Below are 57,671 nucleotides of genomic sequence, written 5' to 3' on the forward strand. Positions count from 1 at the left end.
CGGGCTGCCCGAGCTGCTCGCGTCGCAGACCGACGCGCGCCAGCGCGAGATGACGTATCTGTTGCCGCAGCAGATCGCCGATCTGCAGGACATGCTCGGCCAGTTCGTCGCCGAGGTGTTCTCCGTGTCGAGCTTCGAGCCGATGCCGATGCTGCGCGGCGTCTATCTGACGAGCGGCACGCAGGAAGGCACCGCGTTCGACCGCGTGATGAGCGGGATCAAGCGCTTCCTGAAGATCGAGGGCGTGCCGCCCGCCGCGCAGGCGGGCTCGAGCGGGCGCAGCTTCTTTCTGAGGTCGCTGCTGCAGGACCACATCTTCCGCGAGGCCGCGCTCGCCGGCAGCAACCTGCGCTGGCATCAGCGGCGACGCGTGCTGCAGATCGTCGGCTATGCGGCGATCGTGCTGCTGTGCGCGGCGGTGCTGTTCGGGTGGCTGCGCAGCTATTCGCGCAATCGCGACTATCTCGACCAGGTCGCCGCGCGCGTGCCCGCGGTCGACGCGCAGATCGGCCGCGTGAAGTTCACGGGCGCGGCCGATATCGTCCAGCTGCTGCCGGTGCTCGACGAGCTGAGCGGCCTGCCGAACGCGGGCGGCGTCGACTTGCGGCATCCGCCGCTCGCGTATCGCTGGGGCCTTTTTCAGGGCGAGAAGATCGAGGAGGCGAGCGACGCCGTCTACCGGCGCGCGCTCGACGACGTGCTGCTGCCGATCGCCGCGAGCCGGATGGAGGCGGCGCTGCGCGACGCGCAGCCGGACGAGATCGAATACGCGTACGCGGCGCTGAAGGCGTATCTGATGCTCTACGACAGCGCGCATTACGATCCCGCGTTCGTGCAGGCCGTCGTCGATCTCGAAATGGAGCGCTCGCTGCCCGCCGATTTCTCGTCCGCGCAACGCAGCGCGCTGCGCGCGCATCTCGACGCGCTGTTCGGCGATCGCGTCGCGGTGTCGCCGTTTCCGATGAACGAGCGGCTCGTGGCCGATGTCCGCGAGCGGCTGCGGCAAGCGCCGTTCTCGCAGCGGCTGTACCGGCAGCTCGCGCGCACGCTGCGGCCGAGCACCGCGTCGTACGACTTCAGCGTCGCGCGCGCGGTCGGGCCGGACGCGTCGCTCGTCTATCGGCGGCAGAGCGGCAAGAGCCTCGCCGACGGCGTGCCGGGCTTCTACACGCGCAACGGCTACCGGAACGTGTTCGCGCCGCGCCTGCCCGGCGCGATCGATGCGTACGGGCGCGAGGAGGTGTGGGTGCTGAACCTCGGCGCATCCGAGATTCCGAATCCGGCCGACGCCGCCGCGTGGGCGCGCGACATCCGCCAGCTCTATCTGAACGACTACATCAAGACCTGGGACGACTATCTGGCCGACATCCGCCTGCAGCGCACGGTGACGCTCACGCAGAGCATCCAGGTGGCGCGCACGCTCTCGTCGGCTGATTCGCCGCTCACGCGGCTGATGGTGGCGCTCGCGCGCGACACGCCGCTCGGCGATGCGCCGGGCGGCGCGCGCAACCTCGCGTCGCGCGCGCAGGACAAGGTCGACGAGGCGCGCAGCTCGCTCGCGCAGATCTTCGCGGGCCAGCCGGGCGCGGACGCGGGCGCGGCGGCCGCGGCGCCCGCGAGCCCCGAGCAGGTCGTCGACAGCCACTTCGCGGGGCTGCGCACGTTCGCGCCGGGCAGCGGCGATCAGGCGGCGTCGTTCGACGCGGTGCTGAAGGCGATCGACGCGCTGTACACGTACCTGAGCGCGACCGACGACGCGCTGCGCAGCGGCGCGACGCCGCCGCCGTCGGATGCGCCCGCGCGGCTGCGCGCGCAGGCGGGCCGGCTGCCGACGCCGTTTCGCGAGGTGCTCGACGATTTGTCGAACGTCGCGAACGGCAGCGTCGCGAGCGTCGAGCAGCGCAACGTCGCGCAGCGCGCGGGCGCGAACGTCGGCGACTTCTGCCGGCAGGCGATCGCCGGGCGCTATCCGTTCGCGCGCGGCGCGGCGCGCGACGTCGCGCCGTCCGATTTCGCGCAGCTGTTCGCGGCGGGCGGCCTGATGGACGACTTCTTCCAGAAGAACCTGCAATCGCTCGTCGACACGGCCGCGCATCCGTGGCGCTTCAACAACCGCAACGCCGACGCGGACCCGTCGGCGGCCGCGATGCTCGGCGCGTTCGAGAAAGCTGCGGTGATCCGCGACGTCTACTTCGGAGGCGGCGCGCGGACCGCGCAGATCAAGGTCGAGATCGTGCCGCTTGAAATGGACCCGTCGATTTCGGAGATGGTGCTCGATATCGACGGCCAGATCGTCCGCTACGCGCACGGCCCGCAGGTGCCGACCGCGGTGCAGTGGCCCGGCACGCGCGGCAGCAATCAGGTGCGGCTGCAGGTGACCGAGCAGTCGGGCGCGGCGGGCGGCTTCACGACCGAGGGGCCGTGGGCGCTGCATCGGCTGTTCGATCGCGCGGGCGTGTCGGGCGGGCGGGCGCCCGAGCAGATGGTCGCGAGATTTTCGGTCGACGGCAAGCCGATCGTGCTGCAGGTGACGGCGAGCAGCGTCCGCAATCCATTCCGGTTGCCGCAGATGGAGTCCTTTACATGTCCTCCGAAGCAATGAGCACGACGCCGACGCCGCTCGCCCGCGACGGCGAGCCGCCCGCCTGGTACGGAAAGATTCCGGGCGCGGGCGACTTCGTCAACCACCGGCTGCCGCACGAGCTCGCCGGCTGGTGGGAGCGCTGGCTCCAGCAGGGAATGGCGGCGATGCGCCAGCGCGGCGCTGACGAAATCGAGCGCTACTACACGGTTGCGCCGGTCTGGAACTTTCTGATTCCGGCGGGCGCGGGCGCGCAATGCGTGCAGCCCGGCTGCCTCGCGCCGAGCTGCGATCGCGTCGGCCGCTACTACCCGGTGATCGCGACGCTGCCGATGCGCACCGCCGATTACTGGGGCGGGCTGCCCGATGTCGCCGACGCGTTTTACTGGCAGGTCGGCAGCGCGCTGCTCGATGCGATCAGGCACTCGCGCGCGCCGGTGCAGCTCGAGCAGACGCTCGCGCGGGTGCGGCTCGTGCCGGGCGTCGTGCAGCCGGCGCTGTTCGGCGGCGCGGGCGGCGGGCGAGGCGCAAGCGGTTGGAGGGGCTGGAACGGTGAACGCGGCGAGGCCGGTGAGCGTGGGGAAATCGGCGGAGCCGGCGAGATCGGTGGGACCGGCGAGATCGGTGGAGCGGGAGAGATCGGTGGGGCAGGCGAAAGCGGCGACGAGGACGACAGCTCGTTCGCCCAACCGCTGCCGGGCCCGCCCGCGGCGCCCGCGTGGCCCGGGCTTTCACAGTACTTCGATCCGCATGGCTCGACGAGCTTCTGGTGGACCAATCGCGCCGACGGATCGCCGCTGCGCACGCACGCGCACACGGGCGCGCCGGACAGCCGCTTGTTCCTGCGGCTGTTCGGCGGCGTCCAGCACGGCGTGTAACGAAGGCGCGCAACGAAGACACACAACGAAGACGCACAACGAAGACACACAACGAAGGCGAACAGCTAAGTCGAACGACTAAGGCGCGCAGTGAAGAAGGCGCGCAACGGCGGCGGATGGAACGGCGCGCGCGATGCCGCGCGCCATCACGCGACGGACCGGCTCGCGGCGTCGGCCCGAGGCGGCCGCGGTTCGCGGAATCGAGAGGTGGCACATGACGGATGCATTTTCGAGAGACAACGAGCAGGAAACCGTGACGCGCAGCGCGGCCGCCGAATTCGCGGTGCGCCCGCTGCCGCTCGGCCATCGTCTCGGCGAATTGCAGCTGGACGAAGTGCTCGGCGTCGGCGGCTTCGGCATCGTCTATCGCGCGTTCGACCGCACGCTGCGGCGCGCGGTCGCGATCAAGGAATACATGCCGTCGATGCTCGCGACGCGCGGCGGCGACTACACGGTGTCGCTGCGCTCCGAGCGCTTCGCGCAGGCGTTCGACGCGGGCCGCAGCGCGTTCCTCAACGAGGCGCGGCTGCTTGCGCAGTTCGATCATCCGGGGCTCGTCAAGGTTCTGCATTTCTGGGAGAGCCACGGCACCGCGTACATGGTGATGCCGTTCTACGAAGGGCGCACGCTCAAGCAACTGCTCGACGGCGGCGCGCAGATGGGCGAGACGCAGCTGCGCAACATCGTCGCCGCGCTGCTCGGCGCGCTCGACACGCTGCATCGCGCGCAGTGCTTTCATCGCGACATCGCGCTCGACAACATCCTGATCCGCCCCGACGGCAATCCGATCCTGCTCGACTTCGGCGCGGCGCGCAAACGGATCGGCGATCTCGTCGACGACAGCGCGATGATGATCAAGCCGGGCTACGCGCCGATCGAGCAATACACCGACGACCCGGCGTTCGGCCAGGGGCCGTGGACCGATCTGTACGCGCTCGGCGCGGTGATGCACGCGATGGTTGCGGGCGAACTGCCGCCCGCGGCGGTCGTGCGCAGCATCAAGGACACCTACCGGCCGCTCGCGGCGCGCGAGCTGACGGCGCGCGAGCCTTACAGCCCGGCGTTTCTCGCGGCGATCGACCATGCGCTGCAACTGAAGATCGCCGACCGGCCGGAGTCGGTCGCGGAATTCGCGGCGGAGCTCGGGCTGCGCGAATTCGATCGGCCGCCTTATGTGTCGCCGATGCCGGCGACGCCGACGCAAGCGCAGCCGCGTGAGCCCGAGGGCGATCGGGACGCGGGCGCGGCGCGTTCCGGCGCGGAGCAGGCGGCGGCGTCCGGTTCGTCCGGCGCGGGGCGAAGCGACAACGCGGATGCGGCGGCGACGGCGGCGTGGCCCGACGGCGAGCGCGCGCGGCAGTCGAGCCCGCATCGGCAGGCAGACGCCGGTTCGGCCGCCGCCGCGCAGGGCGGCGTCGAGCCGGGCGCGTCGGCGGCCGAGCCGCAGCATCGGCAGGCCGATGACGAACGGGCGACGTCGGCGCGTTCCGGCGCGGAACAAGCGCAATTGCAATCGTATCGACAAGCGGGCGAGCGCGGCGCGGCGGCCGCGAAACCGGATGAGGCGGCGGCCACGCCGTCGCCGCCGCCGCCGCGACGTCCGACGGACGATCGCGATGCCTCGCGCTCGCAGTCCGGCGTCGAGCGCGCGGCGCCGCAGCCGCCGCCGCGCGGGCATGCGAGCGAGCAGGATTCGCTGCCGGCGCGGCCGGTCGCGGGCGACGCGTCGCGGCAGTCCGCATCGGCGTCGAGCGACGGCATGCCGCCGTCCGGGGCCGACGGGCGGCGCACATCCGAAATGCCGCTTGCGCGCGACGCGACCGGGGCGCGCGAGAACGCGGGGGCGGGCGCGATGCCGGCGGCCGGAACGGGGCATGCGGCAGGCGCTTCGAGGGCGGCCGCATCGCCCTCCGGCGCATCCGCTTTCGCCGCATCTGCGTCGGGTGCGTTTGCGTCTGCCGCATCCACGCCGGGCGTATCCACGCCGGGCACATCCGCTGCGGCGCGCCCGGCCGCGCTGCGCGGCGACCCGCGCAACCGGCTGCGCGACCGGAGGACGATTGCCTACGCGGGCGGCGCGCTCGCGGCGGTGCTGGCGATCGGCATCGGCGTTGCGTCTCTGCTGAAGCCGTCCGGCCCCGCCGAGACCGCCGCGACGAACGTGAGCGGGCCCCCGTCTCCGGCCGCGACGAATGCGAGCGCGCCGCCGCCACCGGCCGCGACGACGGCAGCGACGGCAACGCCCGCGCCCGGCGACACGCCCGCATCAGCGTCCGTGCTCGCGCAGCGCGAGCCGCCGCCTGCGCTGGCACCGCCGCCCGCAGCCGCACTCGCCGACACGACCGCGCCCACGCCCGCGCCCGCTCCGACGGTCGCGACGACGGTCACGAGCGAGGCCGCGCTTCAGCCTTCGCAGACGACCTCGCCAGGCGCGCAGCCCGCGTCGCCGCAGATCGCGAAGAACGACGCCGGCGGCGCGCCCGCGCAGCACGCGCCTGCCGCGAACCTCGCGCCGAAAGGCAGCCTCGATGCGACGGAGACGGTGATCGCGAATTCGCCGGCGAGCGGCGTCGCGCCGCCCCCGGCGACGTCCGTCGCCGCGGAGGCCGCCGCCGCGGCCGATCAGCGCCCGCCGGATATGCAGGAGACGATCCCCGTGCGATTCCACGTGCGCCCGTGGGGCGACGTCTACGTGAGTGGCGTGAGGCGCGGCGCGAGCCCGCCGCTGCGCGCGCTGTCGCTCGCGCCGGGCGTCTATCAGATCGAGATCCGCAACGGCACGCTGCCGCCGCTGCGGCGCACGGTGAAGATCGATCCGGGCAGCAAACCGATCAACATCGACTATGCGTTCGAATGACGTCGACATGGCGGCGCGCGTCGCCGGCGCCGGTTCAACCACGGGAAGGCCCATGCGGAGTTCAGACCTGATCGAATCGTTGCTCGCCGGCGTCGCGCCCGATGCGCCGTGCGGCGCGAATCTCGAATACGAGCAGGATTTCCTGCGGCTGCAGGAGAGCGCGACGCCGCGCCCCGAGCAGCAGTACGGCGACACCGTGATCCCGGCCGAGGCGCCGGACTGGGGCGCGGTCGAGCGTCTCGCGCTCGAGCTGTCGGCGCGCACGAAGGATCTGCGCGTCGCCGCGCATCTCGCGCGCAGCTGGACCGAGCTGCGCGGCATTCCCGGCTACGCGGACGGCCTCGCGTTCGTCGCGGGCATGCTCGAACGATGGTGGGACGACGTGCATCCGCGTCTCGACGCCGATGGCGATCGCGATCCGACGCTGCGGATGAACGCGCTCGCCGAAGTCGCGGGCGCGCACGATTGCGCGCGCGCCGCGCGCCGGCAGGCGCTGTTCGACGGCGGGCCGAGCGTGCGCGACGCGGAGCGCGTGTTCGACGCCCGCGACGCCCACGACAGCGGCGCGGAGCACCCCTATCCGGGCGGACGCGAGCGCTTGATCGCCGATTTGACGCGCGCGCGCGACGGCGCGGAGCCGACGCTCCGCGCGGCGTTCGACGCGCTCGACGCGCTCGATGCGATTCGCGCGCACGCCGTGTCGCGGCTCGGCGGCGAATGGGCGCCCGACGCGAGCGACTTCGAGAAGGCGCTGCGCCGGATCGTGCGCGACGCGCTGCCGCCGCCCGCCGCGCCGCGGGCGGACGATGCGGCGGGCGCGTCGGCGGCGGCGGGGGGCGCGGCCATCGCGGCAAACGGCGGCGCGGCGGCGGCCGGCGCATCGGCCGCGGCCGCCGCCGCGCACGGTCGCGCCTGGCGCGACGCCGAAGTGACGAGCCGCGACGACGTGCAGCTCGGCCTCGAAAAGATGTGCCGCTACTTCGAGCTGCACGAGCCGAGCCACCCGGCGCCGATCCTGCTGCGCCGCGCGCAGCGGCTGCTGTCGCTCGACTTCTACGAAATCATCCGGGATCTCGCTCCGGAGAGCCTGCCGAAGCTCGACTTGCTGAGCGGACAGCGCAGCGAATGATGCGGGGCGCCGCCGGGGACGGCGGCGGACATGATCGACGCAACCTGATGCGAAGGAGCAGACGATGACGAGCAAGTACAAGGCCTCGGCCAGCGGACAGAAATTCATTGCGCGCAACCGCGCGCCTCGCGTGCAGATCGAGTACGACGTCGAAACCTACGGCGCCGAGCGCAAGGTTCAGCTGCCGTTCGTGATGGGCGTGATCGCCGACCTCGCGGGCAAGCGGGCCGAGCCGCTGCCGGATCTGCCGGAGCGCAAGTTCCTCGAGGTCGACGTCGACAACTTCGACGAGCGGATGAAATTGATCGCGCCGCGCGTCGCGTTCCAGGTGCCGAACACGCTGTCGGGCGACGGGATGATGAGCGTCGACATGACGTTCGAGAGCATCGACGACTTCTCGCCCGCCGCGATCGCGCGCAACGTCGACGCACTCAGGCGCCTGCTCGAAGCGCGCACCGAGCTGTCGAACCTGCTGTCGTACATGGACGGCAAGCACGGCGCCGAGCAACTGATCGAGAACGCGATCAACGATCCGGAACTGCTGAAGTCGCTCGTGCGTCAGCCGCTCGCGGCGAGCGCCGCCGGCGGCGCGCAGGCGGTGACGGACGCCGCGAACGCCGCAGACGCCGCAGACGATTCGGAGATTCGCCATGAATGAACACGCTCAAACCCGGGCCGACGCGCGCGAGGCCGCGCAGCCCGTCGTCGCGCGCGACGAGTTCGCCGCGCTGCTGCAGAAGGAATTCAAGCCGAAGACCGCCGAGGCGCGCGAATCGGTGGAGCGCGCGGTGCGCACGCTCGCGCAGCAGGCGCTCGAGCACACGGTCGGCATGACGACCGACGCGTACGGCAGCGTCAAGCAGATCATCGCCGAGATCGATCGCAAGCTCTCCGAACAGATCAACCTGATCCTGCATCATCAGGAGTTCCAGACGCTCGAGGGCGCGTGGCGCGGGCTGCACTATCTCGTCACGAACACCGAGACCGACGAGCTGCTGAAGATCAAGGCGCTGCCCGCGTCGCGCAACGAGCTCGCGCGCACGCTGAAGCGCTACAAGGGCGTTGCGTGGGATCAGAGCCCGCTGTTTCGCAAGGTCTACGAAGAGGAGTACGGACAGTTCGGCGGCGAGCCGTTCGGCTGCCTCGTCGGCGATTTCTATTTCAACCACAGCCCGCCGGACGTCGAGATGCTCGGCGAGCTGTCGAAGATCGCGGCGGCCGCGCACGCGCCGCTCATCGCGGGCGCGTCGCCCGAGCTGATGCAGATGGATTCGTGGCAGGAGCTGGCCAATCCGCGCGACCTGACGAAGATCTTCCAGAACACCGAGTACGCGGCGTGGCGCAGCCTGCGCCAGTCCGAGGATTCGCGCTACGTCGGGCTCGCGATGCCGCGCTTCCTCGCGCGGCTGCCTTACGGCGCGCGCACGAATCCCGTCGACGAATTCGACTTCGAGGAAGACACCGACGCCGCGAGCCACGACCGCTACACATGGGCGAATTCCGCGTACGCGATGGCGGCGAACATCAACCGCTCGTTCAAGCTGTACGGCTGGTGCTCGTCGATTCGCGGCGTCGAATCGGGCGGCGCGGTGGAAGGGCTGCCGTGCCATACGTTCCCGACCGACGACGGTGGCGTCGACCAGAAGTGCCCGACCGAGATCGCGATCAGCGACCGCCGCGAGGCCGAGCTCGCGAAGAACGGCTTCATGCCGTTCGTTCACCGGAAGAATTCGGATTTCGCGGCGTTCATCGGCGCGCAGTCGCTGTATCAGCCGGACGAGTATCACGATCCCGACGCGACCGCGAATGCGCGGCTGTCCGGCCGCCTGCCCTACCTGTTCGCGTGCTGCCGCTTCGCGCATTACCTGAAGTGCATCGTGCGCGACAAGATCGGCTCGTTCCGCGAGCGCGACGACATGGAGCGCTGGCTCAACGACTGGATCATGAACTACGTCGACGGCGATCCGGCGAACTCGTCGCAGGAGACGAAGGCGCGCAAGCCGCTCGCGGCCGCGCAGGTCGTCGTCGAGGAGATCGAGGACAACCCGGGCTATTACGCATCGAAATTCTTCCTGCGGCCGCATTACCAGCTGGAAGGGCTCACCGTGTCGCTGCGGCTCATCTCGAAGCTGCCGTCGGCGAAGGCGGCGGGCGAATGAGCGTCAACCGACTGAGTTTCGACTGACATCCCTCAATCAACCAAGACGGAGAAATCGATGGGCGTCGCAATGTTTATGAAAGTGGACGGCGTCACCGGCGAATCGGCCGACGCACAGCACAAGGGCTGGACCGACATCCAGTCGTTCTCGTGGGGCGCGAGCCAGCCGGGCGCGATGGCGAGCGGCAGCGGCGGCAACGCGGGCAAGGCGAGCTTCAACGATCTCGTCGTCGCCGCCTACATGGACAAGGGCGCAACGGCGATCATCAAGAACTGCGCGAACGGCAAGCACCTGTCGACCGTCGAGATCTCGGCGTGCAAGACGGGCGGCACGCAGATCGAATTCATGCGCGTGACGTTGCAGGAAGTGCTCGTCACGTCGGCGCAGATCGCGGGCGTCGATCCGGGCGACGCGGCCGACCGGCTGATGATGCAGTACGGCTTCCAGGCCGCGAAGGTCAAGAAGCAGTACTGGCAGCAGAACGACAACGGCGGCAAGGGCGCCGAGGTGTCGGTCGGCTGGAACATCAAGGAAAACACCGAGATGTGACGGCGCGAGGCGGACCGATCATGGACGACGACGTGCGATCCCGGGACGGCCGGGAGGGCGGCATGCGCGCCGCGCGCGACCGGCTGCAGCCCGCGCTGCTCGACCGGCTGACCGACGCCGAACCGCAGCGGCGCAGCGAGCCGCCGGATGCGCAGGCGATCGGCGGCGAGCGCCTGCGCGCGGCGGTGCTGCGCGATCTGTCGTGGCTGCTCAATACGCGCAACGGCGAGGACGGCTTCGTCGACTGGTCGGCGTTCGCGCACGCGCAGGCGTCGGTGCTCAACTACGGGATGCGGCCGCTCGTCGGCAAGCCGATGTCGGGCGTCGAGCGGATGTCGGTCGAGGCGTCGATCCGCGATGCGATCGTGCGCTTCGAGCCGCGCATCGCGCCCGACAGCGTCGAGGTGCGCAGCGTGCTCGACGCGCCGGGCGGTGCGGCGGGCGAGCGCCGGCACAACGTGCTGATGTTCGAGATCAAGGGCACGCTGTGGTCGGTGCCGCATCCGGTCGAATTCGTGCTGCGCTCCGATCTCGATCTGGAGACGGGCGCGATGTCGCTGCAATCGGCGGCGGGAGGCTGATGCGATGGACACGCGCCTGCTCGAGTACTACAACCGCGAACTCGCCTATCTGCGCGAGCTCGGCGGCGAATTCGCGCAGCAGTTTCCGAAAGTGGCCGCGCGCTTGCGGATGCACGAATCGGGGCCGCCCGATCCGTATGTCGAGCGGCTGCTCGAAGGCTTCAGCTTCCTCACAGCGCGCGTGCAGCTGAAGATGGACGCGGAGTTTCCGCGCTTCACGCAGGCGCTGCTCGACGCCGTTTATCCGGGCTACGTCGCGCCGCTTCCGTCGATGGCGATCGTGCAGTTCACGCCGATGATGAACGAGGGCAGCCTCGCGCAAGGCTGCCGGCTGCCGGCGGGCACCGCGCTGCGCGCGCGGCCCGCCGCGTCCGAGCAGACCGCGTGCGAGTTCCGCACCGCGCACGATCTGACGCTCTGGCCGCTCGAGCTGACCGCGGCGGCCGTGACGGGCGCGCCCGCGTATCTGCCGCGCTCGGCGACGGCCGCGCGCCGCGACGTGCGCGGCGCGCTGCGGATCAGGCTGAAGGCGCGCGGCGGCGCGAGTCTCGCGCAGTTGCCGATCGACCGGCTGATGTTCCATCTCGCCGGCCCCGAGCGCGACGCGCTGCACCTGCTCGAACTGATCGCCGGGCACACGATCGGCGTCGTCTGCCACGATACGGGCCAGCCGCCGCGCTGGCTGCACGTGCTCGGCGCGCACGCGCTCGTCCATCAGGGCTTCGATGCCGATCAGGCGCTGCTGCCCGACGACGGCCGCGGCTTCCAGGGCTATCGGCTGCTGCGCGAGTATTTCGCGTTCCCCGCGCGCTTCCTGTTCTTCAGCATCGAGGGGCTGCGGCCGGCGCTCGCGCGCGCGACGGGCGACGAGTTCGAGCTGACGCTGTTGCTCGACCGGCACGACGCGGCGCTCGAGAACCGCGTCGACGCGCGGCATCTCGCGCTCAATTGCACGCCGGCCGTGAACCTGTTCGCGCGCCGCGCGGATCGCATCCTGATCCGTCCGGGCGTGCGCGAGCATCACGTCGTCGTCGATCGCAGCCGGCCGCTCGACTACGAGGTCTATGCGGTGCAGCGCCTCGCGAGCGAGCAGCGCGACGACGGGCAGGCGCGCGAGTTCCGGCCGTTCCACGCATCGTTCGCGGGCGACGACGGCAACTACGGCGCGTATTACACGGTGCGCCGCGAGCCGCGCCTCGTGTCCGCGCAGGCGCGCGCGAACGGCACGCGCACGGGCTACGTCGGCAGCGAGACGTACGTGTCGCTCGTCGACAGCGATTGCGCGCCGTACGACGAATCGATCCGCTATCTGTCCGTCGACACGCAGTGCACGAACCGCGACCTCGCGCTGCTGCTGCCGGCGGGCGACGCGAACACGTTCACGCTGCGCGTGTCGGCGCCCGTGGAGCGAATCGCCGCGATTCGCGGGCCGTCGCGGCCGCGAGCGCCGATCGCCGACGCGCAGAGCGCATGGCGGCTCGTCAGCCATCTGGGCCTCGCGCGCCATACGCTGACCGACGTCGACGACGAAGAAGGCGCGCGCGTGCTGCGCGAGCTGCTCGGCCTGCACGCGGACCCGGCCGACGCCGCGATGCGCCGGCAGATCGACGGCGTGCATCGCGTCGCGTTCACGCCGGTGTTCCGCAGGCTGCCCGCCGCGGGGCCGCTGATGTTCGGGCGCGGCGTGCAGGTCGACGTGACGGTCGACGATCACGCGTTCTCCGGCGACAGCCCGTACTTGCTCGGCGCGGTGATCGAGCAGTTCTTCGCGCGGCACGTGTCGATCAATTCGTTCGCCGAATGCGTGCTGAGCAGCGCGCAGCGCGGCAGGCTCGCGCAATGGCCGGCGCGCGTCGGCAGGCGGCCCGCGATATGACGACGAACCTGAAACCGGATTCGCCCGCGGCGCACGCGCATGAGCGCGCGGGCGCGAAGCCGGACGCGAGCCCGAACCGGAGTTCGAGCCCGAGCGCGCATCCGAATCTGGTTCCGAATGCAAGCGCGAGCGCCGCCGCGCGCCGCGACGCATGGTGGCGCCGCCTGCGCGTCGCGCCGCACGGCTACGACCTGTTCCAGGCGCTGCGCTGGCTCGACGCGCTGTCGCCGGAGCACGCGCCGTCCGGCTACGCGGCGCGGCCGCGCGACGAGCCGATGCGGCTCGGCCAGGCGCCGTCGCTCGCGTTCGCGGCGGCGATGCTCGCGGGCGTGCGCGACGACGGCCCGCGCCCGCGCATCGCGATTCAAGGCTTCGGGCTGTTCGGGCCGAACGGGCCGCTGCCGTCGCATCTGACCGAATACGCGCACGAGCGCGCGACGCAACACGACGATCCGACGTTCGCCGCGTTCGCCGACGTCTTTCATCATCGGCTGATCCTGCTGTTCTACCGCGCATGGGCCGACGCGCAGCCGACCGTCAGTCTCGACCGGCCGGCGCGCGCGCGGTTCGACGCCTACGTCGCGAGCCTGATCGGGCCGCGCGATGCGCCGGGCGCGGCGGACGCGCTCGCGCCGCACGCGAAGTATTTCCAGGCAGGCCACCTGGTGCGGCACACGCGCAATCCGGAAGGGCTCGTGCAGATCCTGCGGCGCTACTTCGGCGTGCGGGCGCGGATCGTCGAGCACGTGCCGCACTGGGTGATGCTCGATCGCGCGCAGCGCTGCGCGATCCGCGCGACGCGGCCGACGCAGCGGCTCGGCGGCGCCGTGCTCGGCTGTGCGGTGCGCGACGCGCAGTCGCGCTTGCGGATCGTGCTCGGCCCGCTGACGCTCGACGAATACCGGCGGTTCCTGCCGGGCGGCGCGCATGCACGGCAGCTCGCGCAATGGGTGCGCGAATACGTCGGCGTCGAATTCGGCTGGGACGTGCAGCTCGAGCTCGCACACGACGAAGTGCCGGCGCTCTCGCTCGGCAGCCGCCACGCGCTCGGCCGCACCGCGTGGCTCGGCGAGCGGCTCGATCACGGCCCCGCGCGCGACCTCGTGCTCGGCTACGACGCGCACGCGCGCGGCGCAAGCGCCAGCGCGGGCGCCGCAAGCGCTCGATCGACGAGGGCCGATCAGGCGGCCGCCGCCGATGCGCCTCATCGCCAACCTGCCTGACCGGGAATCGCCATGTCCGATATCGGCCGAGTGACCTTGTTCGGAAAGCTGAACGCCTTTCTCTACGAGACGCTGGAGCAGGCGACGGGTTTCTGCCGGCTGCGCGGCAATCCGTACGTCGAGCTCGCGCACTGGCTGAACCAGATGCTCCGGCGCCCGGACAGCGACGTGCACCGGATTCTGCGCCGCTTCGACATCGATGCGGCGGCGGTCGACCGCGGGATCGTCGCCGCGCTCGACCGGCTGCCGCGCGGCGCCGGTTCGGTGTCCGATCTGTCCGCGCACATCGACGATGCGGTCGAGCGCGCGTGGGTGTACGCGACGCTCAAGTACGACGCGACGCAGATCCGCAGCGCGGTGCTGCTGCTCGCGATCGTGAAGACGGCGCAGCTTCGCAACGTGCTGTATGCGATCGCGCGCGACTTCGAGCGGATCGTGCCGGACGTGCTCGCCGACGAGCTCGACCGGATCGTCGACGGCTCGCCGGAAACGCCGCCGCCTGCCGCGCGCGCGCCGGCAGGCGGAGCGCGCGCGCCGGGCGGGGCGTCGTTCGCCGCACGCGAGGGCGCGGCGCTCGCGCGCTATGCGGTCGATCTGACCGCGCGTGCGCGCGCGGGCGAAATCGATCCGGTCGTCGGCCGCGACGGCGAGATTCGCCAGATCGTCGACATCCTGCTGCGGCGCCGGCAGAACAATCCGCTGCTCGTCGGCGAGGCGGGCGTCGGCAAGACGGCGGTCGCCGAGGGCTTCGCACTGCGCATCGTCGCGGGCGACGTGCCGCCGCCGCTGCGCGACGTCGAGCTGTATCTGCTCGACATCGGCTTGCTGCAGGCGGGCGCGAGCGTGAAGGGCGAATTCGAGAGCCGACTGCGCGGCGTGATCGACGAGGCGAGCTCGAGCGAGCGGCCGGTGATCCTGTTCGTCGACGAGGTGCATACGCTCGTAGGCGCGGGCGGCGCGGCGGGCACGGGCGACGCGGCGAACCTGCTGAAGCCGGCGCTCGCGCGCGGCCTGTTGCGCACGATCGGCGCGACCACGTGGTCCGAATACAAGCAGTACATCGAGAAGGACCCGGCGCTCACGCGGCGCTTCCAGCTCGTGCAGGTGCGCGAGCCCGAGGAGGACGCGGCGCTCGCGATGCTGCGCGGGCTCGCCGCGAAGCTCGAAGCGCACCATCGCGTGCTCGTGCTCGACGATGCGCTGCACGCGGCCGTCACGCTGTCGCATCGCTACATTCCCGCGCGGCAGTTGCCCGACAAGGCGATCAGCCTGCTCGACACCGCGTGCGCGCGCGTTGCGGTCAGCCAGCATGCGGTGCCCGCGCCGATCGAAGACGCGCGGCGGAGGATCGACAGCCTGCGCGTCGAACGCGAACTGATCGCGCGCGAGTGCGCGCTCGGCGCGGGCGATGCGTCGCGGCTCGATTCGATCGATGTATCGGTGGCGAGCGAACAGGCCACGCTCGATGCGCTCGACGCACGCTGGCAGGCGGAGCGCGACGCGCTCGGCGAGATCGTCGACTGGCGCGCTTCGCTGCTCGACGACGATCCCTCGCGTGCGCTCGATACACAGGCCCGCGCGAACGTGCAGGCGAAGCTCGCGGCGGCGTTGCAGGCGCTCGCCGAATTGCAGGGCGAGACGCCGCTCGTGCTGCCCGCGGTCGACACGCACGCGGTGGCCGCCGTCGTGTCCGACTGGACCGGCATCCCGCTCGGCCGGATGGTGCGCGACGAAATGCAATCGGTGCTCAAGCTCGCGGATACGCTCGCCGAGCGCGTCGTCGGCCAGCGGCATGCGGTCGAGCTGATCGCCGAGCGCATTCAGACCGCACGCGCACGGCTCGACGATCCGGCGAAACCGCACGGCGTGTTCCTGCTGTGCGGGCCGTCCGGCGTCGGCAAGACCGAGACCGCGCTCGCGCTCGCCGAAACGCTGTACGGCGGCGAGCACAACGCGATCACGATCAACATGAGCGAGTTCCAGGAGGCGCATACGGTGTCGACGCTGAAGGGCGCGCCGCCCGGTTACGTCGGCTATGGGCAGGGCGGCGTGCTGACCGAAGCGGTGCGGCGGCGGCCGTACAGCGTCGTGCTGCTCGACGAGATCGAGAAGGCGCACCGCGACGTGCACGAGATCTTCTTTCAGGTGTTCGACAAGGGCTGGATGGAAGACGGCGAAGGGCGCTACATCGATTTTCGCAACACGGTGATCATCCTCACGTCGAACGTCGGTTCCGAGCGCGTGATGCAGCTGTGCCGCGACGCGCAGCGGCTGCCCGATGCGCAGACGTTGACCGACGCGCTGCGCGCGCCGCTGCGCGACGTGTTCCCGGCCGCTTTGTTGGGACGCCTGACCGTCGTGCCGTACTACCCGCTGACCGACGAGATGCTCGCGCGGATCGTCGCGTTGCAGCTCGCGCGCATCGAGCGGCGCATCGAAGCGCATCACGGCATCGCGCTGCGCTGCGCCGATTCGGCGACCGCGCTGATCGTCGAGCGCTGCCGGACGATCGAATCCGGCGGGCGGATGGTCGACGCGATCCTCACGCACACGGTGCTGCCGCGCATCAGCCAGGAGATCCTGCGCGCGACGATCGAGGCTCGCGCGCTGTCGGCGATCGACGTGAGCGCGGACGACGGCCAATTCGTTTATCGATTCGAAGAGGAGGGCGCGACGTGACCCGCGTGTTCACACTCGACAGCCTGCATGGAGACGACCTGAGGTTCCACCGGCTCTACGGCGAGGAAGCGCTCGGGCGATTGTTCGATTTCCGGATCGAAGCGCTCGCCGACAATCACAGCCTGTCGTTGAAGGAGCTGCTCGGCAAACCGGTGACGGTGCGCATCCGGCAGCAGAACGAATCGGAGCGCTGTCTGAACGGGATCGTCGCGCGCGCGTCGCTCGTCGGGCGGCGTGCCGAGCGCCATTACGGCTACCAGCTGATCGTGCGCCCGTGGCTGTGGCTCGCGACGCGCCGCTCCGATTGCCGGATCTTCCAGAACAAGACGGTGCCGGAGATCGTGCAGGAGGTGCTCGCCACGTACGGCTTCCCGATCGAAAACCACCTGACCGAGACGTACACGCCGCGCGAATACTGCGTGCAGTACAACGAAACCGACGCGGCGTTCGTATCTCGGCTGATGGAGTTCGAAGGGATTTATTACTACTTCAAGCATGCGGCGCAAACGCATACGCTGATGCTGTGCGACGCGATGTCGTCGCACGTCGCGCTGCCGGGTTACGAGACGATTCCGTTCATCGCGCGCGACCGCACCGCGATCGCCGACGAAGAGCACATCGACAGTTGGCTGCCCGCGCAGGAAGTGAGCATCGGCAAGCACGAGACGAGCGACTACGACTACACGAAGCCGCGCGCGGACTTGTCCGCGCAGAAGATCGATCCGCGCGGCCACGACCATGACGGCTTCGCGTCGTTCGAATGGCCCGGCGGCTATCGCGACGACGAACCGGGCGCGCACTACAGCCGCGTGCGGCTCGAAGAGCAGCAGGCCGAGCACGAGCGCGCGCTCGCGCGTACCGACGTGCGCGGCGTCGCGCCCGGCTATCTGTTCGCGCTCGAACACTGCCCGCGCGCCGACCAGAACCGTGAGTACCTGATCGTGCGCTGCCAGTATCGGTTTCAGGAGAATGCGTACGCGACCGACAGCGGCAACGAAGCGGTCGTGCACGAATCGCAGGTGCTCGTGCAGCCGTCGAGCCTGCCGTATCGATCGCCGCGCGCGACGCCGCGGCCGCGCACGAACGGCCCGCAGACGGCGAGCGTCGTCGGCCCGAAGGGCGAGGAAATCTGGACGGACCAGTACGGGCGCGTGAAACTGCAATTTCGCTGGGACCGCTACGGGCAGAGCGATCAGAACTCGTCGTGCTGGGTGCGCGTGTCGAGCCCGTGGGCGGGCGGCGGCTTCGGGGGCGTGCAGATTCCGCGCATCGGCGACGAGGTGGTGGTCGATTTCCTGAACGGCGACCCCGATCAGCCGATCGTGACGGGGCGCGTATACAACGGCGAAAAGATGCCGCCGTGGGGCCTGCCCGGCAGCGCGACGCAAAGCGGGCTGCTGTCCCGCTCGTCGCCGGGCGGCACCACCGAGCATTCGAACGCGTTTCGCTTCGAGGACAAGAAGGGTGCGGAGCAATTATGGATGCATGCGGAGCGCAACTTCGATGCGGAGACCGAGCAGGATCACACGCTGTCGGTGGGCCGCGATCATTCGCATTCGGTCGGCAACAACGAGACGATGAGCGTCGCGAACAACCGGCAGAGAAGCGTCGGGCAGAACGAGACGCTGAACATCGGGCAGCATCGCGTCGCGCAGATCGGCGGGAACGAGACGCATGGCGTCGGCGGCAATCGCACGCGGCAGGTTGGAAAAGACGAAACCGTGACCATCGGCGCGAATCGCGAAGCGACGATCGGCGGAAATCACGTGGAGACAGTGACGAAAGACAAGACCGAATCGATCGGACAGGGCAAGACGCTGAATGTCACCACGCACTATCAGACGAATTCGAAAAGCATGAAGACGACCGTCGCCGAACATCACGCGGAGGAGATCGGTGCACGAACGTCGACGATCAAGGACGCGCACGTACTCAACGTCGGCCAATCGCAGACGGTGAACGTCGGCGCGAGTCACGCGATGAACGTGAAGAACAACGTGCATGTCGGCGCGGGCGATCAGATCGCGCTTGTTTGCGGCAATGCGAGCATCACGCTGAAGAAGGACGGCACGATCGTGATCAACGGCGTCACGGTGGAATCGAGCGCTAGCGGAAGCCATAGCGTGCGCGGCAAGACGGTGACATCGTCGGCGACGGGCGAGCACACGGTGGAAGGCACGATACTGAAACTGAACCCCTGACGGGGAACGAGGATCATGCAGAACTGGCAACCCACGAACCCCGTGGAGCGCAGGTTCATGGATGCGCACACGGATTGGCAGAGCTTTGCGAAGGATCGAGCCGCAAGGCTGATGATCTGGCAGGCGAACGAAGCCGATGCGCAGCTCGTGCAGCTTTATTTTCAGACGCAGGAGGAGATGTCGAGCGCGGTGATCGTCATGCGCTCGGATTTCGTCGGTGAAGCGCGCTACGCGGCTGCGTTGGCGGACGAGCTCATCCGGTTTTACGACAGCCGGCGCGACGCGTCGAACGCGCAAGGGCTGCGAGCGGATTGGCAACCGCCCCGTGACGACGGCGGACATCCGGTTCTTCGGTTTCTGACGGTTGCCGATAGCTTGATGCAGCACCATCCGGACATTTTTCCGGCGATGGTTTTCGTGTTGCAGCCCGAGCAGGTTCGCGACGATGCGGCGCTCGCGCGCTGGCTCGGCGAATTGCTCGACGTCATCGAAAACTCGCCGCGACTCGGCGCGCGCGTGCGATTCGTATTGCCGCGCATCGGCGACGAACCGTTCAAGCCGTTGCAACAGCAGCATTCGAGCACCGTGCACGTCGTGAAGGGACGTTACACGATGGCGAGCGTGCCGCGCGAATTGCTCGCGGAATCCGGCGAGCGCGGGCCGAACGGCGAGTTCAGGCGATTGTTCGTCGAACTGAGCGAGACGATCGGCGACGGCAATCCGGCGCGGCTCGAACAATTGCGCGCGGCCGCGTTGCGGATCGCCGAACGCGAGCGCTGGTTCGATCAGTGCGTGGTCGTGCATCTGATCGCGGGCGCGGCGTATTTGAAGTGGCGCGATCACGAGCGCGCGCTCGACGCGTATCGGCAAGCGACCGAAAGCGGCGAGCGCGCGCTCGGCGCAGCGCATCCGGCGGGGCACAAGCTCGTCGCGAACGGGCTGTTCGGCGAAGCGAGCGCGCACCTGACGCACAAGGCGTTCGCACCGGCCGCATACTGCTACGAGCGCGCGGCGGCGTCGATGACGGCCGCGCGGGACGCGCTGATGACCGTCGAGGCGTGGCGGATGAGCGCGGTGTGCTGGGAGAAGGCGGGCGAGCGCGAGCACGCATTGGAGGCGGGCTTCAACGCGCTGGATGCGGGGCTTTTGATCGGCGAATCGATGCGCGCGAACAGCAACCTGCGGCTCGTCGTCGAATGGATGGTCAAGCAGGTCGGCGCATTCGACCGGCGCCGCAGCGAGCTGAGCGACAAGGTCGCGGCGCTGCGTGGCGGACGCTGAGCGCGAGCAAGGAGCGGAAAACATGGCGCTGCCGGCCGTCAAGCATCTCGATCCCGTCGTCGGCGTCGACGTGCATTCCGTGATCGTCACGCCGGGTCTGCCTCCCGTGTTCTTGCCGCACCCGCACATCGGCTTCATGCTCGATCTGCGGGAATACGTCGAGGCGGCGAAGGGCGTGATCGGCAGCATTGCGATGGCGATCGCCGAAGACGCGGTGCTGGAATATCTGAAGGATCATCCCGACGACGTCGAGAAATTGACCGATACGTTCGATTCGCTCGATGACCAGATGAAGAAGGCCACGAGCAATCCGATGGTCGCGGAAGCACTGAAGCTCAATCGCGACGTGTCGTCGATCAAAGGCGACGCGGCGAACGCGATGGGCGCGGGCGTCGGAGCGGGCGCCACCGCCGGCAGGCCGATCTTCGTGAACGGGCTGATGCGCGCGACGGCGGGCACGCATTCGTTTCATGTGCCGGGCTTGCACTTTCCGCTCGGCGAAACGTTCGCGCCGCCCGATCCGCTGCCGTCCGACGACGCCGAATCGTACATGGGCAGCCGGACGGTGCTCGCGAACAACGATCCGCTGTCGTACATGGCGCTGTCCGCGATGAGCTGCTGGGCCGAAGGGATCGAGCCGCCGCCGCACAACGGCGCGCATACGGCGCGCACACATGTGTCGATGCCGAGTTCGGTGATGCTGCCGATTCCCGCCGGACGGCCCGTGCTCGTCGGCGGGCCGCCCGTGATGAACATGGCGGCGGCCGCGAAGGGGATGTTCAAGGCGTTTCAGGGATCGAAGTGGGCGAAGAAGCTTGCGGACAAGCTGCATCTGAAGTCGGGGTTCTTGCGTTGCACGGTGCTGAAGGCGGAACCGGTCGACGTGACGACAGGCGAAGTGGTCGTGCAGCAGAACGACTTCACCGTCTCCGGCCGGCTGCCGCTCGTGTGGGACCGATATTACGCGAGCCATGATCGTCATGCGGGCGCGGTCGGCTTCGGCTGGCAGACGCCCGCCGATATCCGGCTCGAACTGATGCGCAACGAAGACGGGATCGGAGCGGCTGCTTATTTTCCGGATCATGCGACCGCTTTCGACGTAGTGCCGGCCGGCGACGGCTGGCCAGCGCGCACGTATGACTGGCAGCATGGGCATGCGTTGTATTGCGACGATGGGCGGATGGTGCTGCGCACGCGTGAGGGTATCGAATACGGGTTCGTGCTGCCTTCTCGTTGGCGAGATGCTGTTGCGGCGCTCGATGGTGAGTCGCGAGTCACGCTGCCGATCGATCGCATGGCCGATCTCAATGGCAATGCGTGGGTGTTCGAGCGTGACGTGTATGGCGGGCTCGTGCGTCTCGTCGAATGGAAGCGCGACGGGCAGACCGAGCGTGTGATCGAATGCGGCACGGGCAGCGGGCTGCACGCCGGGCTGTTGACTTCATTGACGCTGATCGATGCGGGAGGGAACCCGCATCCGCTCGTGAGCTACGAGCATGATCGCGAGCGCAATCTGACGGCCGCGATCGATGCGATGGCGCATCCGCATCATTTCGAGTACACGGCCGGCCATCGGATGGTGAGCCATACGAGCGCGCGCGGCGTGTCGTTTTACTACAGCTACCAGCAGGGCGACGACGGCGTGTGGCGCGTCGATCATGCTTGGGGCGACAACGGGCTGTTCGATTATCGCTTCGTCTACGATCGCGCGCGGGTGGAGACGCGCGTCACCAATTCGCTCGGGCATACGTCGATCATGCAGATGAACGAGCGCGGGATGCCTGTCGCTGAAATCGATCCGCTAGGCGGCGTGACCGCGTATCGGTATGACGCGCAGGGGCGTGCGAGCGCGGTGATCGATCCGGCGGGGCGGACGACGGCTTGGGAATATGACGCGTATGGCGGTTTGTTCGTGCAGACGTTGCCGGACGGCAGCGCAGTCAGAACGGAATTTGACCTCGATCACCGCCCGGTCTGCGTGACGTTGATAGGTGGCCGGCAGTGGCGCTACGAATGGGATACGTTCGGCAATCTGCTCGCGCAGATCGATCCGTCGGGCGCGATATCTCGCTATACATATGACGAGTACGGTCAGCTCGTCGAACATACCGGGCCGCGCGGTGCGAGCACGCGATTCGATTACCACCGGGACGGCAATCTCGCGGCGCAGATCGATGCGTTGGGGTATCGCACGCAGTATCGGTACGATGCGCGCGGATACCTCATCGAAGCAATCGATGCGCTCGGACAACAAAGCAAATACGAGTACGACCGCAACGGCAATCTGATGCGCGCAATCGAGCCGGGCGGACGGGAGACTCACTGTGGGTACGACGTTGAAGGAAACCTGTCTCGTTATCGCGACCCCATGGGCTACGTGACGCAGATGGAGTACTCGGCGCTCGGACAGGTCAGCAGACGGCTCGCGCCCGACGGCACCACCGTTGAATACCGTTACGACACGGAAGAACAACTGATCGGCGTCGTGAACGAACGCGGCGAGCTATACGCGCTCGAACGCGATGCGTTGGGGCGGATCGTCGTGGAGACGGACTACTGGGGGCAAGCGCGACGCTATCGATATGGTGCTGCGGGCGAACTGCTCTATAGCACTGATCCTCTGGGGCAGACGATCGAATACCGATACGATCGGCTCGGACGCATCGTGCAGAAGCGCGTGCCTGATCCAGAACATGGCGATGGTCTCCGGATCGACAGCTTCGCATACGACCGGCGCGGGGATTTGGTGATCGCGCAGAATCCGTCTTGCCGCGTCGAGTTCAGTTACGACACAGCGGGCCGCGTGATCGAGGAGCGACAAGGCGACGACTTCACGATCGCCAGCGATTTCGACGAAGCCGGCAACCGGATAGCACGCAGGACCCGGCTTATTGCCGGCGGCGCGGTTGTCGAGCATACCGTTCGCTATGCATACGACGCTTTGGATGCCGTCACGTCGATTCGGATCGACGACACCGCGCCGGTCGTGCTCGAGCGAGATGCGCTCGGGCAGATTTGCACCGAGCAGTTGGGTGCGGAGTTGCGGCGCGAACTGTCGTACGGATCGGACGGCCAGCTTGCGTCGCAGCGTACGTTGCTAACAGGCACCGGCGCGCTCTTCGCGAGCGAATATACGTACGACGCGAATGGCGAATTGGTCGAAAAGCGCGACTCGCGGGGCGGCATCGAGCGCTTTCAGTACGATCCGGTGGGGCAGGTGATCGCGCATCTCGACCCCGCTGGGCAGTTGCGTCGCTATCTGTACGATCCGGCCGGAGATTTGCTGAAGACGCACATTCACGAGCGCCGCGCGGCGGATGCAGCCGCTGCGGCAAAGACCGGCACTTGGGTGCGTGAAGGTGAATATGAAGGCTGCTATTACGCGTACGACAGAGTCGGCAACCTTATTCGGAAGCAGGATGCCGCGCAGGACCTGACGCTGCGTTGGGATGCGGCCGGGCAGCTCGTTGAGACGGTGGCGGTGCGGCCGCAAGCTGTTGCCACATCGGGGGCAGCACCAGCGCACATTCGTGCACGGTACGAATACGATCCATTCCAGCGGCGGGTGCGTAAAGTCTTGCATGCGTTCACGGCAGGCGGAGAATTGCAGCGGCAGCCACCGAGCATGAGTCGGTTCTTTTGGGACAGTAATACGCTCGTTGGGGAGTTTGCGGCGAGTGGCAGCGGAGGTGGTGACTCGGATCCGGATGTAGGCAGGGAAATGCAGCCGTCGCCACTTGCTTCGCCGGAGCAGCGCCACTCTGACACGGGAATACCGCCTGCCGCTGGTCGTGCGTGCGAATGGATCTACTATCCGGGAACATTCCAACCTCTCGCGGTTGTGCACGGCGATCTGGCAGAGGATAGGGTATCAGCGCGACTGCCGGGGCAATTGGTACCGGACGCGGCAACAGTGTATTTTTATCAGAATGATCCAAACGGAGCACCCGTGCGGATGTACGACGCTAGTGGGAAGGTTGCATGGACGGCGCGTTATCATTCGCGGGGGGGCGTCGAGTGCATTGGGTGGCAGATCATGCAGCCACTCAGGTTACAGGGGCAGTATCATGACGACGAAAGTGGGCTGCATTACAATCGCTACAGATATTTCGATCCTGATACTGGTGGCTTCATCAGCCAAGACCCCATTGGGTTAACTGGCGGTCGCAATATTTATCGTTTTGCGCCTAATGTCTTTGGATGGCTTGATCCCTGGGGATTACAAGGAAACAAGCCTCCCGCGCCTGGGAGACCGACGCGCGAAAATACAGGTGGTAAATTTGTTCCGGCGCAAGGTAGTGGACATTACAAATTCTGGCCGGCACAAGGTAAGCGATCGGGATGCAAAGGGTGGAGGGATAAAAAAGGGGATATTTGGGAACCAACTGATCATAAAGGCACCCATGCTCCTCATTGGGACGTGCAACATTCCGACGGTACGCATACAGCGACTTATCCAGTTGGTTGAATGGGATGAATTATGAATTTTTCATTGCATGATAAAGTTATTTTGGAAAGGTTTTTGGGGACGAGAAATTCGCCTCAGGGTACCCGAGATCATGAAAATTACTGGAAATTGATTGGGCAGGCGGGGACCGTGGTAGGGAAAGAGGAACAATCGAATTTGCCGAGACATGAGAGGGGAGAACGTGTTCTGGTTAAATTTGATGTCGATGTAATTGGTTTGGGATTGAGTTGTCACAATGAGATTAAGAATAGTCTTTGGATTTTTGTTTCCGATCTGAGATTTATAAATTGAGAAGGGTGCTGGGTAGACGTGTTTGATCCCCTGCTACCAGTGGGTGGGGCGCTAAGAGCACGTTTGAGAAATTCCCTTGGATGTGATTTAAAGGGAGCATGTGGAAAAAAGAACACCAGGAGCGGCAAACGGGACTGGCTCGCAAGACGAAGCGGTACCCGAGTGACATGACGGATGTCGAGTGTGTTGCGATCAAAGGGCTGCTGCCTCGAGCGGCTTCGCGCAGGCTTGTCAGTAAATTCGTGTTCAAGGCATATGATGCTCCCAAGGAGACTATATGCCTCGCAAAGCGAAAGCCAAGCCGGTAGACTTGCCAGCCATTCCCGCCGAGTTGCTTGAGCAATTCGGCAACGGCCCGATGACGGCCGCAGCCATTAATGCCGCGACGCTAGCCCTCAAGAAGGTCCTGATCGAGCGGGCGCTGGGTGGCGAGATGAACCATCATCTCGGCTATCTGTCGGGTGCCGCCAAGCCGGCCGCCGTCACCAACCAGCGCAACGGCACCGGCGAGAAGACGATCCTGACCGAAGACGGCCCGATCCGCATCGAGGTGCCGCGCGACCGTGACGGTAGCTTCGAACCGCTGTTGATCCCCAAACACGAACGACGCTTCACGGGCTTCGACGACAAGATTGTCGCGATGTATGCCCGGAGCATGACCGTGCGGGAGATTCAGTGTTTTTTGCAAGAACAATACGGCACCGAGGTCTCGCCCGATTTCATCAGCTCGGTGACTGACGAGGTGATGATTGAAGTGACGGCCTGGCAAGCCCGGCCGCTCGAACCCATGTACCCGGTGGTGTTTTTCGACGCGCTGCGGGTCAAGTCCGCGAAGATGCTGTCGTGCGCAACAAGGCGATCTCCCTTGCGCTGGGCGTTCTGCCCGACGGTACGCGCGATATTCCGGATACCTTTCAAGTTCGGAATGAAGGTGTTCAATGATCTCAAGACGCGAGGCGTCAACTACATTGATCGCCGTGACCGATGGCCTCAAAGGCATGCCAGGAATCCCTGGCGGTCGTATTTCCGGCCACCACGCTGCAGACCTGCATCTTGCACCTGATTCGCATCAGCCTCGATTGCGCGTACTGGAAAGACCGCAGGGAACTGGCTGCAGTGATTCGCCCGATCGACACCGCGCCCAGCGCGGAAGCGGCCCAGGTAGAACCCGATGCGTTTGCCGACGGGCCGTGGGGGCAGAAATTCCCGACGGACAGTGCGGCATGGCGCGGCGCCTGGGATCGCGTGATTCCGTTTTTTGCGTTTCCGCCGGCGGTTCGCAAGGGAATTTACACTACGGATGAAATTCGAGAGTATCAACGCGCAGTTGCGCAAGATCATCAAGACCCGAGAGCACTTCCCGAACGACGATGCGGCGACGAAACTCATCTGGCTAGCACCGCGTAATATCACCGCCAACTGGAGCCGCGTCGTTCATGACTGGAACACGGCTATGAACCAATTCGCTATCCTCTATTCGGATCGCTTCGTTCGACCGTCCGTGTGATTCTCGAGTCGCCTTGAACACGGAAATTCCGACAACCCCCCGCCCGGCGTTCGTCGCGCTCAATCAGTCCGAAAGCGCTTTCAAAAACGCATGACCGCCGGCAAATGCCGACGAGTGTTTCGCATACGTGTAGCATTAATTCCGGAGGAAATACGGCCCCCGACACCTCACGCGCAACCGCCAGTCCATCGCCGTGCCGACGCGTTTGCCCCGACGCGCTCCCTGCGCGACGAACATCCGTCATGCGACGCCACGACTAAACAATCTGCTCCCCCCCATCGACAGTCATCGACGCCCCCGTCACAAACCCATTCACCATACAAGCGATCACCACCCCCGCCACATGCTCGGCCCGCCCGATCCGCCTCCCCGGCAGCTTCGCCGCGTGCCCCGCAAAAAACGCCGCGCGCCGCGCCGGATCGAGCGCGTTCCACAGCGGCGTATCGAGCAACCCCGGAACCACGGTATTCACCCGTCTCGGCGCAAGCTCGACCGCGAGCGCCCGCGCGATGCCTTCGATCGCGCACTGCGACGACGTGAACAGCGATTTCCCCGCCACCGGCTTGCGGCTCAGCGATCCCGTGACGAACGTGATCGATCCCGTCTCGGCGAGATGCGCGAGCGTTTCCTTGACGACGACGAGCGACGACCAGAACAGGCTGTCCCAGTGCCGTTTCAGCGTGACGAGATCGTCCGCGATCGAATGCGGCGCGATGTCGTGAGCGACGCTCAAGCAAAGATGATCGATACGCCCGATGCGCTCGGCAAGCCGCCGAACGTCGCGCGGCTCGCGTACGTCGGCCGCCTCGGCGATCGCGCCCGCGCCGACGATCGCCACCGCGCGATCGAGGCGCGCGCGATCCCGACCGACGATGATTGCTTGCGCGCCGAGCCGCGTCGCCTCGCGCGCGAGCGCGAGCCCCACGCCGCTCGATCCGCCGACGATCAGCACGCGCTGGCCGTCAAGTGAATAGATGCCGTTCGAATGCGTCGCGCCCATGATGACCTCGTCGCCGTTTCATCGATCGTCGCGCCACGAATGGATCGGCTCGAAGCCGAACAATCGCTTCGCATGTTCCGGCGCGAAGAAGCTGCCGCATTCGCGCAGCCGCGCCGGCACCGGCGCGCCGGGGAAGCGCAGCTCGAAGAGCGCATCGATCGGCTGGGCCATCACGGTGTCGCGCGCGGACACGAACACGTTATGCACGCCTCGCGGCCGCGTTTCGACCGCGAGACGGCATGCGCGGGCGAGATCGCGCGCGTCGATGTACGACCACAGATGCCAGCGGCGCAGCTGCGGATCGCCGTGATACTTCGCATAGTGCGGATAATCGGCCGGGTCCTCGATCACGGGCGCGCGCAGGCCGACGATCGACATGTGTTCGCCGCAAAAAAAGTCGGCCATCTGCTCGGTGACGATCTTCGACAGCGCGTACGTGGAGCCCGCGCGCGCGGGCGAATCTTCCGTCACGGGCACGTCGATCTCGCCCGACGGATCGAACAGGTCGTCGACGACCGCGGCGCTCGACAGCCACACGATCGAATGGATGCCGAGCAGGCGCGCGGCCCTGAACACGTTGTAGTTGACGGTCAGGTTGTCGCTGAACGTCTTGCCCGGCGGGAACATGCCCGGCAGCGACACGTTCGCGAGATGGACGATCGCATCCGCGCGCTCGAACGATTCGAGCACTTGCCCGAGGTCGCGCAGATCGGCCTTCATCGAAGGCAGGTGCCCGAGCGCGCTCGATACGACGGTGGCCTTCACATCGACGCCGAGCGTGTCGTAGCCGTGCGCGGCGAATTCGCGCACGACGAACGCGCCGGCCTTGCCGGCGGAACCCGTGATGACGATCCTTGTCATGCTCGCCTCCAAAAATCGTTAAAGTAAGGATTTCGATGTGTCGCGGCCGCCCGAGCGCGGTCGCGCTTCGTCGGCACACACGCTGCGCGGCCTCGCGCTTCGCAGCCGCACGGAGGAACCATGGTTCGACCATCCGTCGAAGCGGCGCTCGAACAGACACTGTTGCTGGCGGTGCCGGCGATGACGGCGATGTTTCGCGATCCGTGGTGCGTGATCGGCAGCGCGGCGCTCGCGCTGTACGGCGTCGACGTCGCGCCGAAGGACATCGATGTGCTGACGAGCGTGCGCGACGCCGACGCCGCGATCGCGCATTGGGCCGCGTCGCGCCGCGCCGAATTCCGTCCGGCCGACGGCGCGCGTTTCCGGTCCCGCTTCGCGCGATTCGGCTTCGCGCCGCTCGACGTCGAAGTGATGGGCCGCCTCGAAGTCAACGACGGCCGTGCGTGGCGCGAGGTCGTCGTCGATTCGATGCGGTACGTCGCCGTCGCGAACGTGGAGGTGCCGGTGCCGTCGCCGCTCGCGCTCGAACGCATGCTGACGCTGTTCGGCCGGCGCAAGGATCTCGAGCGCGCGGCGTTGCTGAGGCTGCGCTTCGATGCGTTGCGCGAATAGTCGACGCTCGCGCCGATATGGCCAAAACGAGCGAAGCGCTCGAAGCGCTCGAAACGACCGCCACGAGCGAAACGACTCAACCGACTGAATCGGCCGCGATATCGCCGCATCGCGTGCAACGGCGGACGGCGCGCGCCGTCCCGCGGCGTCGTCGTCGCCGCGCGCCGCTTCCGATCGCGAGCGTACTGCGCGCAATCCGTTCAAGTTTCAGCCTCGATGCGCAGCACCGCCTCGGCGATCTTCGCGAGCGTGGCGGCGGCGGGCTGCATGCCGGCGAGCACGAATGCGTGCGTCACCGCGTTGTCCGGATCGAGCCCTTCCGCCCAGTTGCAGTTCGCGCAGATGAGCGCATACGGAATCTCCATCTGTCTGCACAGCACGAGCTCCGCACCCGCGGTCATGCCGAGCACGCGGTTGCGCCGGCCCTGATAGACGTGGCGGTACGTCTCGACTTCGGCCACGCTTTCAAACGCGTCGCCGCCCGACTGGATGTACAGCCCCTGCATCAGCAGCTTCGCGCCGACCTTGTCGGCCGCGAGCGCGAAGTTCGCGCGCAGCCGCGCGTCGAACGGTTCGCGCATCGACGGATGCACGTGTTTCGCAACATTGCCGAAGCTGTGCGAGACGCTCGACAGGCCGCGTGCGTAGTCGTCGGGCGCGAGAAACACGTTGTCGGCGGCGAGCGGCAGATCGAGGTCGATCGCGCCCACCGAATTGAATGCGTAGACGGCTTGCACGCCGAGTTCGTGCAGGTGCCAGATGTGCGCTTCGTGTCCGAGCTCGGCGACGAGCTCGGACGGGCTGCGGTCGGGAATCTCGAGCGTCGGGCCGTGCCGAGGCAGGACGATCGCCTCGATGCCGCCGATCCGGCCTGTCGTGTAATGCAGCACCGCGCCGCTGCGCCGGCCGAACGTGACCCGCACGTTCTCGATCGTCTCGCGGTTGCCGAGGAATGCGTCGAGGCCGCGGGCGAGACCGGTGCCCGCGATGATGGCGATGCGCTTCGAGTGTGACATGCGCGACTCCTGTCGGGTGATGGAGGGCGTTACCCGTCGCGCCCTCCGATAAGCGGCGGCGCGTCGCGCGCCCCGTCGTCGATGAGGGCGCCCGCACCGTCGGGCGGCGCGCGCGCGCGATCGGGATCGGTTCGCCACGCGAGCGACAGATGCGACGTGTCGCCGAGCGGACCGAGCGCCACGCCGCCGCCGTCGCGCACGATCAGCGAAACCGAGCATGCGTGAATGCCGGCGATCTGCCGGAAGCGCGACAGCGGCGTCGCGCCGTAGAACGACGCGAGCAGCCGGATCGGCGATTTGTGCGTGACGAGCGCGACGTCGTCGAACATGCCGATCGCGTCGCGCACCGCCGACATCACGCGCGCGAGCACCGCGAATCCGGTTTCTCCGCCGGGCGGCGCGTGGATCGCCGGATCGTCGATCCAACGCCGGTACGCCGGCTCGTCGCGCACGTCGTCGGGCACGCGCCCTTCCCACGCGCCGAACGACAGTTCGCGCAGCCGTTCGTCGACGAGAATCGACACGGAGTTCGCGTCGGCGATGTGGCGCGCGGTCTGTCGCGCGCGCAGCGACGGCGACGTCACGACGACGGCGATGCCGCGCAGCGCCGGATGTCGCGACGCTTCGATCGCCATCCGGTGCCCGAGCGCCGTGAGCGCCGGGTCGCGCGCGCCGCAGAAGCGCCCGTCCAGCGTGTCCGGCGTCTGGCCATGACGGATCAGGATCAGGCGGTAGCGATCGTGCACGGGCTTGCTCCTCCGGCGGCGCGCGACTACGGACTTCGCTCGGCGGCGAGCGCGCGGGCGACGTGCGCGGCGAGCGCGGCGGCCGCGCCGGCTGCTCGCGTGCTCAGCAGCTCGCCGTATACGCGGATGCCGCCTTCCGTCGTGGACGGCCGCAGCAGCAGCCATTCGCCGCTGTCGAACGAAAACTTGATGCCGTCGACAGTCGTGATGCGCGCCGTGCGTGCGTCGAAGCCGCATCGTTCGAGTGCGCGCCGGCCCGCGTCGCGCAGTTGCGTGTCGGTGGCGTCGCCGTTCACGTGCGATTCATGCCAGTCGAAGCGGCCGTAGCGATGTCGCAGGTCAGCGACGAGCGCTGCGAGAGACTGGCCGCTCGTCGCCAGCAGGTCGGCGAGGAGCGCGACAGCGCCGAACGGATCGCGATCGACGCCGAATTCGGCGAACGCGAGATCGCCGACGCTGCCGCCGCCTGCGTCGATGCGGCCTTCGACGAGCAGCGGCGACAGATGCTTGAAGCCGACCGGCTGCTCGATGACGGGGCGGCTCCACCGCGCGCACAGCCGCTGCACGAGCGCGCCCGTTGCCGCCGTGACGGCGACGCCGCGCTCCGGATGGCCGTATCGCCGCCGATGCCGGTGCGCGAGCAGCAGTGCGAACAATTCGTGCGGCTCGACCGTGCGCCCGTCGCTGTCGATCGCATAGACGCGGTCGCCGTCGCCGTCGACGACGAGGCCGAGGTCGGCATGTTCGGCGCATACCGCCTCGGCCGCGCGTCGCCGGCTCGCGGGCAGCGACGGATCGGGCGCGACGCCGCCGAAATCAGCGGACGGCGCGCAGCCGAGCGGCGTCGCCGACCAGCGCAGCGCGTCGCAAAGATGCAGCATCGCGCTGCCCGCGATGCCGCTGAGCCCGTCGACGACGACGCGCAGCGGCAGATCCGGCGTCGCCGGCAAGCGCGACAGCACGTGCGCGATGTGCCGGTCGATCCACGGAGACGCGTCGCATGCTTCGAAGATCGCATCGTCGAGACCGCCAGCATCGTCCGCGCGCGCTTCGTCGGCTTGGTCGAATGGCTCGCCGGAAGGCTCGCCGAATGGCGCGTCGCCCGCGGCGCGCTCCGAATCGTCGAATAGCGCATCCGCGCGCCGTTCGAGCTCGGCGTCGAGCGGGCAGCCTGGGCGGCCCTTCGCCTTTACGCCGTTCCATTCGGGTGGGTTGTGGCTCGCGGTGACGAGCAGCGCGAGCTCGGCGTCGCCCGCGCCGACGAGGTACGACGCGGTCGGCGTCGGCAGATGTTCGACGACGCGCACGGCGCGCGCGCCCGCGTCGCTCGCCGCGCGCACGATCAGTCGCGCGGCGCGGCGTCCGAGGCGGCGGCAGTCGTAACCGACGACGACGCGCGGGCCGCCGCCGTCGTGCGCACGCACGGCGGTCACGATCGTCGCGGCGAGCCTCGCCGCGCGCTCGGGCGTGAACGTGCTTCCGATGAGACCGCGCCAGCCGTCAGCGCTTCGCCGCATGCGCATGAGCGGGCTCCTGGGCGCGCGGCGGCGCGGACCTGTATCGCGGGCCGTCGAGTGGGCCGTCGAGCGTCGCGTCGAGCAGCGCGTCGAGCGTCGGCAGGCCGTCGCGTGCGCCGCGCGTGCCGACCGCGCATGCGCCGCTCGCGTTGCCGAGCCGCAGGCGGTCGGCCGCGTCGAGGCCGGCGAGCCGCGCGAGCAGGTAAGCCGACGCGAACGCGTCGCCTGCGCCCGTCGGATCGACGACTTCACACGGATGCGCAGGCGCGCGCGTCTCGATGCCGCGATGGCGGGACAGCGCGCCGTGCTCGCCGAGCGTGACGACGACGTCGACCGCATCGAGCATGTCGAACACGTGATCGCCCTGATCGCGCAGATGCGCGAACTCGCGCGCGTTGCAGAACACGACGTCGCATTGCGGGAGGAGCGTCAAGGCGACCGGATCGCGCGAGTACATCCCGGACGGCGTCCAGCACAGCGCCGCGGCCGCACGGCGCGCGCGCACGAGCGCGACCGTCTGCACGAGCGCGTCGACGCTCGGATCGAACAGCATGACCGCATCGCAGCGCGCGACGCCGGACAGCGCGGCGCGCACATCGTCGCCGACGAGCGACTCGTTCGCGCCGCGATCGAGCAGCATGTAGTTGCAGCGCTCGGGGCCGAGCACGGGGATGATCGCGCGGCCGGTGTGCGCGTGCGCGATGCGTCGCACGAAGCGCGTGTCGACGCCGCGCCGGTCGAGGTCGGCGAGCAGCCTCTCGCCGTCGGCGTCGTCGCCGACGGCCGCGACGATCGATACGGCCAGGCCGAGCGCCGACAGCGCGGACGCGCAGTTGCCCGCGTGCCCGCCCGGCAGCGTGATCGCCCGCACGGGCAGCGAGTCGCCTTCGCATGGCGACACGTCGCTGTACAGCAGCAGATCGACGTTCAGCGAGCCGACGACGAGCACGCTCGCGTGCTGCGCGACGCGCGGCAGCACCGCTCGCTGGCTGCGCGGATCGGCCTGTTCGGCTGCAGCGTCGCGCGATGCGGGCGCGTTGGTGCGGCTAGCCACGTCCGCCGTCCTCGCCGATCACGGCGATGCCGCTGATTTCGACGACACAGCCCGCCTCGGCGAGCGACGCGACCTGTACGAGCGTGCTCGCGGGCGGCGGCGTGCCGAGCACGCGGTTGCGGATCGCGGACACTGCGGGAAAATCGGCGATGTCGCGCAGATAGATCACGACGTTGACGAGCGCCGAAAGATCGCCGCCCGCCGCGTCGAGGATGCGCGCGAGGCGCTCGAACACGATCTCGGTCTGCGCGCCCGCGTCGCCGGGCGCGAGCACGGCGCCGTCGGCGTCGGTCGCGACCTGGCCGCTGATGAAGAGGAGGCGCTGCCCCGCGCCGATCGGCACGGACACGGCGGGCGAATACTTGCCGATCGGCCGCGAGTGGCCGGCGGGATGAATGCCTGTGAAGATCGTCACGCTGGGTTTCCTCCCGGGAAAGGGCCGAAGCTGGATGCGAACGCGGTGACGCGCAGCTCGCGGATTTCGATATGAGGCGGGCCGTCGAATAGATCCGCGACGATCGTCGCGATGTCGGCCGCGTCGAGCGCGCCGGGACGGCTGCCGGGCGCGGCCGACGCGTGGCCGCCCTGGAAATGCGTGTCGATGCGGCTCGGCAGCACGGCGGTCATCCGGACGCCGCGCTCGCGCAGCTCCTGTCGCGCAATCTCGAAGAGCTGATAGAAGCCCGCCTTCGACGCGCAATACGCGCCCCGCTCGGCGAACGGCCACACGCTCGCGTCGGACATCATGCCGACGATCAGCGGATGGCGCGCCTCGAGCAGTGGGACGCACGCCTTCAGCGTGTGGAACGCGCCGTCGAGATTGGTGCGCAGCGTGCGGCTCCATTCGTCGGACGCCGTATCGGCGATGCGCGCCCACCGGCCGCATCCCGCGTTGACGACGACGCCCGCGAGCGCCGCGTCCTGCGCGTGCAGCGCGCGGCCCGCCGCCTCGACGGCGGCGGCGTCGCCGACGTCGACGGCCGCCGTGTGGACACGGCATCCGGCCGCGCCGAGGCGTTGCGCGATCGCGTCGAGGTCGGACGCGGATCGAGCCCATAGTGCGAGGTCGTAGCCGCGCTGCGCGAGCGTTTCGGCGATCGCGAGGCCGACGCCGCGGCTCGCGCCCGTCACGAGGACGGTGCCGCGCCGCGCGCTCATGCGGTCGCCTCCAAAAGCCGCGCGGCGGCCGCGCCGCGACCCGGCCGCAACTCCATCCGGGCCGCCACCGGTGCGACTGCGTACGGCGCAAAATCGGCGAGTAGCTGGAACGCGAGATCGGTCGCTTTCGTCGAAGGCGACGCATCGCCGCCGACCGAACACAGGCGTCCGTCCGCGATGAGGCCCGCGGCAGGCTCGACGGACGGCGCGACGTCGCGCAGCCATTGCTGCTTGTCGTGATGGATCGCGAGCCGTCGTCCGTTCGCGATGCCGGCCGCTGCCACGAGCAGCGCGCCCGAGCACACTACGTAGATCGCCGCGCCGCGCATATGCGCGCGTGCCAGCAGCGTGGCGAGCGACGGGTGCCGGGCCGCGGCCGCCGCACCGCGTCCGCCCGGCACGACGATCGCGCGCGCGTGATCGAGCGTGTCGAGCGGCGCGCCGCAGCTCAGGTCGATACCGCACGAAGTCGTGATGACGCGCGACGCTGCCGCGATCGCGACGCGCAGCGGCGCGGCGCCGTCCGGCGCGGTCACGGCCGACGCCTTCGCGAGCACGGCATGCACACCGAACAGATCGAGCGCGTCGACGCCGTCGTACGCGAGCAGAATGACGTCGACCGTCGCCGCTGCGCAGCCGCCAGGGCGTTCGATGCCGCGTTTCGGATGCGCCATCGTCATGCTCTCAAGCGGCGGACGCGTCGAGTGCGCGAAAGCTCGCGTCGATGCTTTGGGGCGTGATCTTGTCGTGTCCGCCGACGGGTGACTTCAGCAGCTTCGCGGCCGCGGCCGGAAAGCCGGCGTGCTTCGCGCGGCGCGATGCGGCGGCGATCCGGATCAGATCGATGATGACACCCGCGGCATTGCTCGAATCCTGGACCTTCAGCTTCAGATCGAGCTGTACCGGCGTGCCGCCCCAGCCGACGCCCTCGATGTTCACGATCGCAACCTTGTTGTCCTTCAGCTGCCCGATATAGCCGGCCGACGGGATGATCTCGACGCGAGACGTATCGACGCCGTCCTGCGCGAGCGCATTGAGCTTCGACTGCTGTTTGCTCGCGCCGCGCTCGCGCAGGTTGCGAAAGTCCTCGTTGCCGCCGAAGTTCAGTTGATACGAGCTCTGCAGCGTGATGCCGCGATCGCTCAGCAGTCCGAGCAGCGCGCGATGCACGACCGACGTGCCGAAGTGGCTCGCCAGATCGTCGCCCACGAGCGGCACGCCGGCCGCCTGATAGGCGTCGAGCAACGCGGGCGTGCGCGCGACGAGCTCCGGCGTGCAGTTGACGAACGCCACGCCGGCGGCGAGCGCCGCGCGCGCATACGCTTCGGCCGCCCATTGCAAGCCGGTCGGCAGAGAATAGAGCAGGACTTCGGCTTCGCTTTCGCGCAGGCGGCGCACGACGTGCTTGAATGCGTCGTCGTCGTCGCGGGTGGTCTCGGCCGTCAAGCCCTGATCCACCGGGAACGGGATGGCCGGCAGCGGTGCGCCGAGCATCGGATAGTTGTTCGGCGGCGCGAGCACGGCCGCGTCGAACGGGCGGCCGACCTTGTTCGGATGGACGTCGAATGCGGCGACGAACTCGACGTCGCTTACGCCGATGCCGCCGATGCGCGGCCGCTTGATGCCGACGAATTCGCGCTCGTCGACACCCTGGTCGCGAAGCGCCCGATAGTATTCGATGCCTTGGAACAGTGCCGATATGTTGTTACCCACGCCGGCAACTGCGAGACGAATGCGCTGAGCCATGTCTCGGTCTCCTCGTAACGTACGTGTGTCTATTGAATCGGATCGTTTGCCGAAATGTTGCGGAATGCAATCGATAAACTGATTCCGTTCTATATTTACGGTTTAATAGAAAATTGAGCGGCGAAACGGAAGGTGGCAGTTTCTATTGATGAGTTGATTTTTTGGTGGAACACAACTCTTCAATATTAGTCGCCGGAATTGGATTATCAAGGCGAGAGGCGATGAGATGCCGGGCGATTGCTTGATGGAAAATTCAAGCGGCGTTCCGCCATGTTTTTTAATGAGGGGCGAAACCGTTTAATTTATATTTAATTGAATTGCGAATTTGTCGATTTTATTGCTTGTGATTCGTGCTGTAAATTGCGGCGTCGATTTGTTGATGGATTAAGCAGCTCCGAGCGGCTTCGGAAAACGACCCTCATTGACGGACGGCAGGGTCGTGGCGCCCGGCCGTCGATTGCGACGCGACGCGCGAGGCGTCGTGCGATCGATCAGACCCGCGCGCCGTGGCGGGATCAACACTTGTCGCGAGATCTCCGACGGAAATCAGCCGTGAATCAGGCTGTTCGGGAGTCCGCTTATCCCGGTGCACAGATAACGATTCTTGGCTGCCTTGTACACAAAATTGCGGACAGGTCCTTATCGTTAATCTATCGGCTTGGGGCACGCTCGAGGAATTCCCACAGCCCCCGATCCCCAAAATCTTTGATCGCCGTCTTCGCTCCCGCTTCTCTCAATTTCTCCTCACCCAACGCCGTCAACATCCCGAACGTAAAAATCCCAGCCGAACTCGCCGAGCGCACCCCCGACGCCGAATCCTCGAACGCCACCGCGTCTTCCGCCTTCGCCCCGAGCAACTCCAGCGCGGTCAAATAAGGCAACGGATGCGGCTTCCCATGTTCCAGCTCGCCGCCGATTACAAGCGTGCCGAACCGCTCCGCGAGCCCCAACGCATTGAGCATCATCGTCGCATTCTCGCGCGGCGCATTCGTCACGATCGCGGTCTTCGCGCCAACCCGCTCCGCATACCCGAGAATATCCGCCGTCCCCGCCGTCGGCGTCAGCTTCGCGCCCAGCTGCGCACGAAACAGCCGCTCCTTTTCCGCCGCCAGCTCGGTATATTCCGCCGCCGGCATTCCCGGAAACAACTCCCCGAAAATCAGGTCGTCGGAAAACCCCATCACGTGCGTCTTGTAGTAATCGATATCGATCGACCGATTCCAGCGCGCGAGCAGCGCGTTATACGCATTCAGATGCAACGCGTCGGTATCGACGAGCGTGCCGTCCAGATCGAACAACAGGGTGAGCGCGGTCACTTGGCGGAACTCCTTTCGAAGCGTCATGGTGTCGCATTCGTCATACGTAAGCGAATGCCGCTCAACGCTAACACAATCGGCGGCATCGTGTCGGAATATGTGACCGATGCGGCGAACCCGCTCTCGCAGCCATGAGCCGCGAATTCGCGCATGACGGACAGGCCACACGTATCGCCCTTGCAGGAGGAACCGGATCGGCAGGCCGCGATGATGCTTCGTGCGCCGACGAAGGGCGCCGCGCGCCGCCGCCGCGCGGTGCGTGCGCTACCAGAAGCCGCGGCGCGCATCGCGGGTGAGCAGGGGATCAAATGCGGAATCGAAGCCGCGTGCGAAGCGCCGCGCGCCGACGAACGGCACGTAACGACTGTCGGCATCGCGCGAGGCGCGTGAACGATCGATGCGCTCAGCCTTCCTGCTCCGCCGTCAGCCAGTCGAGCACAAGTGTCGCGAACGCGTCGCTCTCCTCGAGCTCCGGCGAATGCCCCGCATGCTCGAAGCCCGGATGCCGGACCGCGTGCGGTACGTGCTGCGCAATCGACCACTTGCAGCTATGCCGATGCGTGCGGTCCGCCGCGCCCCACGTGAGCAGCGTCGGCTGCCGGACCTGCACGGCGCGCGGCGCATCGTCGTAGAAGCGCTGCCACAGCGAGCCGAGGCAGCAGAATGCGCCGTGATCGAAGGACGTATCGAGCATCGGTGCGAATTCGCGATAACGGTCTTTCGCCATCGCCTGACGGAACCAGCCGATGCCGATCTTCCGCGCGCCGAACGCGCACGCGCACTGTCCGACGAACGGCGTCGAGAGCAGGCTGCGCGCGTCGACGCGCCGCGCCCATGCGACCTGTTCGTCCCACGCCGGGCTTTGCCAAAGCAGCAGCCTGTCGACGAGCTCCGGCCGCGCCGCCGCGATCTGCAGCGCGATATGCGCCCATACGCACGAGAACGCGAGCAGGTATGGCCCTTCGTTCAGGCTCGCGAGCATCGCCTCGATCGCCGCGCGGTAGTCGTCGAACGAAAACGTGAAACGCCGGTTCGGCACGGAAAAGCCGAAGCCCGGCGGCTCGAAGCAGACGACGCGCGCATGTTGCGCGACGCGCGAGATCAGCCGGTCGAAGTGCTCGACGACGCTCGGCGGATCGCAGACGAACACGATCGTCGGACGTTCGCCCGCGCGCGAGCCGGCGGCGCGCACGCGGATCGTCGCGGTCGGCACGTCGCAAAAGCGCACGTCCGGCCGCGATTGCGCGGCCCAGCCGTGTCTGATCCGCGACGCGCGCGGGCCGAGCCGCAGCGGATCGAGCCACGTCATGCCGATATCGGCGCGCCGTTCGCGAGCGCTCGCGTGCGGCGCGTTCTTCAGGCGTCGCGTGCTCATCGCGATTTACTTCGTTGGCCAGAGAATCATCTGCGTGCAGCGGAACGTCGCGAGCAGCTTGTCCGTTTCGCGGTGCCGGACGGTCGCGTCCCACACCTGCGTCATGCGGCCGGCATGGATCGCGCGCGCCTCGCAGACAATCCCGCCTTCGCGCGCGGTGCCCATGAAATTGCTCTTCAGCTCGAGCGTGCTGAAGCTGGATGCGCCTTCCGGCAGGCTCGCGAGGCATCCGTAGCCGCACGCGGTGTCGGCGAGGCCGACGATCGTCCCCGCATGCAGGATGCCGTGCGCGAGCACGGCCTTGCGTATCGTCAGTTCGGCGCGCACGTAGTGTTTCTCGACCTGATTGACGACGATGCCGAGCAGGCCCGGCAGATAGTCGGCGCCGAACCGGTTGAAGTAGTCCGCATCCAGTTTTTCTTGCATGCCGCGTTCCTCGTCAGTTGTTCCGGATCTCGTTCGGCGTGCCGAGCTGCGCGCGCCACTGGGTGATGACCGGCAGCGTGTCGTTGAGAAACAGTTCGCGACAGGCGTGCCGCTGGATCTTTCCGCTCGTCGTCTTCGGTATCGCCGACGGCGGCGTGAAGACGATGTTGTGCACCGCGATGCCGTGCTGCAGAGTGATTGCCCGACGCAGCCGGCCGAACAGCGCGTCGGGCGTGAGGCCGACCATTTCGTGGCCGCCGTCGCCGAGCGCCTTCAGGTAGCGGGCCCGCAACTCGCGCACGACGATCACTTGCGGCGTCGCCTCGGTATCGAGCGCGAACACCGCGCATCCGCCGGGGCGGAACAGCTCGACGTCGAGCTCCTCGATCGTCGCCTCGACGTCGTGCGGATAATGATTCGCGCCGCGAATCAGCATCATGTCCTTCAGACGTCCCGTGACGAAAACCTCGGCCCCCGACCGATAGCCGTAGTCGCCGGTGCGCAGGAACCGCCCGTCGTAGCCGGACAGTTCGTTTTCGAAGGTCTGTGCGCTCAGCTCGCGATTGTTCCAGTAGCCGAGCGCGACGCTTGGCCCCTGCGCCCAGATTTCGCCGACCCGGCCATCATCGCATGGAACGCGCGTGTCGGGATCGACGATCAGCACCACGCTGTCGCCGGCCGCGTCGCCGCATCCGATTGCCGTGTTCGCGCGCGCGTGCCGCTCGTCGCCGGTGCCGTTGGCGTCGGCGTCGTCGGATGCGCGCGTCGGCTGCGCGCCGCGCGGCGCGCACGCGACGACGGGCGGCTGCGATTTCAGTCCGCCCGTCATGAACAGCGTGTGCTCGGCGAGGCCGTAGCACGGATAGAACGCGCGTTCGTCGAAGCCGCAGCGCGCGAAGCGTTGCGCGAACGCCTGCAGCGTGGCGGGCCGAATCGGTTCCGCGCCGACGAACGCGACGCTCCATGAGCGCAGGTCGAGCTTGTCGAAATCGGCATCGGCGATGCGCATCGTCGCGAGCATCTGATACGCGAAATTCGGTCCGCCGCTCGTCGTCGCGCGCCGCTCGCCGATCGTGCGCAGCCAGCGCAGCGGGTGCTTCAGGAAGTCGACGTGCGACATCAGCGTGACCGGAAAACCGGCGTAGAGCGGCTGCAGGATGCCGCCGATCAGGCCCATGTCGTGGTACGGCGGCAGCCAGATCGCGCCGCGGCTGTTCGCGTCGTGCTCGAAGCGGCTCGCGATGAGGGCGGAGTTGTGCAGCAGGTTGCGGTGGCCGATCATCACGCCTTTCGGCGCGCCGGTCGAGCCGGACGTGTATTGCAGGTAGACGGGCGTCCGGTGATCGACGGCGCGCGGCGCGCGGCGCGCGCCGTCGTCGAGCAGCGTGTCGACCGTGAGCCAGCGCAGGCCGTCGAGCGCGGGCGAACCGGTTTCGACGCGATTCGCGCTGTCGCGCCCGGACGTCGTCGACAGGATCGCGGCCGGCGCGCAGTCCGCGACGATGCCGATCAACCGCCGCAGCGTGCGTTCCGCTTGTGCGGGCTCGACCGGATACGCGGGCACCGCGACGACGCCCGCATACATGCAGCCGAACAGCGCGACGATGTAGTCGATGCCCGGCGGAAACAGGAGCAGCACGCGATCCCCCGGCCGGGCGACTTCCGCCAGCGCCGCCGCGACGGCGCCCGCGCGCCGGTCCAGGTCCGCGCAAGTCAGATGCCGCTCGTCGCGATCGCCGCCCGTGACGAACGTATAGACGCGCAGGTCCGGCTGATGCGCGGCGCGATGTTGCGCGAGCTCGACGAAATCGGCGAACGCGCCGGCGGCGTTCGCGCCGGTGGGCGCCGAATGATTCGCATGCTTCATCGTGTCGGCCCCGTGGTCGGTCCGGCCGCGAGCAAGTCGGCCGATGCGCGCTCGCCTGCGTTCGCGTGCGCACTCACGCCCATGCCCATGCCGACGCTCGCACTCGCATCGCCGCCGAACAGCGCGCAGGCGTTGTCCCACAGAACCTTGCGCAGCACGTCGGCCGGCAGGTAGCGCTTCAACTGCTCGATTTCGAAATCCCATTCGTACGGAATGAGCGGAAAGTCGCTGCCGTACAGGAAGCGGTTCGGGTGGTCGCGCATCTGCGGCACCAGTTGCTCGAGCGCGGGCTTCCATCGCGCGGGCAGGCGCGGATGCGCGCCGCGCGGATAGCGCGCTTCGTGCAGCGGCCTGACGTCGGGCACGATCTCGCCCGTCGCCGCGCGATGCCCGCCGAACGCCATTGCGGTATCGAAATGCAGGTTCGGAAATTCGTCGAGCAGATCGACGTACTCCTGAACTTCGTCATAACCGATGTGCGGGACGATCACCTTCAGATGCGGCGTGCGCCGCATCGCGCGCCGAAAGCGCTCGACGTTGCAGACGCCGCGAATTTCATCCATGTTCGCGTTGTTCTTCGCGACCGCGCCCGAATGCAGGTTCAGCACTTTTCCGCGCTCGGCGAGCGCTTCGAAAATCGGCGCGAGCGCGTCGTCGTCCGGCGCGATCTTCAGCAAGCGGCAATGGATCTTGAGGCCGGCGAAGCCGAGCTCGTCGAGCACGTGAACCGCCTCGCGCACGCAATCGCGATCGTGCGGATGCACGGTGCCGAACGGCACGAGAAACGCCGGATGCCGCGACGCCAGTTGCGCGACGAAGTCGTTGAGAAACGGCGCGACGCCGGGCTGCGCCGCATAGCAGATGCCGGCCGCGCGCGCGACGCCGTGCGACTTCAGGAAAACGATCGATTGCTCGGCGAGCAGCGCATAGCGAATCTTCCAGGCGTCGCGCTCGTAGTTCTTCCAGACGAGCTTCGTCACGACGTCGGGCAGCACGTGTATGCGCGCATCGAAGATCTTGAGTGCCGTCATCGGGAGATCCGGTCGGTTTCGATGGAAGGAAAACGCGGGTCACGCATCGTCGCGCCGCGCGTTCGCGAGCCGCCGGCGGATCGCGTCGCGATCGGGATGCTGAACGTCCCACACGAGCCCGAGCCGCTCGAGCAGCGCGATCAGCGATCCGGTCACGTCGATCTGCCATCGATCGAAGCGCATGCTCGCGTACTGCGGAAACGCATGATGGTTGTTGTGCCAGCCCGCGCCGAGCGTCAGGATCGCGAGCCACCATGCGTTGCGGCTCTGATCGCGGCTGCGAAACGGCCGGTTGCCGCCGAGCGAATGGCCGATCGAATTGACCGCCCAGATCGCGTTCGTCGCGAGAAAGATCCGCACGGTGCCGCCCCACAGCAGGCCGAGCAGCGCGCTCTTCCACGACGGATCGAGCAGCCCGCCGAGCGCGGCGGGCAGCAGCAGGCCGAGCAGCAGCCAGTAATCGTACGCGAGATGGATGCGCAGCAGCGCCGGGTCCCGGTACATGTCGTTCGCGTACTGGCGCCAGCCAGCCGGGCGCGCGGACGACGGATCGAACAGCCAGCCGACGTGGCCGTGCAGAATGCCCTTCGCGCGGCCGACGAAACCGCGTCCGCCGAGTTGCGGCGTATGCGGATCGCCAGGCCGGTCGGCGTTCGCATGATGCAGCCGATGGATCGCGACCCACCACATGAGCGGCCCCATATATGCGAGCGAGCCGAGGACCGCGAGCGCGATCTTCACCGACGGCGCGGCCTTGAACGTGCGATGCGCGAAGTAGCGATGCAGCGCGAGCTCCATGCCGAGGATATTGAGCACGTAGAAGAGCGCGAGCATCGCGATGTCCTGCGCGCGCGGGGCGAGGCCGAATCCGGCCCAGAGCGCGATCGCGGCGGCCGTGCCGATCGCCGGTATCGCTGCGACGCCCAGATGGCGCGCGGACGACGCGCGCGACAGATGCCCGGATGCGCGATCGTCGGGCGTGGGCGGGATTGCCGGATCGGTCGCCGACGCCGCGCGATGCGGCGTCTTCGCGCAGCCGGCGCTGTCGGCGGGCGCGTTTTTCATGCGACGGCCGCCCGATGCCGGGAGCCGGCGTGAATCCGGTTCGGCTCGATGCGCCGGAACGTGATCCGGTAGAGCACGAACGCGCCGAGATCGAACGAATAGCTCATCGTCCGGTAAAGCCGCTCGTAGCGCTCGATCACGTCGGGCGGCGCGAGCTCGAGCGCCTCGCGGCGATGCGCGCGCAGGTTCTCGAACCACGCGCGCATCGTCTTCACGTAGTCGTGGCGATCGTTGCGAACGAGTTCCACTTCGAACAGCATTTCGGATGCCAGAACGATATCCGCGAGATACGGCAGATCCGATTCCGGAAAGACTTCGCGCGCGATGAAGAGATCGGAGTGCCGGCGGTCGCGGGGCACGTCGCCGTAGCCCATCGTCTGCAGCGACAGCCGGCCGCCCGGCTTCAGGAAGCCGTGGCATTTCGTGAAGAAGTGCCGATAGGCTTCGACCTTGTCTTCGTCGATCTTCGCGAAGTGTTCGAATGCGCCGAGCGAGATGATCCCGTCGAACGGCCGGTCGGGTTCGTAGTCCTGCCAGTTCCGCAACTGCACGTCGATGCCCGGATGCCGGTATTGCTCGCCGATGTAGCGGAGCTGCTCGTTCGACAGCGTGAGCCCGACCGCCTCCTTCACGCCGGCGGCCGTCACGAGCCGGTCGAGCAGCGCGCCCCAGCCGCAGCCGATGTCGAGCACGCGCGCCGCGCCGCGCGCCCGGATCTGCGCGATGTGATAGTCGAGTTTGCGGATTTGCGCCTGCTCGTGCGTATCGCCTTCCTCGAACATCGCGCACGAGTAGTTGCGGCCGCGTTCCTGCGCGAGCGCGAGGAACGCGTTGCCGATGTCGTAGTGGTATTGGATCGCGTCGGCGGACGCGCCGTACGGCGCGCCGCGATTCGGCGCGCCGGTTTCGCGGTTCTCGGGCCGGATGGTCATCGTTCGGTCTCCTATCGCTTGGCCGACAGATCGGCGAGCGCCCGCGCGAGCGAGTCGATCGTCGGATATTGATAGGGCAGGCTCGGGGACAGCTCGAAGCCGAGATAGTCTTCGAGATCGCCGACCATCCTCATCGCGTCGGCCGAATCGAGGCCGTACTCGACGAACTGCTTGTTCACGTCGATCGCGCTGCTGTCGGTGCGCAGCCTGGCTGCGACGTAGCCGGTCATCCAGCCGGCGATTTCCTCGTGGGTTCTTGCGTCGAATTCCACTGCGTTCAGGGTGGCGCTCTTCATTTTCCGGGCTCCCGTCGAGAGTCGTTCATGGGGCGATGCGCTTCTTTGCAATCAGTTCGTCGTTGGGGCGATTCACGTCGTGGACGAGGTGCAGGCGTTCCAGCACGCGCACGAACAGCCCGCCCGGATCGATCTGCCACCAATGCAGCCCGGTGAAGGCGGACGCGGGAAACGCGTGATGGTTGTTGTGCCAGCCTTGGCCGAATGTCGGGATCGCGAGCAGCAGGCTGTTGCGGCTGCGGTCGTGCGCGCTCGTGTGGAAGTCGCGCCGGCCGATCACGTGGCACAGCGAATTCAGCGCCCAGATGCAATGGCTGACCGCGAAGATTCGCACCATGTCGCCCCACAGGAAGCCGAGCAGCACGCCCGTCCACGAGCGCGACGCGAGCCCGCAGATCAGCGGCGGCAGCGCGAGGCCGATCGCGACCCAGCGGTAGTACGCCATGTGCTGCCTGAAGACGAGCGGGTCCTGATAGAGGTCGGGTACGTATTTCTCCCATCCCGCCGGCCGTGTCGACTCGCCGACGAAGAGCCACCCGATGTGGCTGTGATAGAGGCCCTTGAGCCGGCCGCCGGCACCGTCGCCCGACAGATGCGGCGAATGGGGATCGCCTTTGCCGTCGCTCGTCGAATGATGGCGGCGATGCGTCGACGCCCACCAGTTGACGGGGCCGTGCGCGCCCATCGAGCCGAGTGCGATCAGCGCGGTCCGCACCCACGGCTTCGCCTTGAACGCCTTGTGCGTCACGTGGCGATGAAAGCCGACTTCGAGGCCCAGCGCGGTCGCGAAATAGAACACGGCGAACACGGTCCATTCGACGGCGCCCGGCGCGTGACCGCCGATCCATAGCGCGATCGCGGCGGCTGTGCCCAATGCGGGCAGCAGCGTGACGGCGGCGGCGATGCGGCGATCGAGACGGGCGGCGGAGCGGGGCGGGAACCGTGCCGGGCGAGCCGAGCCATGCGAACCGGAAGAAAAAGACGCGGGAATCGCGCTTCCGGTCGCACCCTCGGGCTGGCTCGCCTCGCTTGAAGACGGAGGCTGGCCGGAACTCATCGGATATCTCTCAGTAAATTGTTTGGTACATATTTCATTGACGACATTCGAAACTCAATATGAATTTTCCTATCGTCAATGCTGAAGTGTTTGGTATGCGGAAAGTGATTTTTCGAGGCGTTATTTGGATTCGAATGCGTCAATCGGATAAACGTCGGCGGAAACCGTTTCCAGCGTCTCGCGCGCTTTCTAGTCCTCGGTTCGTCGTTTCGCTTCGGTAAATGCTGCATAGGGCTGGATTTGACGCCGATGACGATACGGCGGCCGTCAAACGGGTTTCGGAAGCGGTTCCTGAAAATCGAGGAAATACTCGGTGAACGAATTGCCGGAATGTTGTCGCGATGCAGATTGAGTCAGCTTGCCTGAGTCGGGCTGAATTTAAATAAGCGGCGATAAAAAAATAAGGAATTGATTCACGCGATATCGAACGGGCGCTATTCCGATTCGATGACGGATCGAGCGGACCGAACAGGCTGAACGGGCTGAACGGGCTGAACGGAGCCGATGGCGCGACGCCCGGCGTGCCGCCGCGCGCGTCGACGCGTTCGGCCTGTCGGGCGTTTTTCGATCGGGGTTGAATCGGCCGCACGCGATGTCGGCCTGCCGCGGTATGGTGCGGGTTTTGCCTTGCGTCGTCGATCGTCGCCGCGGGCGATGAAAATCGCGCCGGCCTTCGGGTTATCGCGCGGCGGAGAATCCGCGCCCGAACTGCTTTCGATACGCGCCCGGCGAAATCGAATAAGCGGCGGTGAAATGCTGCCGCAGCGACACGGTCGACCCGAATCCGGCGATCTCCGCGATGCGCTCGATTGTCTTGTCGCTCGTCTCGAGCAGCCGCTGCGCGGCCGTCAGCCGATGATTCAGCAGCCATTGCGAGACGGTCGTGCCGGTCTTCGTCTTGAAGCGCCGCGTGAAGGTGCGCCGGCTCATGCCCGCGCGCGCAGCGAGCGCGTCGAGGCACAGCGGCTGTTCGAGATGCTCGATCGCCCAATCGAGCGCCGCGCTGAGCGGATCGCCCGCCGTCGCCTTCGGCAGCGGCTGCTCGATGTACTGCGCTTGCCCGCCGTGGCGGTGCGGCGCGACGACCATCCGGCGCGCGACGCGGTTTGCGATGTCCGCGCCGTGATCGCGGCGCAGCAGATGCAGGCAACAGTCGATCGCCGCCGCGGTGCCCGCCGACGTGAGCACGTCGCCGTCGTCGATGTACAGCACCTTCCGGTCGAGCCTGATCTTCGGGTACTTCTGCGCGAAGTCGTCGCCCCACACCCAATGCGTCGCGGCGGTGCGGCCGTCCAGCAGGCCGGCTTCCGCGAGGATGAACGTGCCGAGGCACAGGCCCGCGATCCGCGCGCCGCGCCGATGCGCGGACCGCAGCGCGTTCAGCAGCGCCTCGGGCGGCCGTTCGTCCGGGTCGCGCCACGCGGGCACGATCACCGTATCCGCAGCGGCCAGCACCGACAGATCGTGCGGCACGTCGATGCTGAAGCCCGACATCGTCGGCACGAGCCCCGGCTTTTCGGCGCAGATCAGCAGGCGGTAGCGCGGCACGCCGAGCCGCGCGAGGTCGTCGCCGAACACGATGCACGGCACCGACAAGTGAAACGGGCTGATGCCTTCGAACGCGATGACCGCGACGGTATGCATGACGGATGAGACGGCAGTCCAAAAAGGTGGCCCGATCCTATCACATGTTGTCTCGAAGGCCACTTTCGCGGTGCGGCCCGCATCCGGATACTTGCGCCTGTCTTGCCGCCGCGGAGGCGAGACGCGCAGCGACGGACGATGGGCGTGCGTCGCGTTTCATTCACCAGGACTTTCACGATGAGCCATCCCACCATTCGCACCTTGGCCGGCGCGAGCGCTCCGCAGGCGATCGAGGCCGTGAGCACCGCGCTGCTGGTGATCGATTTCCAGAACGAATATTTCAGCGGCAAGATGCCGATCCCGGACGGCGCGCGCGCGCTGCGCAACACGCAGCGGCTCGTCGAGCATGCGGACCGCGCAGGCATTCGCGTGTTTCACATTCAGCACGTGGCGCCCGCGGGCAGCCCGGTGTTCGCCGAGGACGGCGACGGCGTGCGCTTCCACGCGCAGTTGCAACCTGCGGCGAACCATCAGGTGCTGAGGAAATCGTCCGTCAGCGCGTTTCCGACGACCGACCTCGACGCGCGCCTGAAGGCGGCCGGCATCGAGACGCTGATCATCGCGGGCCTGATGACGCATGCGTGCGTTGCGGGGGCGGCGCGCGACGCCGTGCCGCTCGGCTACGACGTGATCGTCGTCGACGATGCGTGCGCGACGCGCAATCTCGATCGCGCGGACGGCAGCGTGCTGCCGCATGCGGATTTGCATCGCGCGGCGCTCGCGACCGTCGACGACACGTTCGGCGAAGTGATGACGACCGACGACGTGTTGACGCTGCCGCTCGCGTAACACGGGGCGCGGCCGGCTTCGGCCGGCGGCGCGAGGGACCACCGAGAAACGAAAATCGTCGCCGTGCGGCGAGGCGTGCCATCCGCGCCGCGCAGGCCGACGTGACAACGAAGTTTGACCCGGAGCGTTCGCGATCGCCCGACGGGGCATTACCAGAACGAAAGGAACGCTCCGTTTTTTCAATAAGAAAGAAGGCAAGAAAATGAATCACAAGTCGTTCTCGAGAATCGATGCTCACGATCTGGAGATGGTCGCGTTCGGCTCGAACCCGCGCGTACGGGCGCGCGACGCAGTGTTCGCCGTCGACAACGCGATGCGGCAGAACTACGCGGCGCTGAAGGCGAGGCTCACGTCGCATCTGAGCCCCGTCATCGTCGTCAACAACGATTACCGCGGCGGGCAGTACACGCTGATCCACGAAGGCCGGCGCGAGACGCTCGAGTCGGTGTCGCCGGTGTTCGAACTGGTGAAATCGATCAGCCACACGCCGCTCGGCATCTACGTGATCATCGCGCCGTATCTGAAGCAGCCCGAAGCGATCGAATGGGTGCGGCCGCTCGAGGCGTTCGGCGAGACGCTGAAGAACGCGCTGCGGCACCTCGACGCCGCCGAGTTTCCGGCCGATGCGCGAGCGGCGAGCGCGCGCATTCTCGAAGGCGGGATTCACTTCATCGCGCAATCGGTCGTCGAAGGGCGCTTCAGCATCGAGAGCTACGAGCGGTTCTCCGCGAGCGTCGCCGATGCGATCAAGGTCAACATGCAGTGCGCGGCGCAAGCTCAGGTGGCGGGCGTCGAGGCGTTGATCAAACGCTGGAAGGCGGCGCTCGGCGACGACGAATGGAAGAAGGTGTACACGGTCGTGCTGTCGATCTGGACGACGTCGGTGCGCAACCAGAACACGATCATCCTGCGGCGCCTGATGGACCGAAAGAACGTCGACACGCACCTGATCGACATCGCGACGGCGGAGACGCCCGCCGATCCGGTCGCGGTCGCGCTCGACAATCTCGCGCGGATCGTGCAGGACAACATCGCGGCCGAGATGGTGTTCCCGACCGATCCGGTGCTGGCGGATTCGCTCAAGGGGACCGAGGATCTGTTGTCGAATGCGATCGGCAAGCTGATTCGCTGTCCTTATTCGAAGCACTGACCGCCGATGGAGCATGCCTGGGCGTCGAGCGTGCGAAGCCTCGCGAAGCCGATGCTTCCGGAAGCGGAAGCGGCCGAGATCGCGACGCACGCGAAGCGCGTTATGCGTCTCCCGTCGCGCTCCAAAAGGCGAAAGGCGCGCCGCCCGGCGCGCCTTTTTTCATCGAGCGATGCGCAACGAACCGCAATCCGTCACGCCGCATCGGACTCCCAAACGACCGCCGCCCCGCGCGCGTCCCACGCGTCGAGAAACGGCGCATACCGCGCCTCGACGCGATTGCGGCGCACCTTGAACGTCGGCGTGACGAAGCCGCTCGTCTCGTTCCAGATCGAATCGACGACCACGACGAAGCGCAGCTTCTCGTGATCGTCGAGGCTCGCGTTGACGCGTTCGAGATGCTCGCCGAGCGATGTCGCGAGCGCCGCGCGCCGGCCGTCGTCGTCGAGCCGGCGGCCTTCGTCGGACAGCGACACGAGCGCGCACGGCTGCGGCCGTCCCGCACCGACGACGCAGCACGCATCGACGAGCGGATGCGTCGTGAGCCTGCTTTCGATCGGCGACGGCGCGACGTACTTGCCCTTGCTCGTCTTGAAGATCTCCTTCACGCGCCCGGTGATTTTGAGTCGGCCCGCTTCGTCGAGCTCGCCCAAGTCGCCGCTGCGGATGAAGCCGTCGGGCGTGAAGAGCGCGGCGGTGAGGTCGGGGCGCTTGTAATAGCCGATCGTGTTGCCCGGCGAGCGGATCTCGATTTCACCGGTGTCGGCGAGCCGGCTCTCGACGTCGCGCACCGGCGCGCCGACGTAGCCCGGCCGCATGTCGTGCTGCCGGCACGAGTGCGACACGCCGCACAATTCGCTCATCCCGTAGCCTTCGAGCAGTTCGAGCCCGAGATCGCGATACCAGGTGAGCAGCGCGGGCTCGATCGCCGCGGCGGCGCTTGCGGCGAGGCGAACCCGGTCGAGGCCGAGCTGCTGAAGAATCATCGGCTTCATCGCGTCCGGAATCGGGCCGGGCGGCAGGCGGCTCGCGGCCGCGTGCCGGAACTTCGCCCACAGGCGCGGCACCGAGATGAAGAACGTCGGCCGCGCGCGTTGAAGGTCGGCGACGAACGTGTCGAGCGATTCGCCGAAGTAGACGGTGAAGCCCGCGCGCACCGACAGCATCTCGACATAGCCGCGCTCCGCGACGTGCGACAGCGGCAGGTACGAGATCATCCGGTCGCCGGGGCCGAGCGCGATCAGATCGAAGACGGGCTCGACGCACCAGCCGAGCGCGCCGAACGTCAGCATCACGCCCTTCGGGTCGCCCGTCGTGCCGGACGTGTAGACGATCGTCCCGAGCTCGTCGGCGGCGCGCGTCACGTGCTCGGCGAGCGGCGCGGTGTCGCGCACGATGTCGTCCCATTTCACGCCGTCGAACTGCGCGCCGGACAGGTACGGCAGGCCGATGCGCCGCACGTGCGGCGGCACGCCGTCGCGCATCTGCTCCCATGCGTCGAGCTTGCCGACGAACAGCGCCGCCGCTTCGCTGTGCGTGAGCACTTGCCGGACCGATTCGGCGCCGAGCGTCGGGTAGAGCGGCACCGACACATGGCCGCTCAGCCAGATCGCGAAATCGGCGAGAATCCAGTGCGCGCAGTTCTTCGACAGGATCGCGATGTTCGATCCGCGCGGCAGATCGAGCGCGCGCAGGTACGCGGCGACGCGGCGCGCTTCGTCGAGCGCCTCGCGCCACGTGAAGCGGCGGATTTCGCCGCCGCCCGTCGGCTGGACGAGCCAGACGTCGTCGGCGCGCGTGCGTTCCCAGTATTGAAGGCGTTCGAGCGGCAGGTTGTCCGGGTCGATCGAGGTCAATGTCGTCTCCTTGCGAGCGGCGGGCGCGCGGCGGCCGCCGCGCGATGTATCGTTGCAGGCCGGTGCATTCGCACAACGCCGACGCGCGCCGGTTTTCGTCGGTTCGGAGCGGCGTCGGCGGCCTCCCGAAAATTCTCACCTTTCGATCTTGCGCGCCATATCTGCGCCGCCCGTTGCGCGCATGCATGTATGCGCGATGCGTGCTGTCGCGCGATCGCCGAGCGGCTTCGGCGATCGCGCGCCTTCTTCGGCCGCGTCTTGGCCGTGTCTTGGCCGCGTCTCGGTTGCGTTGCTCCCGTCGCGGCGTTCATCGGCGTCGCGCTCGCCGCTGCGGCGTTGCGGCCTCCGTGCCGCTCGCCGCGCATCGGCGGCGCGGGCTGCCGAGCCGGCCGCCGCGATCGCGGCTCCTTTCGCCCGTCAAGCGTCGTTCACGCAAGCGATGCGGCTTGCGCACGCGTGCCGAGAATCCGCCGCGCTTCCTGCGGCGACGCGATCTCGCGCCCGGCTTCGCGCGCGATCGTCGCGATCGCGTCGACGAGCTGCGCGTTCGACGTCGCGCGCGCGCCGTCCGGCAGATAGAACGTGTCTTCGAGCCCGGTGCGCAGCTGTCCGCCGAGCTCGGCCGTCCGCCGATGCAGCGCCCAGATGTTCGCACGGCCGATCGCGGTGACCTGCCACGTCGAATCGGGCCGCAGCAGCCGGATCAGGATCGGCAGCAGCTCGGGATCGGCCGGCATGCCCGACTCGACGCCCATCACGAAGTTGTAATTCGATCGTCCTGCGAACAATCCGGCGCGCGCGTACATGTCGATGCAGCGGACGATGCCGGTGTCGAAACACTCGAACTCGGGCACCGCGCCCGTCTCGGCCATCGTCGTCAAAAACGACGCGACTTTCTCGACCGGGTTGTCGAACAGCATCGGCGGCCACGCCCACGCGCCGTCCGCCTTCACTTTCAGATAGTTGAGCGAGCCCGCGTTGCATGCGGCGATTTCCGGGCGGATCGAACGGATGCATGCGAGCGGACCGTCGACGTTCGGCCCGACGATGCCCGTCGACTGATTGAAGATCACGCCCGGGCACGCTTCGCGGATCGCCTGCGCGATCTCGGCCGCGAGCTGCGGGTCCCACGACGGCAGGTGCCCCTTGTCCGGCTCCTGCCGGCGAAAGTGCACGTGCATGCACGATGCGCCGGCGTCGTACGCGCCTTTCGCTTCGCGCGCCATCTGCTCGGGCGTGACGGGCACGTTGAACTGCTTCGGGTCCGTGAAGATGCCGTTCAGCGCGCACGTGACGACGACGGGGTGGCTCATCGAAAATTCTCCTTGTATCGAATGCCGGCGCGTTAGCCGGCCTGCGGCTCGAGTTGCGCGAGCACCTGGCCGGGCGCGACCTGCTCGCCCGCGCGCGCGCCGAGCGACGCGACCTTGCCCGCGAACGGCGCGGTGATCGCGTGCTCCATCTTCATCGCCTCGAGCACCATGACCGTTTGTCCGGCCGAGACCGTCGCGCCTTCGTCGATGTCGACCGCGATCACGCGGCCGTTCATCGGTGCGCGCAGCACGCCGTCGCTGTCGGCGGCGCCGGCGCTCGCTCGGCCTGCGCGGTTGAGGATCGCGAACGCGTGATCGATGCCGTCGAGTTGCAGCCACAGGCGCTCGCGCGCGATCGCGAAGCAGTAGGCGTGCGCGCGGCCGTCGATCTCGACCGTCGACGGCTCGCCCGGCGGCGCGGGGCGTGCCCCGTCGAGCGCGGCCGGCGCGCGGCCGTGCGCGCGCACGGCCGCGCGTTGCCGATCGATCGTCACCACGCCTCGTCGCGCATCCGCGTGCTCCGCGCTCGCGCTTACGTTCGCGTTCGCGCGCGCCGACGACAGCCGATATGGCACGGGCAGCGGCGCGCCGTTGCGCCAGCCGCGCCACGCGGGCGACAGCGTCTCCGCGCGATCGGCGGCGGCCGCCGACAGCCACGCGGCGATCGCCCACGCCGCTTCCGTCGGCGCGAAGCGGCGGCTGTCGTTGTCGGGAAAATGCGCGGCGATGAACGCGGTGGACACGGCGCGTCCGTCGACGAACGCCGGATGTCGCAGCACGCGCGCGAGAAATGCGCGGTTGCTCGGCACGCCGAGCAGCACCGTGTCGTCGAGCGCGTTCGCGAGGCGGTCGATCGCCTCGTCGCGCGAGCGGCCGTGCGCGATCAGCTTGCCGAGCATCGAATCGTAGTGCGGGCTGATCGCGACGCCGTCGGCGAGCGCATGATCGCAGCGCGCGTGGCGGCCCGGCCGCCACGTCAGCACTTCGCCCGTGCGCGGCAGGAAATCGTCGGCGGGGTCCTCCGCGCAGAGGCGCACTTCGATCGCATGGCCGTCGAGCCGCACGTCGTGCTGCGCGAGCGGCAACGCATCGCCTTGCGCGACGCGCAGCTGCCATTCGACGAGATCCTGCCCGGTGATCAGCTCCGTCACCGGGTGCTCGACCTGCAGCCGCGTGTTCATCTCCATGAAGTAGAACCGGCCGTCGCGGTCGAGCAGGAATTCGACGGTGCCCGCGCCGACGTAGCCGATCTCGCGCGCGACGGCGACTGCCGTCGCGCCGAGCCGCGCGCGCAGCGCGGCATCGACCGCGGGCGACGGCGCTTCCTCGACGATCTTCTGGTGGCGGCGCTGCACCGAGCAGTCACGCTCGCCGAGATGGACGACGTGGCCGTGCGTATCGGCGAACACCTGCACTTCCACGTGGCGCGGCTCGATCACGGCGCGCTCGACGATCATGCGGCCGTCGCCGAACGCGTTCCGCGCTTCGGATACGGCAAGCTTCAGCGCGGCGGGCAGCGCGTCGCGCGCATCGACGCGGCGCATTCCGCGCCCGCCGCCGCCCGCCGCTGCCTTCAGCATTACCGGAAAGCCGATTCGTTCGGCCTCCGAAAGCAGGCGCGCGTCGCTCTGATCGTCGCCGTCGTAGCCGGGCACGACGGGAATGCCGGCCGCTGCCATCCGGCGGCGCGCGCGGGCCTTGTCGCCCATCGCGTCGATCGCGTCGGCGCGCGGGCCGACGAACGCGAGGCCCGCCTCGACGGCGCGCCGCGCGAACGCCGCGTTCTCCGACAGGAAGCCGTAGCCCGGATGAATCGCCTGCGCGCCGCTCTTCGATGCGGCGTCGATCAGCTTGTCGATCGACAGATACGATTCCGCGGGCGTCGCGCCGCCGATCGACACCGCCGCGTCGCACGCGGCGACGTGCGGGCTGCGCGCGTCCGCGTCGGAGTGGACGGCGATCGTCGCGATGCCGAGCCGGCGCGCGGTGCGCGCGATGCGCACCGCGATCTCGCCGCGGTTCGCGATCAGCAGACGGGTGAAGCGGCGCTCGCTCATGGCGTCACCGGCAGCGTCGGCGCATCGGTCGCCCAGCGGGGCGCGCGCTTGTCGGTCAATGCGGCGAGGCCTTCGACGACCGCGCCCGAGCGCAGCGCGGCGGCGAATGCGTTCGCCGCCGCATCGAGGACGGCGGCGCGCTCGCGATGCAGTGTGTCGGCGACGATTCGCTTCGTCGCGCGCTGCGCGGCCGGTTCGCATGCGAGCACGCGCGCGAGCTCGCCGCGCAGCAACGGATCGATGGCGTCCGCGTTCGCGATTTCGTCGGCGAGGCCCGCGTGCAACGCGTCGGCGGCCGACAGGCGGCGGCTCGTCAGCATCAGCCAGCGGCCGCGCACGGCGCCCGCGCGTGCGACGATGAACGGCGCGATCTGCGCGGGCGGCAGGCCGAGCGACGTTTCGGGCATCGAAAGATATGCGTCGCTCGCCATCAGCACGCGGTCGCACGCGGCCGCGAGCCCGCAGCCGCCGCCCATCGCCGCGCCTTCGATCACGGCGAGCGTCGGCATCGGCAGTGCCGCGAGCCTGTCGAGAAGCGCGCCGAACCGGCGGTTCGACGTTGCGATCGGATCGGGCGCGTCGGCGGGCGCCGGCTCGCGCATCATCGCGTGAAAGCCGCCGAAGTCGCCGCCCGCGCAGAACACGCCGCCCGCGCCGCGCAGCACGAACGCTCGCACGCCGTCATCGGCGGCGACGCGCGCGCACTCGGCGTCGAGCGCCGCGACGAGATCGTCGGTCAGCGCGTTGCGCTTGCCCGGCCGATTCAGCGTCGCGAACACGACGCCGTGCGTTTGCGCGACGTGCAGCGGCGCGAGCGTCGAGGAAGTCGTCTCGGTCATCGCGCGTCACTCCCGCGGCAGCGTGCCGAGCTTCTTGCAGATGATGCCGAGCATCACCTCGTCCGCGCCGCCGCCGATCGAAAACAGGCGCGTGTCGCGATAAGTGCGCGAGATGCTCGATTCCCACGCGAAGCCCATGCCGCCCCAGAACTGCAGGCAACTGTCGGTGACTTCGCGCGCGAGGCGTCCCGCCTTCAGCTTCGCCATCGACGCGAGCGTCGTCACGTCGCCGCCCTGCACGTACAGCTCCGTCGCGCGATATGTGAGCGCGCGCAGCGCCTCCACCTCGGTCTTCAGCTCGGCGAGCCGGTAATGCACGACCTGATGATCGAGCACGGGCCGCCCGAAGATTTTGCGCTGACGCGTGTAGTCGATCGTTTCGTCGATCGAACGATCGAGCACGACGAGCGCGGCGGCCGCGCCGTAGAGCCGCTCTTCCTGGAACTGCAGCATCTGATAAGTGAAGCCTTGGCCTTCCTCGCCGATCAGGTTGCGGCGCGGCACGCGCACGTCGTCGAAGAAGATCTGCGCGGTGTCCGAAGAATGCATGCCGATCTTGCGGATCTTCTTCTCGATGTGCACGCCTTTCGATTTCAGCGGCACGACGATCAGCGATTTGTTCCGATGCGGCGGGCCGTCCGACGTGTTCGCGAGGCAGCACATCCAGTCGGCCTGCGTGCCGTTCGTGATCCAGAGCTTCGTGCCGCTGATCACGTAATCGTCGCCGTCGCGGCGCGCCGCCGTGCGAATCGACGCGACGTCCGAGCCCGCGCCCGGCTCCGACACGCCGATGCACGACACGTGCTCGCCCGCGATCGCGGGCGCGAGGAACTCGCCGCGCAACGCATCGGAGCCGAAGCGCGCGAGCGCGGGCGTCGCCATGTTCGTCTGCACGCCGATCGCGAGCGGCACGCCGCCCGCCTTGCACACGCCGAGCGCCTCGGCCATCACGAGCTCGTAGCTGTAGTCGAGGCCGCCGCCGCCGAACGCGGCGGGCTTGCTCAGGCCGAGCATGCCGAGCGCGCCGAGCTTGCCGAACACGTCGTGCGCGGGAAAGATGCCGGCTTCCTCCCATTCGTCGACGTGCGGATTGACCTCTTGCTCGATGAAGCGCTTGACGGTGCGCGAGATCGCTTCGTGTTCTTCGGTGAAATGCATGATGTCTCCAGATCAGGGGCGGGCGACGCCGAACGTGAGCGGTTGGACGGACTTGCCGCGGCCGTCGCGGCAGACGGCGAGCGTCATCGCGATTACGCGGCGCGTGTCGCGCGGATCGATGACGCCGTCGTCGAGCATGCGTCCGGACGTGTAGAACGCGTGGGTCTGGCGCTCGAAGTTCGCGACGATCTTCTCGCGCAGCGCATCGATTCGCGCGCGGTCCGGCTCGACGCCTTTCGCGCGCGCCGCGCCTTCCATCACGATCGCCATCGTGAGCGCCGCCTGCTCCGCGCCCATCACCGCGGTGCGCGCGTTCGGCCACGAAAACACGAAGGCCGGATCGAAGCCGCGCCCGCACATCCCGTAATTGCCCGCGCCGAACGAAGCGCCGCACAGGATCGTGATCTGCGGGACGGTGGCGTTCGACACCGCCTGGATCATCTTCGCGCCATGCTTGATCATTCCCGCGCGTTCGGACTCCTTGCCGACGATGAAGCCCGTCGTGTTCTGCAGATAGACGAGCGGCACGCCGCTCTGGCAGCACGCCTGAATGAAATGGGTCGCCTTCGTCGCGCCGGCCGGATCGAGCGGGCCGTTGTTCGTCACGATGCCGACGGGCATTGCGTGGATGCGCGCGTGCGCGCAGACGGTGGCCGGCCCGTACGACGGCTGGAATTCCAGAAGATCCGATGCGTCGACGAGCCGCGCGATCACCTCGCGCATGTCGACGGGCTTCTTGCCGTCGCGCGGCAGGATGCCTAGCAGTCCTTGCGGATCGAGCGCGGGTTCCTCGCCGACGGGCAGCGCCGCCTCGCGCTCGCGCCAGCCGAGCTTGTCGACGAGCTCGCGCAGGATGCGGATGCCGTCGGCGTCGTCGTCCGCGACGTATTCGGCGAGGCCCGACACGCTCGCGTGCATCGTCGCGCCGCCGAGCTCCTCGTCGGTCGCGATCTCGCCCGTCGCGGCCTTCAGCAGCGGCGGGCCGGCGAGGAACGCCTTCGCGCGGTCGCGCACCATCACGACGTAATCGGACAGGCCCGGCATGTACGCGCCGCCCGCGGTCGATGAGCCGTGCACGAGCGTGAGCACCGGGATGCCGGCGGCGGACAGCTTCGCGAGCTGATGGAAATGGCGGCCGCCGTGGATGAATTCCTCGACGCGGTATTGCAGCAGGTTCGCGCCGGCCGATTCGACGAGATGCACGAACGGCAGCCGATGGTCGAGCGCGATCCGCTGCAGCCGCTGGAATTTCTCGAGGCCCATCGGCTGCAGCGCGCCCGCGTCGATGCCCGAATCGGCGACGACGATCATGCAGCGCGTGCCGCTCACGTAGCCGATGCCGCCGATGAGGCCCGCGCCCGGCACCGATTTGTCCGGATCGCTTTCGCCGACGAGATAGCCGGCGAGCGCCGCGAGCTCGAGAAACGGCGCGCCGGCGTCGACGAGAAGCGCGAGCCGCTCGCGCGGCAGCAGTTGCCCGCGCTTGTCGAAGCGCGGGCCGGCCTTCGCCGATTCGTCCGCGGCGCGCGCGTT

At 67.9% G+C, this 57,671-nt stretch carries 43 protein-coding genes and 2 pseudogenes (2 of these 45 cut by a window edge); 19 read left to right on the forward strand and 26 right to left on the reverse strand.

Annotation, left to right across the window (positions count from 1 at the left end):
* From tssM to WS91_RS27400, 16 genes and pseudogenes are all read left to right on the forward strand, one after another.
* Positions 1 to 2,602, forward strand: partial view of a type VI secretion system membrane subunit TssM gene (gene tssM, locus WS91_RS27330; protein ID WP_059671382.1) — the 3' portion only. It extends 1,028 nt beyond the left edge of the window; the window shows 2,602 of its 3,630 coding nt (coding positions 1,029-3,630); the start codon falls outside the window, past its left edge; its stop codon occupies positions 2,600 to 2,602.
* A complete protein-coding gene (gene tagF, locus WS91_RS36465; RefSeq protein WP_231752105.1) occupies positions 2,584 to 3,459 on the forward strand; it encodes a type VI secretion system-associated protein TagF in 876 nt (291 codons plus the stop codon). Before tssM ends, tagF begins: the two co-directional genes overlap by 19 nt.
* A gap of 214 nt (positions 3,460 to 3,673) precedes the next feature.
* Positions 3,674 to 6,316, forward strand: coding sequence for a serine/threonine-protein kinase (locus WS91_RS27340; protein ID WP_059671384.1), 2,643 nt, complete (start codon positions 3,674 to 3,676; stop codon positions 6,314 to 6,316).
* Positions 6,317 to 6,368: 52 nt separating this feature from the next.
* A complete protein-coding gene (gene tssA, locus WS91_RS27345) occupies positions 6,369 to 7,445 on the forward strand; it encodes a type VI secretion system protein TssA (protein ID WP_038746045.1) in 1,077 nt (358 codons plus the stop codon).
* 64 nt (positions 7,446 to 7,509) lie between these two features.
* Positions 7,510 to 8,103: a type VI secretion system contractile sheath small subunit gene (gene tssB, locus WS91_RS27350; protein WP_059671385.1), complete on the forward strand. Its 594-nt coding sequence runs from the start codon at positions 7,510 to 7,512 to the stop codon at positions 8,101 to 8,103.
* A complete protein-coding gene (gene tssC / locus WS91_RS27355) occupies positions 8,096 to 9,604 on the forward strand; it encodes a type VI secretion system contractile sheath large subunit (protein WP_038746050.1) in 1,509 nt (502 codons plus the stop codon). Before tssB ends, tssC begins: the two co-directional genes overlap by 8 nt.
* A gap of 57 nt (positions 9,605 to 9,661) precedes the next feature.
* The gene (locus WS91_RS27360) at positions 9,662 to 10,153 is read left to right on the forward strand and encodes an Hcp family type VI secretion system effector (RefSeq protein ID WP_038746052.1); all 492 of its coding nucleotides are present in this window, start codon (positions 9,662 to 9,664) and stop codon (positions 10,151 to 10,153) included.
* Between the two features lie 20 nt (positions 10,154 to 10,173).
* Positions 10,174 to 10,734, forward strand: coding sequence for a type VI secretion system baseplate subunit TssE (gene tssE / locus WS91_RS27365; protein WP_038746309.1), 561 nt, complete (start codon positions 10,174 to 10,176; stop codon positions 10,732 to 10,734).
* 4 nt (positions 10,735 to 10,738) lie between these two features.
* On the forward strand, positions 10,739 to 12,610 hold the full coding sequence (gene tssF / locus WS91_RS27370) for a type VI secretion system baseplate subunit TssF (protein WP_059671386.1): 1,872 nt from the start codon (positions 10,739 to 10,741) through the stop codon (positions 12,608 to 12,610).
* On the forward strand, positions 12,574 to 13,833 hold the full coding sequence (tssG, locus tag WS91_RS27375) for a type VI secretion system baseplate subunit TssG (protein WP_059671387.1): 1,260 nt from the start codon (positions 12,574 to 12,576) through the stop codon (positions 13,831 to 13,833). The genes tssF and tssG overlap by 37 nt, the downstream gene beginning before the upstream one ends.
* 12 nt (positions 13,834 to 13,845) lie before the next feature.
* Positions 13,846 to 16,512 carry a type VI secretion system ATPase TssH gene (gene tssH, locus WS91_RS27380; RefSeq protein ID WP_059576683.1) on the forward strand — a complete coding sequence of 889 codons (2,667 nt, stop codon included), beginning with the start codon at positions 13,846 to 13,848 and terminating at the stop codon, positions 16,510 to 16,512.
* The gene (locus WS91_RS27385; protein WP_059671388.1) at positions 16,509 to 18,713 is read left to right on the forward strand and encodes a type VI secretion system Vgr family protein; all 2,205 of its coding nucleotides are present in this window, start codon (positions 16,509 to 16,511) and stop codon (positions 18,711 to 18,713) included. The genes tssH and WS91_RS27385 overlap by 4 nt, the downstream gene beginning before the upstream one ends.
* Positions 18,714 to 18,728: 15 nt before the next feature.
* Positions 18,729 to 19,994 carry a hypothetical protein gene (locus WS91_RS27390; RefSeq protein WP_059671389.1) on the forward strand — a complete coding sequence of 422 codons (1,266 nt, stop codon included), beginning with the start codon at positions 18,729 to 18,731 and terminating at the stop codon, positions 19,992 to 19,994.
* A gap of 22 nt (positions 19,995 to 20,016) precedes the next feature.
* Positions 20,017 to 24,462: an RHS repeat-associated core domain-containing protein gene (locus tag WS91_RS27395; protein ID WP_082758391.1), complete on the forward strand. Its 4,446-nt coding sequence runs from the start codon at positions 20,017 to 20,019 to the stop codon at positions 24,460 to 24,462.
* 389 nt (positions 24,463 to 24,851) lie between these two features.
* Positions 24,852 to 24,977 (forward strand): annotated as a pseudogene (locus WS91_RS36470) (IS5/IS1182 family transposase); the annotation flags it as partial.
* Positions 24,978 to 25,030: 53 nt separating this feature from the next.
* Positions 25,031 to 26,260: pseudogene (locus tag WS91_RS27400) on the forward strand (IS256 family transposase).
* Positions 26,261 to 26,516: 256 nt separating this feature from the next.
* Here the strand turns inward: WS91_RS27400 and WS91_RS27405 are convergent.
* Both WS91_RS27405 and WS91_RS27410 read right to left on the reverse strand, forming a co-directional pair.
* Positions 26,517 to 27,260: an SDR family oxidoreductase gene (locus WS91_RS27405; RefSeq protein WP_059671390.1), complete on the reverse strand. Its 744-nt coding sequence runs from the start codon at positions 27,258 to 27,260 to the stop codon at positions 26,517 to 26,519.
* An 18-nt stretch (positions 27,261 to 27,278) separates the two neighbouring features.
* The gene (locus tag WS91_RS27410) at positions 27,279 to 28,121 is read right to left on the reverse strand and encodes an NAD-dependent epimerase/dehydratase family protein (protein WP_059671441.1); all 843 of its coding nucleotides are present in this window, start codon (positions 28,119 to 28,121) and stop codon (positions 27,279 to 27,281) included.
* Between the two features lie 120 nt (positions 28,122 to 28,241).
* Here WS91_RS27410 and WS91_RS27415 point away from each other — a divergent pair, with 120 nt between their 5' ends.
* Positions 28,242 to 28,733: a hypothetical protein gene (locus tag WS91_RS27415; protein ID WP_059671391.1), complete on the forward strand. Its 492-nt coding sequence runs from the start codon at positions 28,242 to 28,244 to the stop codon at positions 28,731 to 28,733.
* 200 nt (positions 28,734 to 28,933) lie between these two features.
* On the opposite strand, the gene WS91_RS27420 is transcribed toward WS91_RS27415, so the two are convergent.
* From WS91_RS27420 to WS91_RS27510, 18 genes are all read right to left on the reverse strand, one after another.
* Positions 28,934 to 29,749: a phosphorylase family protein gene (locus WS91_RS27420; RefSeq protein WP_038746069.1), complete on the reverse strand. Its 816-nt coding sequence runs from the start codon at positions 29,747 to 29,749 to the stop codon at positions 28,934 to 28,936.
* A 29-nt stretch (positions 29,750 to 29,778) separates the two neighbouring features.
* Positions 29,779 to 30,495 carry a histidine phosphatase family protein gene (locus WS91_RS27425; RefSeq protein WP_059671392.1) on the reverse strand — a complete coding sequence of 239 codons (717 nt, stop codon included), beginning with the start codon at positions 30,493 to 30,495 and terminating at the stop codon, positions 29,779 to 29,781.
* 26 nt (positions 30,496 to 30,521) lie between these two features.
* Positions 30,522 to 32,018: a phosphoglucomutase gene (locus WS91_RS27430; RefSeq protein ID WP_059671393.1), complete on the reverse strand. Its 1,497-nt coding sequence runs from the start codon at positions 32,016 to 32,018 to the stop codon at positions 30,522 to 30,524.
* Positions 31,996 to 33,066 carry a carbohydrate kinase family protein gene (locus WS91_RS27435; protein WP_059671394.1) on the reverse strand — a complete coding sequence of 357 codons (1,071 nt, stop codon included), beginning with the start codon at positions 33,064 to 33,066 and terminating at the stop codon, positions 31,996 to 31,998. Before WS91_RS27435 ends, WS91_RS27430 begins: the two co-directional genes overlap by 23 nt.
* Positions 33,059 to 33,481 carry a RidA family protein gene (locus tag WS91_RS27440; protein ID WP_059576670.1) on the reverse strand — a complete coding sequence of 141 codons (423 nt, stop codon included), beginning with the start codon at positions 33,479 to 33,481 and terminating at the stop codon, positions 33,059 to 33,061. The genes WS91_RS27435 and WS91_RS27440 overlap by 8 nt, the downstream gene beginning before the upstream one ends.
* A complete protein-coding gene (locus tag WS91_RS27445) occupies positions 33,478 to 34,224 on the reverse strand; it encodes an SDR family NAD(P)-dependent oxidoreductase (RefSeq protein WP_059576667.1) in 747 nt (248 codons plus the stop codon). Before WS91_RS27445 ends, WS91_RS27440 begins: the two co-directional genes overlap by 4 nt.
* Positions 34,221 to 34,898, reverse strand: coding sequence for a DJ-1/PfpI family protein (locus WS91_RS27450; RefSeq protein ID WP_231752106.1), 678 nt, complete (start codon positions 34,896 to 34,898; stop codon positions 34,221 to 34,223). Before WS91_RS27450 ends, WS91_RS27445 begins: the two co-directional genes overlap by 4 nt.
* 10 nt (positions 34,899 to 34,908) lie before the next feature.
* A complete protein-coding gene (locus WS91_RS27455) occupies positions 34,909 to 35,970 on the reverse strand; it encodes an inositol-3-phosphate synthase (protein ID WP_059671396.1) in 1,062 nt (353 codons plus the stop codon).
* 650 nt (positions 35,971 to 36,620) lie between these two features.
* Positions 36,621 to 37,286 carry an HAD family hydrolase gene (locus WS91_RS27460; RefSeq protein ID WP_059671442.1) on the reverse strand — a complete coding sequence of 222 codons (666 nt, stop codon included), beginning with the start codon at positions 37,284 to 37,286 and terminating at the stop codon, positions 36,621 to 36,623.
* Between the two features lie 403 nt (positions 37,287 to 37,689).
* Positions 37,690 to 38,661 carry an alpha/beta fold hydrolase gene (locus tag WS91_RS27470; protein ID WP_059671398.1) on the reverse strand — a complete coding sequence of 324 codons (972 nt, stop codon included), beginning with the start codon at positions 38,659 to 38,661 and terminating at the stop codon, positions 37,690 to 37,692.
* Positions 38,662 to 38,667: 6 nt separating this feature from the next.
* Complete coding sequence (locus tag WS91_RS27475) at positions 38,668 to 39,087, reverse strand: PaaI family thioesterase (protein WP_038746088.1); 420 nt, start codon at positions 39,085 to 39,087, stop codon at positions 38,668 to 38,670.
* 13 nt (positions 39,088 to 39,100) lie between these two features.
* Positions 39,101 to 40,954, reverse strand: a complete 1,854-nt coding sequence (locus tag WS91_RS27480) for a fatty acyl-AMP ligase (RefSeq protein WP_059671399.1) — start codon at positions 40,952 to 40,954, stop codon at positions 39,101 to 39,103.
* A complete protein-coding gene (locus WS91_RS27485) occupies positions 40,951 to 41,985 on the reverse strand; it encodes an amidohydrolase family protein (protein WP_059671400.1) in 1,035 nt (344 codons plus the stop codon). The genes WS91_RS27480 and WS91_RS27485 overlap by 4 nt, the downstream gene beginning before the upstream one ends.
* Positions 41,986 to 42,024: 39 nt before the next feature.
* Positions 42,025 to 43,050 (reverse strand): acyl-CoA desaturase, encoded by a 1,026-nt coding sequence (locus WS91_RS27490; RefSeq protein WP_059671401.1) that lies wholly within the window; start codon positions 43,048 to 43,050, stop codon positions 42,025 to 42,027.
* Positions 43,047 to 43,982, reverse strand: coding sequence for a class I SAM-dependent methyltransferase (locus WS91_RS27495; protein ID WP_059576647.1), 936 nt, complete (start codon positions 43,980 to 43,982; stop codon positions 43,047 to 43,049). Before WS91_RS27495 ends, WS91_RS27490 begins: the two co-directional genes overlap by 4 nt.
* 11 nt (positions 43,983 to 43,993) lie before the next feature.
* Positions 43,994 to 44,278, reverse strand: a complete 285-nt coding sequence (locus tag WS91_RS27500) for an acyl carrier protein (RefSeq protein WP_038746098.1) — start codon at positions 44,276 to 44,278, stop codon at positions 43,994 to 43,996.
* 25 nt (positions 44,279 to 44,303) lie between these two features.
* Entirely contained in the window at positions 44,304 to 45,335 is a 1,032-nt protein-coding gene (locus WS91_RS27505) for an acyl-CoA desaturase (RefSeq protein WP_059671402.1), read from the reverse strand.
* Between the two features lie 678 nt (positions 45,336 to 46,013).
* Complete coding sequence (locus WS91_RS27510; RefSeq protein ID WP_038746102.1) at positions 46,014 to 46,979, reverse strand: GlxA family transcriptional regulator; 966 nt, start codon at positions 46,977 to 46,979, stop codon at positions 46,014 to 46,016.
* A gap of 177 nt (positions 46,980 to 47,156) precedes the next feature.
* On the opposite strand from WS91_RS27510, the gene WS91_RS27515 reads away from it, so the two are divergent.
* Positions 47,157 to 47,768 carry a cysteine hydrolase family protein gene (locus tag WS91_RS27515; RefSeq protein WP_038746104.1) on the forward strand — a complete coding sequence of 204 codons (612 nt, stop codon included), beginning with the start codon at positions 47,157 to 47,159 and terminating at the stop codon, positions 47,766 to 47,768.
* 202 nt (positions 47,769 to 47,970) lie between these two features.
* Entirely contained in the window at positions 47,971 to 48,918 is a 948-nt protein-coding gene (locus WS91_RS27520) for a hypothetical protein (RefSeq protein ID WP_059671403.1), read from the forward strand.
* Between the two features lie 191 nt (positions 48,919 to 49,109).
* Here the strand turns inward: WS91_RS27520 and WS91_RS27525 are convergent, their stop codons facing one another.
* From WS91_RS27525 to WS91_RS27550, 6 genes are all read right to left on the reverse strand, one after another.
* Positions 49,110 to 50,771 (reverse strand): AMP-binding protein, encoded by a 1,662-nt coding sequence (locus WS91_RS27525; protein ID WP_059576637.1) that lies wholly within the window; start codon positions 50,769 to 50,771, stop codon positions 49,110 to 49,112.
* A 428-nt stretch (positions 50,772 to 51,199) separates the two neighbouring features.
* On the reverse strand, positions 51,200 to 52,084 hold the full coding sequence (locus WS91_RS27530; RefSeq protein WP_038746112.1) for a 3-keto-5-aminohexanoate cleavage protein: 885 nt from the start codon (positions 52,082 to 52,084) through the stop codon (positions 51,200 to 51,202).
* Positions 52,085 to 52,116: 32 nt separating this feature from the next.
* The gene (locus WS91_RS27535; RefSeq protein WP_059671404.1) at positions 52,117 to 54,141 is read right to left on the reverse strand and encodes an acetyl/propionyl/methylcrotonyl-CoA carboxylase subunit alpha; all 2,025 of its coding nucleotides are present in this window, start codon (positions 54,139 to 54,141) and stop codon (positions 52,117 to 52,119) included.
* Positions 54,138 to 54,980, reverse strand: a complete 843-nt coding sequence (locus WS91_RS27540; RefSeq protein ID WP_059576631.1) for an enoyl-CoA hydratase/isomerase family protein — start codon at positions 54,978 to 54,980, stop codon at positions 54,138 to 54,140. The genes WS91_RS27535 and WS91_RS27540 overlap by 4 nt, the downstream gene beginning before the upstream one ends.
* A gap of 6 nt (positions 54,981 to 54,986) precedes the next feature.
* Positions 54,987 to 56,138: an acyl-CoA dehydrogenase family protein gene (locus tag WS91_RS27545; protein WP_038746118.1), complete on the reverse strand. Its 1,152-nt coding sequence runs from the start codon at positions 56,136 to 56,138 to the stop codon at positions 54,987 to 54,989.
* A 12-nt stretch (positions 56,139 to 56,150) separates the two neighbouring features.
* Positions 56,151 to 57,671 carry the 3' portion of an acyl-CoA carboxylase subunit beta gene (locus WS91_RS27550; RefSeq protein WP_059576629.1) on the reverse strand. It continues 96 nt past the right edge of the window, so only the last 1,521 of its 1,617 coding nucleotides appear in the window; the start codon falls outside the window, past its right edge; its stop codon occupies positions 56,151 to 56,153.

This window comes from Burkholderia sp. MSMB1498 (genome assembly GCF_001526245.1).
Classification (GTDB): domain Bacteria; phylum Pseudomonadota; class Gammaproteobacteria; order Burkholderiales; family Burkholderiaceae; genus Burkholderia; species Burkholderia savannae.

What these genes read in the sequence shown, in the direction of transcription:
- WS91_RS27395 (WP_082758391.1), top strand. Translation starts at nt 20,017, where the DNA reads ATGGCGCTGCCGGCCGTCAAGCATCTCGATCCCGTCGTCGGCGTCGAC.
- WS91_RS27410 (WP_059671441.1), bottom strand. Translation starts at nt 28,121, where the DNA reads ATGACAAGGATCGTCATCACGGGTTCCGCCGGCAAGGCCGGCGCGTTC.
- WS91_RS27500 (WP_038746098.1), bottom strand. Translation starts at nt 44,278, where the DNA reads ATGAAGAGCGCCACCCTGAACGCAGTGGAATTCGACGCAAGAACCCAC.
- tssA (WP_038746045.1), top strand. Translation starts at nt 6,369, where the DNA reads ATGCGGAGTTCAGACCTGATCGAATCGTTGCTCGCCGGCGTCGCGCCC.
- WS91_RS27450 (WP_231752106.1), bottom strand. Translation starts at nt 34,898, where the DNA reads ATGGCGCATCCGAAACGCGGCATCGAACGCCCTGGCGGCTGCGCAGCG.
- WS91_RS27405 (WP_059671390.1), bottom strand. Translation starts at nt 27,260, where the DNA reads ATGGGCGCGACGCATTCGAACGGCATCTATTCACTTGACGGCCAGCGC.
- tssH (WP_059576683.1), top strand. Translation starts at nt 13,846, where the DNA reads ATGTCCGATATCGGCCGAGTGACCTTGTTCGGAAAGCTGAACGCCTTT.
- WS91_RS27360 (WP_038746052.1), top strand. Translation starts at nt 9,662, where the DNA reads ATGGGCGTCGCAATGTTTATGAAAGTGGACGGCGTCACCGGCGAATCG.
- WS91_RS27510 (WP_038746102.1), bottom strand. Translation starts at nt 46,979, where the DNA reads ATGCATACCGTCGCGGTCATCGCGTTCGAAGGCATCAGCCCGTTTCAC.
- WS91_RS27530 (WP_038746112.1), bottom strand. Translation starts at nt 52,084, where the DNA reads ATGAGCCACCCCGTCGTCGTCACGTGCGCGCTGAACGGCATCTTCACG.
- WS91_RS27490 (WP_059671401.1), bottom strand. Translation starts at nt 43,050, where the DNA reads ATGAAAAACGCGCCCGCCGACAGCGCCGGCTGCGCGAAGACGCCGCAT.
- WS91_RS27515 (WP_038746104.1), top strand. Translation starts at nt 47,157, where the DNA reads ATGAGCCATCCCACCATTCGCACCTTGGCCGGCGCGAGCGCTCCGCAG.
- WS91_RS27420 (WP_038746069.1), bottom strand. Translation starts at nt 29,749, where the DNA reads ATGTCACACTCGAAGCGCATCGCCATCATCGCGGGCACCGGTCTCGCC.
- WS91_RS27480 (WP_059671399.1), bottom strand. Translation starts at nt 40,954, where the DNA reads ATGAAGCATGCGAATCATTCGGCGCCCACCGGCGCGAACGCCGCCGGC.
- tagF (WP_231752105.1), top strand. Translation starts at nt 2,584, where the DNA reads ATGTCCTCCGAAGCAATGAGCACGACGCCGACGCCGCTCGCCCGCGAC.
- WS91_RS27340 (WP_059671384.1), top strand. Translation starts at nt 3,674, where the DNA reads ATGACGGATGCATTTTCGAGAGACAACGAGCAGGAAACCGTGACGCGC.
- WS91_RS27545 (WP_038746118.1), bottom strand. Translation starts at nt 56,138, where the DNA reads ATGCATTTCACCGAAGAACACGAAGCGATCTCGCGCACCGTCAAGCGC.
- WS91_RS27415 (WP_059671391.1), top strand. Translation starts at nt 28,242, where the DNA reads ATGGTTCGACCATCCGTCGAAGCGGCGCTCGAACAGACACTGTTGCTG.
- tssB (WP_059671385.1), top strand. Translation starts at nt 7,510, where the DNA reads ATGACGAGCAAGTACAAGGCCTCGGCCAGCGGACAGAAATTCATTGCG.
- WS91_RS27495 (WP_059576647.1), bottom strand. Translation starts at nt 43,982, where the DNA reads ATGACCATCCGGCCCGAGAACCGCGAAACCGGCGCGCCGAATCGCGGC.
- WS91_RS27540 (WP_059576631.1), bottom strand. Translation starts at nt 54,980, where the DNA reads ATGACCGAGACGACTTCCTCGACGCTCGCGCCGCTGCACGTCGCGCAA.
- tssC (WP_038746050.1), top strand. Translation starts at nt 8,096, where the DNA reads ATGAATGAACACGCTCAAACCCGGGCCGACGCGCGCGAGGCCGCGCAG.
- WS91_RS27535 (WP_059671404.1), bottom strand. Translation starts at nt 54,141, where the DNA reads ATGAGCGAGCGCCGCTTCACCCGTCTGCTGATCGCGAACCGCGGCGAG.
- WS91_RS27475 (WP_038746088.1), bottom strand. Translation starts at nt 39,087, where the DNA reads ATGCAAGAAAAACTGGATGCGGACTACTTCAACCGGTTCGGCGCCGAC.
- WS91_RS27430 (WP_059671393.1), bottom strand. Translation starts at nt 32,018, where the DNA reads ATGCGCATGCGGCGAAGCGCTGACGGCTGGCGCGGTCTCATCGGAAGC.
- tssG (WP_059671387.1), top strand. Translation starts at nt 12,574, where the DNA reads ATGGCCGGCGCGCGTCGGCAGGCGGCCCGCGATATGACGACGAACCTG.
- WS91_RS27485 (WP_059671400.1), bottom strand. Translation starts at nt 41,985, where the DNA reads ATGACGGCACTCAAGATCTTCGATGCGCGCATACACGTGCTGCCCGAC.
- WS91_RS27445 (WP_059576667.1), bottom strand. Translation starts at nt 34,224, where the DNA reads ATGAGCGCGCGGCGCGGCACCGTCCTCGTGACGGGCGCGAGCCGCGGC.
- WS91_RS27505 (WP_059671402.1), bottom strand. Translation starts at nt 45,335, where the DNA reads ATGAGTTCCGGCCAGCCTCCGTCTTCAAGCGAGGCGAGCCAGCCCGAG.
- tssF (WP_059671386.1), top strand. Translation starts at nt 10,739, where the DNA reads ATGGACACGCGCCTGCTCGAGTACTACAACCGCGAACTCGCCTATCTG.
- WS91_RS27390 (WP_059671389.1), top strand. Translation starts at nt 18,729, where the DNA reads ATGCAGAACTGGCAACCCACGAACCCCGTGGAGCGCAGGTTCATGGAT.
- tssE (WP_038746309.1), top strand. Translation starts at nt 10,174, where the DNA reads ATGGACGACGACGTGCGATCCCGGGACGGCCGGGAGGGCGGCATGCGC.
- WS91_RS27470 (WP_059671398.1), bottom strand. Translation starts at nt 38,661, where the DNA reads ATGAGCACGCGACGCCTGAAGAACGCGCCGCACGCGAGCGCTCGCGAA.
- WS91_RS27455 (WP_059671396.1), bottom strand. Translation starts at nt 35,970, where the DNA reads ATGGCTCAGCGCATTCGTCTCGCAGTTGCCGGCGTGGGTAACAACATA.
- WS91_RS27520 (WP_059671403.1), top strand. Translation starts at nt 47,971, where the DNA reads ATGAATCACAAGTCGTTCTCGAGAATCGATGCTCACGATCTGGAGATG.